Below are 57,671 nucleotides of genomic sequence, written 5' to 3' on the forward strand. Positions count from 1 at the left end.
CACCGAACAACACCGACCGCACACACCGACCAACCCCGCACCGTGCCCACCACGCCGCCCCGCCCCCGCGCCAGATCCGCACCGTGCGAGATCCGCCAACCCGTGCGACATTGCCCACCCCGTGCCACGCCACAACCCCGCACCGAACAACCCCGACCGCACACACCGACCAACCCCGCACCGTGCCGCGCGCGCCGCCCCGGTATGTCGGTCACGCACGAGATGATCGTCCCTGTCCCGCCAGACCCGCACCACCGCACCACCGCACCACGTTCCGCCCCGCACCACCTGGAGTCCCACCGCATGACGTCCCGCCGACGCCGCAGCCGCATCACCCTGACCTCCGTCCTCGTCGTCCTGGCCCTCGCCGTCGGCGGGTACGCCCTCGACGCCACCGGGGCCCTCGGCCCGGACGCCGACGCGGCCGGCACGACCGACGCGGCCGGCACGACCGCTGCGGGCGGCCCCACAGCCGTGGAGACGACCACGATCGGACCGCAGGACGCGTCGTCGGGGGCGAGCCCGACCTCCAGTCCGACCGTCAGCCGCGGAACCGACGCCGACGCGGTCCGCGCACGCACCCAGCTCGCCGACCTCCCCGTCAAGGGCAAGGCGGCGGCCACCGGCTACGACCGCACCGGCGACTTCGGCAGCGCCTGGCTCGACGTCGACCACAACGGGTGCGACACGCGGAACGACGTCCTCGCCCGCGACCTGGCCGGCATCACCCGCGAGGGTCGCTGCAAGGTCCTCACCGGCACCCTCGTCTCGCCGTACACCGGTGCGCGGGTGGACTTCGTCCGCGGCAACACGACCTCGACGCTCGTGCAGATCGACCACGTCGTCGCGCTCGAGAACGCCTGGCGCACCGGAGCCCAGCGCCTCACCGAGACCGAGCGGCAGGCACTGGCGAACGACCCGGTGAACCTGTTCGCCGTCGACGGCCGGTCCAACTCGCAGAAGGGCTCCGGCGACGCGGCGACCTGGCTCCCCGCGAACAAGGCGTTCCGCTGCACCTACATCGAGCACCAGGTCACGGTGAAGACGAAGTACCACCTGTGGGTGGCCCCGGCGGAGCGGGACGCGATGGAACGCGTGCTCGGCGCCTGCTGACGTCGGGCGGCCCGGCGCCGCTGAGTGTCAGCCTGGAGGCCCGGCGCACCTCCGCCCCGCGTGGCAGGCTGCGGACATGGCTGAGCAACTCACAGTGCCGCAGGCGTTCGCGCTCCTCCAGGTCGAGCCCGGCGGCCGCAAGTCCCTCGACGGGCAGACGCTGGACACCGGTCTCGCGGGCGCGGTCCTCGCGGACCTCGCACTCCGCGGTGTCGTCTCGCTGCAGGACGGCCTGGTCACCGTCTTCAACGGCGCCGCCACGGGAGACCCGGTGCTCGACGGCGTCGTCGGGTCGATCGCGGCATCGGGTGCGCCGCGCAAGGCGAAGTGGTGGGTGAGCCGGCTCGGCAAGCAGCGGCTGCGCGACGACGTGTTCGCCGGCCTCGTCGCCAGGGGCATCATCAGCGTCGAGCAGGGCAAGGTGCTCGGCCTCTTCCCCACCACGAAGCACCCGGAGCGCGACGGAGCCCCGGAGGCACTGCTGCGATCGGGCATCGCGGACGTGCTGGCTCGGCGGGCGGGCCCGACACCGTTCTCCGCCGCGGTCATCGGGCTGCTCGACGCGACGAACACGCTCCGCAAGCAGTTCGGCGCGGTCGACAAGGGTCTGGTCGAGGAGATCACCTCGGGCACCTGGGCGAGCCCCGCGGTGCAGGCCGTGCTCGAGCAGATCCGAGCCGCGGCGATGATCGTCATCATGGCGGCGACCACCGCGACGGCAACCACGATCATCACGAGCTGAGGTCGGCCGCGGGCACCTGCTGGGCACCCACTGACGAGGCCGTTGCGCGACAGGTGTAGTCTAATTTTATCGATGCGGATGCATTGATCGGACTCGCTGCTCCACCGCGGACCCCGAGCCCTTCACCGTCGAAGACCTCAGGAGGCCTCCCCCATGCCCGAAACCACCACCGGCACCACCCGCTTCACCGACCGTGTCGTCCTCATCACCGGCGGCGGCTCCGGCCTCGGCCGTGCGACCGCCGTCCGCCTGGCCGCCGAGGGCGCTGCGCTCTCCCTCGTCGACGTCTCCGAGCAGGGACTCGAGGCGACGAAGACCGCCGTCCTCGACGCCACCCCGGACGCGCAGGTCCTGACGACCGTCGCCGACGTCTCCGATGAAGCCCAGGTCGACGCCTACGTCAGCGCCACGACCGAGCGCTTCGGCCGCATCGACGGCTTCTTCAACAACGCCGGCATCGAGGGCAAGCAGAACCCGACCGAGTCCTTCACCGCCGCCGAGTTCGACAAGGTCGTGTCGATCAACCTGCGGGGCGTGTTCCTCGGGCTCGAGAAGGTCCTCAAGGTCATGCGCGAGCAGGGCTCCGGCATGGTCGTGAACACCGCGAGCGTCGGCGGCATCCGCGGCATCGGCAACCAGTCCGGGTACGCCGCCGCCAAGCACGGCGTCGTCGGACTCACCCGCAACTCGGCCGTCGAGTACGGTCGCTACGGCATCCGCATCAACGCCATCGCCCCCGGGGCCATCTGGACGCCCATGGTCGAGAACTCGATGAAGCAGCTCGACGCGGAGAACCCCCGCAAGGCGGCCGAGGAGTTCATCCAGGTCAACCCGACGAAGCGCTACGGCGAGGCCCCCGAGATCGCCGCAGTGGTCGCGTTCCTGCTCTCCGACGACGCGTCCTACGTCAACGCGACGGTCGTCCCGATCGACGGCGGGCAGTCGGCCGCGTACTGAGTCCGTCACCTCCGACACCCGGCGCACGTCCCCGTGCGCTGGGCGTCGACCTGGAGGCGCGGCTCGGCCCCGCCGTGTCCTGCGGGCGTGACAGCATGGTCGGCGTGAGCAACGACGAGACGAACGGATCAGCCTTCGGCCGAGGCGTCGACAAGACCCCGCCGACCGCTGCCGCCGAACTGCGACGGAGGATGGCCGCCTCTCCGGCGGGCTTCCTGCGCAGCGCGGCGTGGGTGCCCTGGAAGCCGGCGGGCAGTCCGGAAGCCGGCAGCGTCGCCCACGTCATGATCCGTGACAAGCCGTTCGTGCCGGTCTTCACCGACCCCGGCGAACTCGCCGCCGGCCTGCCCGAGGCCGAGGGTCGCCCGGTGCCGATGTCCGAACTCGTGTCGGCGCTGCCCGAGGAGTTCGGCATCGTGGTCGACCCGACGAGTGCCGAGGCGGCGAACTTCCTGCACGCCGACGTCCTCGCGCAGATGCGGGTGCAGATGCAGAGCGGTGTCCCGACGAGCGACGACTGACCCGCTCCGCGTCAGGCACGGCATGCCACCGCCGCGGACACCACTCGGTGGACGCTTGAATAGCCATACCAATCAAGCATGCCGGGCAGGTCGGCCGCCACGGCATTCGCCCTCCTCCTGATCGAGTCGGACGGACGACGGTCCACAGACGTCCAGACGCTCAACCTGGACCCCGGCGGCGCGGTCCTCGCCGACCTCGCGCTCCGCGGAACGGCCTCGTTGCGATCCGGTCTCGTCGCCGAGGCCGACTGTTCGACTACCGGCGACGCGGTCCTCGACGAGCCGTCGACACCATCGCTGCGTCGGGCACCCCGCAAGGCGAAGTGGTGGGTGCAGCGACTCGGCAAGCACCCCCTGCACGAAGCGGCGATCGCGAGCCTGGCCGATCGGGGCGTCATCATGGTCAAGCAGGGGCGGACCCTCGGCACCTTCCCGACGACGAAGTACCCGGAGCAGCACGGCCGTCCTGAGGCGGTGCTCCGCTCCGGCTTCGCCGACGTGCTCGCGGGCTGCGCTGAGCCAACACCGTTCACCGCTGCCGTCATCGCTCTGCTCGATGCCACCGGTACTCTCCGGGAGCAATTCGGCGCGGTCGGCCGCGCACTCGTCGACGAGATCACCACCGGCAATTGCGCGAGCCCCGCGGTGAAGGCGGTGCTCGAGGAGATCCAGGCAACGGCGCCGGTCGCGATCAGGGCAGCGAACCCAGAGCCAACAAGCGCGGCCGTCTCGAGCTGGTCAGCCGAGCGCAGCGCGCAGGCGACCCTCAACCAGGCACGCCGAGCAGGTCGGCGCGAGGATGCCCGCGAACACCCGCAGTGCGTCGCCGCGGTCCGGCCCGTCGCTGGCCAGCACTGCCGTCATCGTCTCGAGCTCAGGTCATCCAGCGCCCAGATGCACGCGGACACAAACTGAACCGATTGAGACAACCTGCGGCGACCCCGCGCGGAGCCCCCCCCCCCCCCGCGTGCGTCCACAGCTCCCAAACCGCGCCAGCACCTACAGCTCTCTACCCCACGAAGTGGGTGGAGCCTGCGCTCACCTCACTGTCGCCACGGAGAGATCCTCACGATAGGCTCAAGGGGAAGGGGTGACATGCAAACCAATCAAACTGACCTCGCTCGCCTGCTAGTAGGGACGAAGGTCTTCGTTGTTCCGCAGTTCCAGCGCCACTACAAGTGGAAGGCTCCCCAGTGGAAGGAACTCTGGGACGACATAGTCGAGCAATACGATTCGAACGATGTGGCATCAGGTCGCCTCACCAAAGATGAAGGCCATTTTCTAGGAAGCATCGTACTTCATCCCGCACCTGGCCCAGCTTCGACCGTTTCTCGATACTGGGTGATCGACGGCCAACAGCGCCTCACGACCCTTCTCGTATTAATTTCGGTTCTACGCGACGTACGAGCAACGAAGCAGCCGACGTGGGATCCGAACACGTATACAAATCAATATCTTGCAAACCAGTACAATGGGGATGACCCTCATCGCCTCATTCCTGGCGCGAACGATCAAAGCGACTTCGAACGCACGGTGTATGGCCAAGAGCCGGCTGGTCAGATTGGCCAGGCATACGAATGGTTCAGGCGCCAGCTCGATTTGCGAATCGACGAAGATGCGTTCGACTTTGATCGGATGGAGAAGGCTGTTTTGCTGCGCCTTCTCCTGGTCGAGATCAATACCTCAGATGACGACAACATCAATCAGATCTTCAACACCATTAATCACTCAGGTATGCGCCTCAGTGCGATCGATCTGATTCGGAATCACAGCTTCATGCAGTTTGACGCCGCCGATGCCGGCTCGGTGTACGAGCAAACCTGGAAGCCAATGGAAGACCGACTGGGCGAGAGCGCTCTCGCCCAGTACCTGTGGGCTCAGCTGGTGCGCACGAACAGTAAAGCCACACAGAGAGATCTTTACGGACCGTTCCAAGCCCACCTCGCGGCGAGTGCACGCAAGAATGAACTCGCGATGTCAGCTGCGACGAGATTGGAGCTGAATAGGCTTCTCGAGGAGGTAGACAACTTCATCGTCGCCACTTCACCGTCGGCAACCGCATCGGCGGGGTTGCAAGAGTCGCTCAAACGAGTCCTGCGAGAGCTACAAGACTGGGGCAGCCAGACCTATTTGCCCATGGCTTTAGAGGTGCTCGCTCGGGTTTCCGCCAAGCGCATTTCCGCCGAAGAGGGCGCCGAAGTGCTGCGCCTCGTTCTGGCGTATCTCGTTCGACGAGGCGTGGCGGGTATCCCAAGCAACAATCTCAACAGGATCCTGTCCTCCTTGCCCTATGCCACCTCTTCTTCCGAGGACCTCGTCGGTGCGGTCCTGAAAGAACTCGGCAGCAGCGGTAAGTACTGGCCGCGGGATGCTGAGCTGCGCGAGCGCGGTCCAGCCACTCCGATTTACCGGACGCTACAGCCACGGCAGATCGTATACATCCTTGGCGAGCTCAACGACCGAATCGCACCCAACGAGCATGTCCGCCGGGACGACCTGGAGGTGGAGCACATCCTTCCCCAAGAGCTCTCAGATAACTGGCTCGCAATGCTCGACGCAAACGGGGTCTCCGTTGAACTCGCGGAATCCCGTACACATGTCATCGGGAACCTGACCATAACCGGCAGCAACGAACATTTGGCCCGGCGCGGACCGGCGGAGAAGGCAGAAATCCTGCATGATTCAAACCTTCCGCTGAATCGACAGTTCCCCTCGCAAACTTCCTGGACGCCACAGGCGATCGATATGCGATCAGAACAGCTCGTGGCGCAGATCATCGCTCGTTGGCCGATGGGGCAGGTGACCGCTGCGATCTCCGCCTCAGATACTGATGATGCACCGTCAAAAATCGATCTCTTGCTTCTCCTTGACGCAATGCCTGCCGATGCTTGCGCAGAAATCGCCGTCTTGGCGGATGCATTGGCCACCGCGGAAACCGCGGTACTAGAGGCTGTAGCGAATACGCCCTACCCCATCTTCGACTTGCAGGGCACCAAGGTGGTTGGTGGATTCTCCGAGATGGCTGCGTCGGATGTTGAATATGCGGCGCGTCTCGGTGCCAGCCAACTCATTGACTATGCGCAGGCTCTTGGCGCCGATGAACCTGAACTAGCATGAAGCGCCTTAGCCCCACTGGGCTTCTTGATGCCGCAACAATCCTGAGCCTCCTAGCCGCAATCCTCACGGCGTTGAAGGAAACCCTTTGGGTCGGTATCGCGATCGGCGGCCTGGCAGTTGTATTTGCGTTGATCTCATGGGCAAAACGACATCGAGAGAGGGGAACGCGGAGAAACCTTTTTGACACCATGCGCGACGAATTGATGCTTGATCGGATTCTCGATGCCGCGGCGAGAAGTTTGGATCTGGGTGGCCAGAACGGGTCGTGGAGGGTCTCACTCTATGAATTAGATCTTCAGGATGCGTGCTGGTTGTTGCGAGCCAGGGCGGCGAGCAATGAGTTGTTTGCGGACCGCTCGGATTATTCGCGCATCTCTCATGAGCAGAGCGTTCTCCGATCGTGCCTAAACGGAAGTGAGCGATCTGACGGGAAGTTCGATGAAATGCCCCCTCTCGATGCTCCGACCACTGATTCTTGGGCAACCACCATGAAGGCTTGGGGCTTCACGAAAACCACAACCAACCAGTTGAGGATGAAGAGCCGATCGTTCACAGGTGCGGTGTTCAAAGTCGGCCCACAGAATGGCCATCAAGTCACGCTCGGATTGATTGCGGAGAGCGAGTCGCCCGACGGTACTAACATCCGAAGCCTACAGGGCGGTCTCACTCGGCCGTTCTTCGAAGCAGTTGCGGAGCTGTTGACGCTGCGACACAAGTTCGAGGCCGAGAGCGCTGCAACCGCTCCGGTGTGACTGGCCGAAAAGCTACGAAAGCGCCTGCTCCGCTGAGCCGCAAAGACCGCTCAGCGGAGCGGACCGCCCTCAGCCCCGCGACTCGACGAGCTCGATGAAGCGGGACAACAGGGACAAGCCCGCGATCGACGGGGGCAGGCCCGTGGTCAGCGCTGGCGAGTGCACGAGGTACGCCGCCCACTTCGCCCGCGAGATCGCCACGTTCAACCGGTTGGGCATGAGCAGGAAGTCGAGCCCGCGCGGGATGTCCGCCGCACTCGACGCCGCCAGGGACACGATCGACACGACGGCCTCGCGGCCCTGGAACAGGTCGACCGTCCCGACTTGGGTCCCGGTGAAGCCAGCGCGGTCCAGCTCCTGCCGGATCAGGGCTCCCTGCGCGTTGTACGGCGCCACCACGATGACGTCCTCGTCGGTCAGGGCACGCGTACCGGAACCGTCCGTCCAGGTGCGACCGACGACGTCATCGACGAGCGCGACGACACGGGCGGCCTCCTCGGCCGACGACGTCGTGTTGCCCGCGTGGACGACCGGCACGGGGTGCACCCCGGCGTCGATGCCGTCGAGGTGCCGACCGGACACCATCGACGCCAGCTGCCCGTCGTAGGACAGGGCCGAGACGGACTCGGTCAGCGCGGGCTCCATGCGGCGGGTGCGGGCCAGGAAGTAGCCGAACTCCGGCGGCAGGACGTGCTGGCCGTCGGCGAGCCAGCCGAGCGCGGACTCGTCGACGGGCTCGGGGTGCGAACCCTGCGACACCTGCGGGAGCTGCTGGGGGTCCCCGAGCAGCAGGAGCCGGGTCGCCGCGACCGACGAGGCGATGGTCGGCGCGAGGGAGAACTGTCCGGCCTCGTCGATCACGAGTAGGTCGAGGGAACGACGCTCGATCGTCGACTCGTTCGCGAACGTCCACGCCGTGCCACCGACGACACCGCCGGTGCCCGAGGCCTCGCACGACGACAGGAACGCGGCGACCGCGGCACCGTTCTTGACGGGCGTCCACGCGGCGGCGTCGAGGTCGTCCTCGGTCGCGCCGGACTTCGGCACCTTCACGACCCGGTCCGCGGGGACTCCGGCGTTCACCACGGACGACAGGAAGTTCTCCGACGTCGCGTGGGACTGCCCGACGACGCCGACCCGCCAGCCGTACTCGCGGACGAGCCGTGCGACGACGTTCGACCCGACGTAGGTCTTGCCCGTGCCGGGAGGGCCCTGGATCGCCAGGTACGAGCGGTCGAGGCCGAGCAGGGTCGACACCACGGCCGACACCGTGTCGTCACCCTGCACCGGGACGATCGCACCGCGCGGGGGCACCCGGCGCAGCAGGTCGAGCGCAGGGTCGGGCAGCATCGCCGGCAGCTCGTCGAGCACGGCCTGCCCCCACCACGCGATCGCCTCCGGCTGGGGCTTCGCTCGGGGCGGTGCCGACGGGGCGAGGGCCACCGGGAACTCGTGGTGCGGCTCGCCACCGACGGGCAGGCCCTCTTTCACGAGGACCTCGACGGCATCGCCGTTGTCCCACACGTCCACGATCACGGCGCGCGACGACGCGCCCTTCGACCCGGGGCCCGGTGAGGCGACCGATGGCGGAAGCGGGTCGTCGTAGACCAGGTGGGGCGTGCCTCCAGGCCGGAGCCGCGAACCGGGCGCGAGCGTCCCCGACAACCGGAGTTCCCGCGACTGCGAGCGGGCACGCGGCAGCGTGTCCCAGTCGCGCTCGACGGACGCACGCTCCACGACCAGGACGTCACGCGTGTCGGCCCAGTCGTCGACCGGGTTCCGCAGGCGGTCGAAGTGGTCCTGCCAGAAGGTCTTCGCCTCGCGGCGGTGGTAGTCGATCGCGGCTGCGGCGAGCGCCAACGCGGTCTGGTCAGGGGTGCGGTCGAGGGCGTCGACGTCCTCGAGCTGCGCGGCCAGGGCGACGTACACCGGATTGGGTTCGCGCTCGACGGGGATCGGCGGGACCTCGAGCTCGAGTGCCGGGTCGGCCGCGTCCGGGTCGTCGGTGCGCAGCGAGCGGAGCCAGTCGCGCAGGCGCAGGGTCGAGCGGCAGTCGTAGGCGTTGTAGTCGGCGACCTGGTCGAGCATCCGCTGCCCTTCGACGGCGTCGCCGTTCCGGAGTTCCTCGATCGCTTCGACGTAGGCGGTGATGCTGTCGGCGGCGTTCGTGACGTCGCTCTCGCGCAGGTCATCGCCCATGTAGAGCGGCTCGAGCTTCTTGATCGAGTAGCTGTGGCTGCCGACGACCAGGGCCTTGCGGACGATCGGGTACAGGTCGACCAGGACGCCGGCGCGCAGCAGGTCGTCGACGGCCTCTTCGCCGACCCCGTGCCGGGCCGCGAGGGACAGCAGGTGTGTCCGCTCGTACGCCGCGTAGTGGTAGATGTGCATGCCCGGGTACTGCTGCCGCCGGGCCTCGATGAACGCGAGGAACTGCTCCAGCGCGACCCGCTCGTCGCGGATGGTGTGCGCCCAGAACGCGGTGAACTCGGCGCGGTCGTCGACCAGGCCGAACAGGTAGTCGAGGCCCCAGTGCACGCCGTCCTCGGTGTGCAGGGGGTCGCCCTCGAAGTCGAAGAACACGTCGCCAGGGTCGGGTGCGGGGATCGCGTCGAGCGCGCGGGCGTCGAGGACCTCGAAGCGCGGCGTCACGGGCTGGCCCGGCCCGTCGGCACCGTTCCGTCGGGCGGTCTCCGTCTCGATCTGGAGGCTCGCCTGACGTACCAGCCGATCCTGCGTCGCGCGGGACAAGCCCGGTACTGCCCGGGTGCGGACCGCCAGGTCGTCGATCGTCCGCACCTCGTGCTTGATCAGCTTCGCCCGTTGGTCGAGGCGCATGCCCGCGACGAGGACGAGGTCGCGGTGCTCGGCGACCTGGGTAGAGCAGACGTCGCATCGGCCACAGCTCGAGTAGCGCGGGTCGCCCCACCGCAGCGGTTCGTCTGCCGCGATGCGCTCGGCGATGACCCGCTGCAGTTCGGCGCGCTGCGTGCGGTACACCGGCGCGATGTCGGCGAGGTCGTGCGTGGTCGTCGTGCGGTCGCCGAGCACCAGGTGCACCTGCGCCCCGGTGGGGATGCCGTGTGCTTGCATCTGCTCGGCGTACGCGGCGAGCTGCAGCAGGGCGCTGATCTTGGCGTGGCGGGCGAGCTTGGTGTCGTAGACCTCGTACTCGCCGCGGTCGTTGCGGATGATGAAGTCCGCGAAGCCGATGAACCCGGGGGCGTCGGCTGTCGGCGCCGCGTGGAACGTCGGCTGGTACAGCACGTCGGCACCGTCGGCGAAGGCCTGTCGTGCTTCGGCTGCAGCGCGTGCGTAGTCCGGCGGTGCGGGGCGGTCGAACTCGACGACGTTGCGGGTCTGCTTGAGGATGTCGAGGTAGTCCAGCTCGTGCTGGTCCCCCAGCCGAGCCGTGCGCTCGAGCATGTCGTCGTGCACGTCGGGCAGGGCTTCCCCGCGACCGAGCTTGGCGTCGAGGCGGCGCAGGAACGCCCACTCGCAGGCCGACCACGTCGACAGGTCGCTGGGGCTGAGGACGACGCCGCCGTCACTCGTGATCTGCATCCTGCTCCCCCGTCTCGTGTGGTGCCCTGCGAGCCTAGGGGCGGCCGCCGACACGGTCGGCTATCGACGTCACGAACGACGAGCGGGCTGCTGCTACTGTCCCGCTGACGACAGGTGGCGTCGCGACGGACCGAAGGGTTGAACGGTGGGGTTGTTCAAGACCGCAGAGGAGAAGGAGCGAGCCCGAGCGCAGGCTGTCGCGAAGAAGGCTACGGACGCGGAGCGAGCCGCACAGCGACGTCACGACGAATCCCCGATCGGACGCGCAGAACTCGCACTCGCCGCAGGGAAGGCCTTGTTCGAGCTCTCCTTGCCCGTCGAGAGTGACGACGGCCGAACGCTCAGCGATATCGAGGCGATCGGTTGGCGGCTGCAGCACACCGGGTACGTCCATGAGGTGTCGATCTCGTCGCTCAGCAACACGCAGAACCAGCTCGATCAGGTGTTCTCGAGCGGGCGAGTCGTCGGCGTGTACGTCTTCCGACGGGACGCTGTCGCACCGACGGACGCTCCTGACTCCGTAGGCTGACCGCGGTTAGCCACGACCGCGGAGGACACAGATGCCAGAACGCCCGACCCTGCTCTTCCTCCACGGTGTCGGGAAGGGAGACCCTGACGGCGCTTGGCGCGTGGCCCTCTCGGGCGCACTGGTGCGCCTCGGCTACCCAGCGATCGGAGCGGACGCCTTCGTTGCGCCGCGGTACGCGCACCTCCTGAACGGCACTGACGACGCCGATCGTGTCCCGCCGATCACGAGCAAGCCACTCCGGCGCGAGGATGCGCGGAGGAACCGGCGGGAATTCGAAGGCCGAACTGCGGCGATGGAGTTCCGCGTCGGTCAGAACGATCTCGGAACGGGCTACGACCAGGCGGAGGCGGTCATCGGTGCTGCGACCGAGCTGCCGCAGTTCAAACAGGCCAGGAACTACCTGGAGCATGATGACGTCCGCGCAAGCGTTCTCGTCCGAGTACTCAAAGCGCTCCCCGAGACAGGACGGCTGCTGATTCTCGGGCACAGCTTGGGATCAGTGGTGGCAGCAGACATCCTCAGACGGCTTCCGCCGGCGATCGAGGTCGTCGGGATGGTGACGATCGGCAGCCCCTTGGCGAGCCGACGTTTTTCGATCGACGACCTCACCAATGCGATGGACGAGCCGCCGACGAACCTGGGGTGGTGGGTGAACTTCTGGAACCGCCTGGACCCGGTGGCCTCACACCGCGGTCTGTCATCGGTGTTCCCGTGGCTCCTCGACCACCAAGTCGTTACGGCAGCGAATGTGCACGTCCACGATGCGGTCGAGTACCTGAGCGACCCCGCCGTCGCGACTGCCATCGGCTTCGGACTCTTCGGTTCCCACTCGCAGGAGCTCGTGCGGGCTGCCCGCGGAGTGGACACCCCGGTCGATGAGACTGAACTGCTCGGCCTGCTCGCATTGCGGTACGCCACGCATCTCCGGAACGGGCTCGACGGCGACGACCGCGAGCGTTTCGAAGGTGCCCTTCGTCATGTGCAATCCACGGTCGCGCAGGGCATGTTGACCCGTCGCGCAGCCGAAGGTCGCCCCGCCCCCGCACGCATCACTGAGCTCACGTTCGACCTGGCCGACGTGCACGCTGCCGTTCCGGAGCCTCCCGTCGTCACGTTGCGCGACCGGAGCGCGGCGGTCGTCCCGCTCATCGTGCTCGCTTCGGGAAACGTCCTGCGGCCGTTCGAGATTGATGTTTCGAAGAAGGTCCGCCAACAGGCGATGCGCGACCTCGCTGCTGAGTCAGGTCTGGGGAGTCCGTTCGGAGATCTCGTGCTCGAGGCCACCACAACCGCTCAGAACGTGCTCAACCCTGGCCGTGGTGCTGCCTGGTGGAAGCTCGGCGCAATCGGCGTCGGTGCGGCAGCGCTGGTGGTCGCAACTGGCGGGCTGGTACTCGCGGCTGCGCCCGGTGTCGTCGGAGCGGCCGCTGTCACGAGCGCCCTCGCCGCGTTCGGCCCCGGCGGTATGATCGGCGGCCTCGTCACCGCTGGAAGCCTCATCGCAGCTGGTGGCGGAGGCATCGCGGTCGGCAGCAGCAGCCTCGCCGCCGGACTCGCCAGCCCTGACACCTCCGCTGAGGCGCTCGAATCCATCGTCACCCGACAGCTCACCGCGGTGGTCCTCCGACAAGAAGCCGGACTCGAGCAAGATCCCGCGGTCTGGCGAGCGCTCGCAGAGACGGAGCGTCAAGTCCGTCGAGAACACGAACGTCTCGATGAGTTCTCGGACCCTTCGGCACCGTCACTCATAGAGCTGCAGCGGAAAATCTTGGCGATCGAGCGAGCGCTCGAATACATGCGAAAGCACGGCCTCGACCCAGTCAACTGAACTGCAGGAACGTCTTCGGGGCGCTCAGACCTGTACGGTCTCGACACGCACGAACCGCGGCCCGTCGTACCCGTCACGTCTCACGTGTGCCGTGAAGTCGACGAGCGTGCGAACCCAGTGCCCCTGCTCGCCGTACAGCGCCTGGTAAACGACGACCGGCTCCTCAGTCTCGACGTCACGAGCGACGAGCAGCACCTCGTAATCGTTGCCCTTGAAGTGCCGGTAGCGGCCCGCGGTCACGTCGTCAGTCACCCGACCGAGGGTACGGCCCGAGCGGTGGGACCATGACCGCGCGTTCTGCTTGACTGAGCGGCACGGGGAACGAGCACCACGGGGGAACGACATGACCACAATGAGCACGCGCGAGCGGGACCGTCGCGCACAGCGTGTCTTCTTCGTCGTCATGGCGGTCGTCATGGCGGGGGTGGACGTCTGGCTGCACTTCCACGCCGGCGTCATCCGCCCCTCGGCCTTCTGGGTCCCCACGGTCGTCGGACTCGTGTACGGCGCCGTGGTGTGGCCGCTCGGCCTGCGTCAGGAGTCGAGGTGGTGGCCGAACCTGGTCGCCGCGGGGTTCCTCGGTGGCTTCCTCGTCCTCATCGCGACGAAGACGTTCTCGCCGTACGCCTGGTTCCTCGCGGTCGTGATCGGGAGGTTGCTGTTCCAGGCTGCCCTCCCGCCGAAACGACACGCGGCGCGGGTCGTCGCCAGGCTCCCCCTGACCGAGGTGCAACCGTGGACCGGGTCGGGAGTCACGGCCACGGTGGTCGAGCATCCGTTCGGCAAGAGCCGGACGAAGCCAGCCGTCGCCCTCACCACGCAGGACGGGGCCACCGCGTTCCTGGTGATGGAGCTCGCCTCGTTCTTCGACGGTGAATCGGCGATCGCAGAATCGACGAACGGCGAACAGCTGACCTTCCTCACCAGGAAGGGCGTCGCGGCGAAGTCGTCCGTCCTCGACGACGCGACGCCGGGGATCGCCGACGGCATGCTTTTCCTGCACTCGGCGAAGGACGAGTCGCGGACTTCCGCCGTCTTCAGCGACGACGACGCCGCCGCGTTCGAGCAGTGGGTCCGCACGCTCCCCGAGGGCTGAGCACCCGCCAAGCCCGGCGAGACGCGCACACCTCGCGGTCACATCCGGTCACGTTCGACAGCAGTTCGTCAGCCGGGCGTATCGTCGCCGTGTGAACGTCGGAACCGCAGTGGCCGTGCTCGTGGGGGTCCTCGCGCTCGCGACGGTCCTCGGTCTCCTGCTCCGCCACCGGACCGGACGAGCCCGACCGGTGGGCACCGCCACGTCGTCGAGGCAGGACGCAGACGGCCTCGCGCTCGACAACGACTACGGCGCGGCCGCGACCCTCGTCCAGTTCTCGACGCCGACGTGTGCTCGTTGCCCGGCCACGCGCCGGTTGCTCGCCGCCGTCGCAGACCACCACGAGGGCGTTCGCCGCATCGAGATCGACCTCGCGGAGCGACCCGAACTCGCGAGCCGCTTCGAAGTCCTGCAGACCCCGACGGTCCTGCTGCTCGACGCCGACCGCTCGGTCCGCACCCGCTTCGGAGGCCCACCCCGCCCACCCGAGCTCGCCGCAGCCCTCGACACCGTCCTGAGCACCGCCAGCGCAGGCAGTACGGGCACCGCAGACACGACCGGCACCCAGGAGCCCCGATGACCACCACGAACGACCCCACACGCGGCATCGACCCCCGCTCCCCGCGCCTCGGCGCCGCGATCACCACGGTGCTCCTCGCCGCGACGATCGTCCTCACGCTGATCCCCGCGACGTGGGTCGCCGGCATCGTGCTGCTCGCGGTCATCGTCGTGCTGTTCGCCGTCGGAGGCATCGCCGGCATCCGCCGTCACCCCTACGGCGCACTCTTCCGACGGGTCGTCCGCCCGCGCCTGGGCCCGCCCGCCGAACTCGAGGCTCCGGAACCCCCGACCTTCGCCCAGCAGGTCGGCCTGTTCGTCACCGCGGTCGCGCTGCTCCTCGCCCTGCTCGGCGTGCCGTACGCCGCCCCGATCGGTGCCGCGGTCGCCCTGGTCGCCGCGTTCCTCAACGCCGTCTTCGACGTCTGCATCGGCTGCCTGCTCTACGTGTGGCTAGTCCGCGCGGGCATCTTCCGTCCGCGGCGCGGCGTCGCCTGACGGCCGGGAGGCGCGACTCACCCCCGCGGCCCAGGCCGCGCTGGCAGGGCGGTCCGGTTTGGAGGCGCGCCTCGCCTCCGCGACGCACGCGAAGCGGGCGGTCCTCGTGGGTTGGAGTGCATGGGGGACGACGAGGGCATCGCCCGTCGCGCTCGGCGGCGGACGACCTGGATCGCCATCGGCGGGGTCGTCGCGGAGGCGGTCGTCGGGCTGTTGCTGCCGAGCGGCGACGATGCGCTGAGCCGGTTCCTGACCGTCCTCGGGTATGCCTTGGCGCTCGGCGGGTTGAGCGGGACCGGTTCGATCCTCCCGTCGACGATCAAGCTGGCTCAGACGATGCAGTGGCCGGTCCGCGAGCTCGACCGAACGGGCCGACGGAGCGTCCGCCGCGCCGTGTTCGCCGGGAGGCCGATCGAACCGCGCGACTCCGAGATGGCGCATCGTGCTTTCGACGGGGCTCGGAGTGCGGCGCTGTCGATGCCCCTCTCGCTCGCCCAGTTCCTGCTGCTCTACGCCGGGATCGCGGGACCGCAGATCCCGAACCTCATGAGCGACGACGACTCCTTACGGGTCAAGAGGAGAACGGCGGAGGCGCCCAGTGCGCACATCACGGTCAAGCGTCTACACCGCGGGGTCAAACTGCGTCCCTGTCTGCCACATCCTCGAACAGCAGCACGCCGTCCGTCCCGCCTCCCACACTTGGCCAGCGCCGAGAGACGGAGCGCGGGCGATCACCGGACCATCCCTCGACCGCGGGAGGGGCTCAACTGCCTGACGGCTTCGACGATTCGGAAGGGCGCGGATTCAGCGGTGTCCCGAGCTTGGGTGGGTTTCCGGGCACGCAGTGCCCGTAGATGATGACTCCAACGAAGCCGGGATCGGTCTGGAACTGCAATCCGTACCCGTCGGCAGCGGTCCCGCCGTTGTAGCCGTTCGGGTAACCGATGACCGTCCGGGGAGGCGACAACGTCTCGTCGTGCTGTACGCGGATACCTTCCATGCCCAGCCTCGACTTGAGCGCGGCTGCAACACGCTTCGTCACATCATCCGGCGTACCGGAGAGAGGTTGATTCCGGATCGCGGTGAGCATGAACTGCGCCCCCGCTCCACCCTGCGAGGAGCAGCCGTTCCATTCCGACTCGGTCCCCTCGGCCCATCCATCCTCTCCGACAACCGACGTAATCGCGGCGAAGATGTCGAGCACATTCTGATGTGACTCCTGCAACGTCATGGATGAATCCTTGCTCGCTGGGGTGTGGGGTCCGGTGTCAGAGCAGCCGGTGATGAGAGTCGCAACGAGTGCGCACAACGCACCCACGACGGCCCGTCGGTCATTGAGTCGGATCACCGGTCAGTCCTGTCTGCCACTCGTACATGAACCAATTGTCCTTCGTCTGCTGCCGCATCCGATCGAAGGGAGCACCAGCTTCAGGGATCTGATCGCCAAGACCCATCGTTGCCTTCGCCGTGTTGTACTGCGCGGTCGTCGCATTGTCGAAGTACGAGTAGCGACCTTGATCATTGCCCTCGCGACCGTCGTACGGGCCGTGATGGGTGATGCCGTTCAGCGTGTCAGCACCGGACCCTTGCGTCTCGGCGCTGAAGTCATGGGCGCCCCAGGACGGGTCCGTCGGGTCCTGGCGGCCCGACAGGTTCTGCCCGGTGATCGCCCACCCGTCTTTCGCTCCTTGGCTTGCGAACACCTCACCCTTCGGCACCTGCAGTGCGTCGGCGTTCGGCGCAACGTCCGTGACCCCGGCGGACCCGAGGAGCACGACGTGGTCGGCGTGGGTCTTCGTCAGCGCGATCGTTGCCACGTTCGTGCCGTACGAGTGCGCGACGACAGACAGGCTCGAGTCTCTACCCGACGCTGCACGAACTGCGTCGAAGCCGTTCAAATCGGCGACGAGGGCGTCAGCGCCCGTGTGGGCGCGCCCGTTCGCCACGACAGATGCGAACGACAGGTCATCCGCCATCGGCCCGTGATACCCGATCCAGGAGACGACTGCCACATTGGAGGGGGCGGTCTTCCCGAGTACCGCTTGTTCCGCTCGCATACCGGCAGCAATCGTTGCGTAGTTCTGCACGGTCCCGTCCTGGTACGTCGCCGTGTTCATGCCGGGCACGATGTACGTCACGTGCACCGCAGTGTCCATGTCACCGGCGACGATCTGCGCCAACGGCGGCCTGTCATCGACGAGCGAGATGAGCGAGACAGGTTTCGTGTCCAACGTCATCTGAATGTTCTGGTATCCGTCGCGCTGCCGTTCCCAGATCTGGAGTTGCGTCCGGGCGGCCGCGGCGGCCGCGGGGCTCGAAGCGCTCTTCAACTGCTTCTCCCAGTACGACGTCTTCTGCTTGGCTTCGCTGAGCTTGTCTGCGAGCACAGTCTTGTTCGCTCGCGCCCTCGCCCAGTACGCGACGCCGTTCAGGTTCCCGAGCGCCACCGGGAGCGCCGCGACGAACGCATCCTGCTCGGCGGAGTGCGCACCGGCCGGACCGGACATCGCGTTCCACCACAGCGCCACGTCCTTCGCGTCCATGCGCGCCAAGCGTGCAGCGATCGCCGGATCGTCTTGCAACGCGGCGATCGACTCCTTGTCAAGCGTGCCGAGCCACGTGAGGAACTGCCCGTCACTCATCTTCGCCACGGCCGCGGCAGACTTGAGCGTGCCGACGACCTCCGGAGCTTCCAGAGCCGAGGCAGCACGTCGATCGGCTGCATCGCGCCGCATCACCAGCTCTTCCCACTGCACGGACAACCGCCCCTGCAGCCCGGCGAGGCTCGCCGCTCCGTTCTGCAACTGTTGGAGCTTCACTGTGTCCGACTCCACCGCGTCCACGCTCTGCGCGGTCGCGGTGGCCGCGCGGATCGCGCGGGCATTCGCCGCGACGTCATCGGCTGCGTTCTGCTGGGCAGTCTGCACTCGCTGCGCTTCGTCCTGGATCTGCTGCACCTCGCGTGCATACGTGCCCAACGCCGAAGCGGCCTCGTCGAGCCGAGCCGCGATGCGCTGCGAACTCGCGGGCACCGTCGCCGCCACCGTGACGAACCGCTCCTGCGCCTTCCCGCTCCACCCGGACTGCGCTGCCTCAGCAGCGTTCACCACCTGCCGAGCCCCGGCACGGACTGCGTCGGCGTGCTGCGTGTGCAAGCGTGCAAGCCGACGGATCCCGGCCGGATCGCCCGCTGTCGGATCGGCAGTCATCGCAGCTCCTCCGCCAGACCCGCGTCCGTCTGCTCCATCTCCGAAACAGCGTCCTGCACAAATCGGCTCAACGTCTCCGCGTCCTCACCGAGCGAACGGACCATCGCGTCCTGTGCCCGCGCAGACGTCGTGAATGCCGATGCCACGACATCAGAACCGAAACACCCACCATCCGCCTCGGAGAGCGCCCGCTCCGAACCGAACTCCGCCGCCGCATTCTTCGCCTTCGTCGCAACCGCATGCATCGCAGACGCATCGACCGTCAAATCCCCCAACGTTGCCCCCTTCGCCCGCCAACGCTCCCCAAGCATAGCCCGATATGTCACCTCTTTGCGAACGGTCGGGTCCGTCCGCTGGATGATCGCGACGGCCTCAATGCGGGTCGCTGAGGCCGCGGCTCCGACGCTCGACGGCTCCTCGCCGAGCCGGTTGCAATGTCAGTGTCGATTCGATCTTTGGAGCTTCGCGCGCGGCGGCAGACTCGTCTACGTCTACGTCTACGTCTACGTCTACGTCTACGTCTACGTCTACGTCTACGTCTACGTCGGTGCCGGCACGCCGGGCCGGCTCGGCGTCCTCGACGCCAGCGAGTGCCCGCCCACCTTCGGCACCGATCCGAGCCAGGTGGTCGGCGTGATCGCCGGTGGCGACCCCGCCCTGACCACCGCGGTGGAGGGCGCGGAGGACGACGAAGCATAGGCAGGTGAGCCGTCCGCCGCCGACGCTGGAAAGGTGCGCTGTTCACGCCGCAGGTGTCCCCACCCCGGCGGGCGGCTCGTCTGACGGCTGAACGACGCGACGGCCGCGCCGAACCGCCAGACCGCCGGACCGCCAGACCGCCCGGCACCGTCACGAACGGACACGTGCTTCCGTGCGGACAGCACCACGACGTACGGTCACACCATGACCGTCATCGTGGCCGTCGCCGTGCTGGCGGGGGTTCTCGCCCTCGCCACCGTCCTCGGGCTGCTCCTGCGTTCCAGGACAGGCCGCGCGAAGCCCAGCCCGACCGCGCCCGACGGCACCGCCAGCACCGTCGACGACCTCGCCTCCGCCGATGCGTTCGGCAGTCGTGCCACCCTCGTCCAGTTCTCCACGCCGACGTGTGCTCGTTGCCCGGCCACGCGCCGGTTGCTCGACGCCGTCGCAGACCACCACGAGGGCGTTCGACGCATCGAGATCGACCTCGCCGAGCACCCCGGACTAGCGAGCCGCTTCAACGTCCTGCAGACCCCCACGGTCCTGCTCGTCGACGGTTCCCGGATCGTTCGCACCCGCTTCGGAGGCCCACCGCACCCACCCGAGCTCGCCGCAGCCCTCGACACCGTCCTGAGCACCGCCAGCGCAGGCAGTACGGGCACCGCAGACACGACCGGCACCCAGGAGCCCCGATGACCACCACGAACGACCCCACACGCGGCATCGACCCGCGCTCCCCACGCTTCGGCGCCGCCATCACCACGGTGCTGCTCGCCGCGACGATCGTCCTCACGCTGATCCCCGCGACGTGGGTCGCCGGCATCGTGTTGCTCGCGGTCATCGTCGCGCTGTTCGCCGTCGGAGGCATCGCCGGCATCCGCCGCCACCCCTACGGCGCACTCTTCCGACGGGTCGTCCGCCCACGCCTGGCCCCGCCCGCCGAGCTCGAGGCTCCGGAGCCCCCGACCTTCGCCCAGCAGGTCGGCCTGTTCGTCACCGCGGTCGCGCTGCTCCTCGCGCTGCTCGGCGTGCCGTACGCCGCCCCGATCGGTGCGGCGGTCGCCCTGGTCGCCGCGTTCCTCAACGCCGTCTTCGACGTCTGCATCGGCTGCCTGCTCTACGTGTGGCTGGTCCGCGCGGGCATCTTCCGTCCGCGACGCGGCGTCGCCTGACGGCGTCCGGCCTGGAGGCCCGACTCACCTCCGCTCCACCGCCCGCGCTGCCGATGTGGTCGCCTCCAGAGCGGTGGGCCGGCCCCACGAGAACGACCAGCCCGACGGCGGAGGCTCCCCCCACGGCAGCCTCCGACGCCGGTCCGGTCAGACGGCGAGCGCCTGATCACTGAGCGCGACGATGTCATCCGCGCGCAGGTTCGGCCAGCCGTGCAGCAGCTCACGCCACTCGGCCGGCAGCGACGACGCTCCGTACAGCGCACCCGCGAGGCCACCGGCGATCGCGGCGACCGTGTCGGTGTCGTTGCCGGTGCGGACTGCGCGGATCAGGGCGTCCTCGAGCGAGGAGCTGTGCTTGACCGCGGCGTAGGCGGCCTGCAGGGCGGACACCACCCACCCGTTCGACTCCGTGAAGTCCACCGGCTGCGAGTGCTCGGCAGTGACGATCCGTTCCACCCACAGTCGTCTACGGTCCAGGTCGAGCAGGTCGATCCCACGCAGGAGGTCGAGCTCGCCGGTCAGGACCGCGTGCCGGATCGCCGCGCACCAGAGCACGCACGCGTCCCCCGCGTCCGACTCGTAGTGCGTCAGGTCACTGATCGCGCGAGCCGCAGCCGCGAGCCGTTCCTCTTCGCCGACGTCACCGCGCAGGAAGGCGAGCACCAGCGGTGCGGTCCGCATGAGCGACCCGTTGCCGGCAGAGCGGCCCTTGGAGTCGTGCTCCCGCCGGGCCGCAGCCCGCGCGACGGAGGCGGTCCGCGCCTCCAGACCGGTCAGGACGTTGCGCGTCTGGATGCCGACGTCGGGCGCGTCGACCGACCACGCTGCCCAGGCGGCCACCAGGCCGTCGAGGGCTGGCTCCGACGCTGGGTCGCCGCCGCGGGCGACCGTGCGGAGGATCGGCACGGCCATGCTCGTGTCGTCGGTCCACTCCCCCGGCGCCCAGCCGAAGGAGCCGCCACCGGTCATCGTGATCGGGGTCGGCTCGGGCACTGCCGGACGGAACTCGTACCCGGCGCCGAGGGCATCGCCGGCGGCGGAGCCCAGGACGGCACCGACGGCTCGGTCGTGGATCTGCGGGTTGGTCATGTGGACCTCCGGATCGGGTTTACGCGGGATTGCGTAAAAGCGATCCTGCACCACTCGCCACGTTTGCGCAAGTGTGCGTAAACTCGCGGGCATGACCGACGAGTACCGCGACGCGAGCGGCCGGCGCCTGACGGACTACCCGCGGCCCTCCGTCGCCGTGGACACCGCCGTGTTGACCGTCCCCCCGGGCGGACCGCTGTCCGTCGTGCAGGTCCGCGATGCCACCGAGGGCGACTGGCGACTGCCGGGAACGTTCGTGCACGAGGGTGAGCGGCTCGCGGATGCGGTGCTGCGGTCACTCCGCCAGAAGGCAGGGGTGAGCGGGCTCGCACCGCAGCAGCTCCACGTGTTCGACGATCCGGCGCGGGACGACCGTGGGTGGGTACTGTCGGTGGCGCACCTCGACGTCGTGCCGGCTCATGCCCTGGACCTGGACGAGCCCCGGGTACGGCTCGCGCCGGTGGTCGAGGCGCGCGGGATGGTGCACGGGCACGACGACATCCTCGGGTTCGCGGTCGCTCGGCTCCGCTCCGTCTACGGCACTACCCCGGATCCACACGTGCTGCTCGACGAGCCGTTCACGATGTCGGAGTTGCGGCAGCTGCACGAGGCGGTCCTCGGCAAGCGCCTGCTGCCGGACTCGTTCCGGCGTGCCATGCTGCCGAAGCTCATCGCGACGGACACGAAACGGGCGGACGGGCCGGGGAAGCCTGCGACGCGGTACCGGCGGGAGTGACGGTTCTGGTTCAGAATCCCCCGGGGTCGTCAACCGGAACCGTCAGCACGCCTCGAGAACACCGTCACGCGCCTCCTCGTAGGGTGAGCGGGTGGAGGAAGACGAACGGATCATCCGGCGCGCGCGGCGTCGCACTGCCCTGGTCGTGTCGATCGCCGCGGTCGCGGGTGCAGTGGCAGGTTGGGCAACCTCGCGAGGCGAGGGCGGCTGGACCGTCGCCCTGGCGATCTTCACGTGCGTCGCGATGCTGGCCGGCATGGCCGGGATGCTCTCCTTGCTCCCCACAAGCGCACACGCATCGTCGATCATCACGCAGGCGACCGAGGGCCTGACGAGAGACCGCCGCAGGGCCATCCGCTCGGGCGTTCCGCTCGCGGAGGACGCGGGCCAGGAACTGCAGCACCGTGCGCTCACCCTCGCCCGCGGGACCGCCGTGTTCAACGGGATCTTCCTGGGGCAGGGATTCCTGCTCCTCACTGCGGTCGCGGCTCCGCACTTCGCTCGTGTCGTCAGCGACGGCGGCGGTGTGGTCTTCAGCCGGGTCGTCCTCGCGCTCTTCGTCATCGAAGTCGTGTTCCTCGTGCCGCTGCTGGTCACCCGATATCGCCGAGCTCGGCGCTACGCCGAAGCTGCCACGGCCGAGAACGAGCGCCGCGCTCCTGCGCCGGCCTCCGTCGCATGACGTCCGTGACCGGAGCGCCGCTCGCCCCCGAAGCCGTTGCTCGCCGAGCCTGGCGCAGAACCGCCGTCATCGTCGCGATCGGTGTGGTCCTCGGTGCGATCGGCGGATCGCTCTTCGCCCGGCAGGACAGTGCGCTCGAGACCACCCTCGCGATCCTCGGCATCGCTGCAGGAGTGGGTGGCATTCTCGGAACCTTGTCGATGATCGCCACGACGCTCCGCCGATCTTCCGACATGCAAGCGCCGATCGATGGCCTCTCGCGCTTCGGCCGGAAGACGCTCGCTCAGGCGATCGCGAGCGGGACCCCGATCGAACCGGCCGACTCCGACCTCGCACGACGGGCATTCGACCTCGCTCGTCTCCGCGCTGCCTACCAACCGGTCGCACTCGGCCAGTTCCTGCTGCTCTCCGCGGGGATCGCGGGCCCGCAGATCCCGAACCTGTTCGACGACAACTCGTTCATGGCTGGCTTCAGTCGCATCATCTGCGTGGCCCTCCTCGTCGTGGCTGCGGCCATGTCCCCCGTCATCCTGCGTCAGACCCGGGCTGCACGACGCTACGTGCAGGCGGCCACCGAAGCAGCCGCCCGCCAGCGCTGACTCAGTAGGCCTGCCGCACCCGCGACACCGACAGCCGCAGAGCGGGCTCGTACGAGGAGCCGTTGAGCGCCGTGATCGTCCAGTGGTACCGATCAGGCCGGGTCATCACGCCCCAGTCGCTCCGGCCGCACTTGTTCACCTTCGACCCCATGCTCTTGTCCGGCAACAGGCCGCGCTCGTCGTAGAGCCGGACGGTGGCGGATCGGAATCCGCTCGCGTTCCCCGAGATCCGGCAGCTCGCGAACGTCGTGGCAGTCCGCACCTTGTCCTTGTGCGAGTCCTGCCAGCTCCTCGAGTTCTTGCCGATCGCGACACCGGTCAGCTTCGATGACCAGGAACCCTCGGCGAACGCCGGCGCTGCCGCGAACACCGTGGCGGCCACGACTCCCCCTGCGACGGCTGCCGCGAGACGACGACTGAGATTGACCATTGCACTTCCCCCTTGAGGTGACGGCCCGGGCTGTCCGAGCCGAGTGCACGCTACTGTACGGTGAAACACCAGTACAAGGTTTCAAGGGGGCGCAGTGGGCATACAGATCGACGAACTGACTTTCGGGTACCGGCGGGACCACACGGTGCTCTCCGGGTTGTCGACGGTGTTCCCGACCGGAGCGAGCGTCCTGCTCGGGCCGAACGGCGCTGGCAAGTCGACCCTGCTCGGACTCGTCGCCGACACGCTCCGTCCCCGCACCGGGACGATCAACATCGAGGGGCTGGGGGAACCGGGCGCGCGCGGAAACCGCCGACGGTACCGCCGCGGCGTCGCGTGGCTTCCACAGCGGAGCGGCGCCTTCCCGGGCCTGACCGCTCGAGAGCACGTCGCCTACTGCGGCTGGTTGAAGGGCCTGTCGCGCGCCGACGCCTGGGATCGCTCGACGGCCGCCCTGACCGCCGTCGATCTCGCCACCCGAGCCGACGCACGAGCGTCCTCGTTGTCGGGCGGCCAGGTCCGGCGGCTCGGCGTTGCCGGCGCGCTGGTGTCCGGCGCACAGTGGATCCTGCTCGACGAGCCGACGGCCGGACTCGATCCGGCACAGCGCGCGCGGTTCGCGCGGGTGATCCAGAACCTGCCGACGGAAGTGTCCGTCGTCGTCTCGACGCACCAGACCGAGGACGTCGCCGCGACCTACGACCACGTGACCGTCCTCGTCGACGGCCGGGTGCCGTTCGCTGGTTCGGTCGCGTCGTTCACCGAGCCGTTCGCAGACCTCTCGTCCGCCGAGGCGATCACCGCTTCGTACGCGCGGTTCACGAGCGAGGACGACTGATGCGCCCGATCATCCCGTGGCGCAGCCGAGCAGCACTGTGGCTCCTCATTCCTGGGCTGCTCGGCGTCGTCGCGTACAGCGTGCAGTTCGCAGATGAGACGACGATCGTCGGCTACTGGCCCGCTGCGATGGCTGGCTCCGCGATCTACCTGGTGTTGTCGTGCGGCGTCGCGGCCACGGCGGGCGCCTGGGAAGGGAAGCGCTTCCGAGCTGGGACGCCCGTCATCGAGTCCAGCAGCCGATCCAGTGCAGCGGTCGTCACCGATCACCTGTGGACACCGCTGGCCGCCGGTCTGTTGCTCCAGCTCGTCGCGGTCGCACTCATGAGTCGGGACACCTGGGGCGCTCCCGGTGGCCCGTCGCCCCTCGTCGGTCTGGCATTCGCGGGGATCCTGTTCTTCCACAGCTGCATCGGATTCGCACTGGGGCGGTGGCTCCCGCCGGTGGTGTCCATCCCGCTGAGCCTGCTCGTTTCGTACAGCTGGCTCGGCTTCACCTGGTCCGTGGACTACTTCCCACTCCGGTACCTCGCCGGTCTCGTGATGGCGGACTGCTGCTCGGTCGAGACCGCGCTCGACATCCGGGCACCGGTCATCGTGACGGCGTTCAGTCTGCTCGCCGGGTGCAGTCTGCTCGTCATCGCGGTCGCTCGACGCTCGAGTGGTGACCGTGCGCGCCGGTTCGGACTCCAGATCGGCGCCAGCTCGTTCGTCGTGATCACCCTCATCGCACTGACCGCCGGTTCCGGCCTCGGCGCGGCACCGATCGTCGACCGCCCGCAAGCGCAGGCGATCTGCAGCGGCGCGGCGCCCACGATCTGCCTCTTCCCGGAGCAACGCGCCACCGACGACTCGCAGTCGGTGATCCGGAAGGCCGCGGAGAACCTCGGCCGCTCGGGCATGAAGGTGCCGTCGACCATCCGGGCGAGCAACGCGCCGTCGACGCCCGACGTCCTGAACATGATCGTCCAGGTCCGGATGACCGACGCCGACGTGCTCCACAGCATCACCACCTCCTTGCTCGGCGACGCCGAGGTGGCGTACTGCGGCGCCGAGGAGGACGATGCCGAACGCCTCAACGATGCCGCCGTCGCCAACCGATGGCTCATCGACGTCGCCGCCGAGGGCATCGTGAACGCCGACCACGTGGAACCCGCCCTCGAGCTGGACGACTCCGACGTTCTGCGAGCCCTCCGTCGTGCTCCGGTCTCCGCTCAGGCCGCGTGGGTGACCGCGACGGTCGACCGGCTGACGGATTGCTCGGTCGGCCACATCACGGTGCCGTCCTCGTGATCTGGTGGCTGCGTGTCCACCGCACCCTGCCGTTGCTCGGACTCACGACGGCCCTGACGGTGCTCTCGATCGCGCTCGGCCCGATCGGCATGCTCTTCCCCTCGTTCGGCGGTGGCGCACCCTTCGCGATGATCCCCGTCGCTGCGGTCGCTCCGCTGGTGCTCGCGATCGCGGCGGGTGCATCAATCAGTCGCGCACCGTTCCCCGCCTCGACCCGACGGACCGACCTCCTCGAGCTGAGCACCGTCCTGGTGGTGATCGGACTGGTGTGCGCGATCAGTACCGTCAGCCTCGCCCTCGGCGCAGACCCCGCTGTCTCGCTCGCCACCATCCGCAACACGATCGCGTTCTGCGCGCTCGCAGTGGCCAGCCGCGCGGTGCTCGGTGATCGCTACCAATCCGTGCCGGGCGTCCTGTACCTGCTCGTCGCAGGGCTGTTCGGACGCGGAGTGCCGGATCGCCCTGCCGTCTGGGCCGGCGTCGTCACAACCAACACCGAGCTCACCTACTGGCTGTTCGTCGCACCGATCGTCATCGTCGCGGCCGTCGTCACGGTCGGGCGATCCGCTCGTAGGGTGGGGGCATGGGGGAACTCGAACTGAAAGCACGGCGAGCCTGGCGACGGACGACCCTGCTCGCACTGATCGGAGCCGTCGTCGGCGCCGTCATCGGCGGGCTGCTGGCCACGACCGAGTCGGGCGCTGTCGCAGTCCTCACCGTCGTCGGCTTCGGCGCGTCCGTCGGTGGCCTGGCCGGTACCTTCTCGATCCTCGCAACGACGATCGGGATGTCGACCGCGATGCAGACCACAACGGCGGGGCTCTCCCCTGCGGGCAAGCGCATGGTGACGCAAGCGATCAAGACCGGCAGCCCGATCCAGCCACCCGAGTCCGACCTCGCCCTCCGAGCACGCGAGCACGCACGACTGCTCTCCACCTACCAGCCGCTCGCCCTCGGCCAGTTCCTGCTGCTCTACGTCGGCGTCGCCGGCATCCAGTTCCCGAGGCTCGCGGACGAAGATGTCTTCGGCTCGGCGTTCCCCCGGTTCCTCTGCGCAGCGCTGCTCATCACCGCACTGATCATGACGCCGATCCTGCTGCGAGCGGTTCGTCGGTCGCGGCGGTACCTGCGGGCGGCGACCGTCGTGGCTTCCCCGGTCTCGCGGGCCTGACGAGGACGGCCGCCCGCACAACCAAAGCGCGTCTGAGCCGCACGATTCCGCGGCGCGACCTGACTCCCGTTGTGCGAACCGGAACCGGAACCACTGAACCGCAGCCACCCGCCCACTACGTAACACGCAAGCTACTTTCAGCACTGGCGCTAGTCCGCTGGCCATCGCCCTGGCGGCAGACTCGATCGCCGCAGCGTTCGCGCGTGGCGGCCGACTCGTCTCCGTCGGCGCCGGCACGCCGGGCCGGCTCGGCGTCCTCGACGCCAGCGAGTTCCCGCCCACCCTCGGTACGACGAAGCGGCCGCTGTCCGCGACCTCGACGCGCTCGGCCTGACAGCCGACGACGTGGTCGTCGGGATCAGCGCGTCCGGCAGGACGCCCTACGTCATCGCGGCCATCCTGGAGGCCCGGCGCCGCTCCGCCCTGTCGGTCTCCGTCGCGTGCAACCCCGACTCGGCCGCGGGGCGGGAGGCCGACATCGCCATCGACGTCGTCGTCGGCCCCGAGTTCCTCGCCGGGTCGACCCGCCTGAAGGCGGGCACCGCGCAGAAGCTCGTCCTCAACATGCTCACCACGCTCGCGATGGTGCGCAGCCACAAGACCTACGGCAACCGCATGGTCGACGTGCGGGCGACGAACGCGAAGCTCGTCGCCCGGGCGTTCTCGCTCGTGCAGGACGTCACCGGCGCTCCCCCCGCCGAGGTCCAGGCGGCGCTCGATGCCTCGGACGGCGAGGTGAAGACCGCCATCGCCGTGATCCTGACCGGCGCCTCCGCTGCCGATGCCCGCGAGCGCCTCGATGCTGCTGCCGGCTCGTTGCGCGCCGTGCTGTAGACCCCGTTTCCCCGTTCGTTTCCTTTCCCCCGAGGAGCACAGCAATGCCCGATGCCCAGCAACTCGCCCAGCAGATCCTCGACGCCGTCGGCGGTTCCGCGAACATCGCCGACGTCGAGAACTGCATGACCCGCCTGCGGGTCGAGGTCGTGTCCGACTCCTCCGTCGCGCTCGAAGACCTCAAGGCCACCGACGGCGTCATGGCCGCCATCGCGGCCGGCTCGAACCTGCAGATCGTGCTCGGCCCGGGTCTCGTCGACCGCGTGGCCGACGACCTGGAGGCCCTGCGCGCGGCCACCCCGCCGGCTGCGGCTGGTGGGCCTGGTGCGTCGCCTGAGGAGCTCGCTGCTCGCGGTGCGTCGATCAAGGCGAACGCGCGGTCCCGATCCGACGGCCGCACCATGCGCGCGATCCGGAAGATCTCCGCGATCTTCATCCCGCTCATCCCCGCGCTGATCGCCTGCGGGCTGATCGCCGGGATCAACGGGATCCTGACGAACCTGGGGTGGGTGCCTGCGCTGACGCCGTTCCTCTGCGTGCTCTCGTCCGGGTTCCTGTCGCTGCTCGCCGTGTTCGTCGGGATGGCAGTGCTATCGAAGAGCGTGTCGCGATGGAGTTCGGCGGCACGCCCATCCTCGGTGGCGCCGTCGGCGGCATCATCGTCGCGGCCGGCGTCGCGAACGTGACGGTGTTCGGCGAGACCCTGGCTCCCGGCCAGGGCGGTGTGCTCGGAGCGCTGGCCGGTGGCATCCTCGCCGCGTACGTCGAGCGGTTCATGCGCCGGGTCACGCCAGACGTCATCGCGCTCATCGTGGTGCCGGCCGTGACCGTGCTCGTTGCCGGTTCGATCACCCTCGGCGTGCTCATGTCCGTCGCCGGTGTCGTCTCGGTCGCGATCGGGAGCGCTGCCACCTGGCTGCTCGCGAACGGCGGGGCGTTCGCCGGCTTCCTGCTCGGAGGACTCTTCCTGCCGCTCGTCATGACCGGCATGCACCAGGGACTCATCCCGATCCACACCACCCTGATCGACCAGACCGGGTGGACCGTGTTGCTGCCCGTGCTGGCGATGGGTGGTGCCGGGCAGATCGGTGCGTGCATCGCGCTGTGGGTGCGGTTCCGTTCGAACGCCTCGCTGGTGCGAACGATTCGCGGTGCGCTGCCGGCCGGGTTCCTCGGCGTCGGAGAGCCCCTGATCTACGGCGTGACCCTGCCCCTCGGTCGGCGGTTCATCACCGCGTGCATCGGTGGAGCCTTCGGCGGCGGGGTCGTCGGGCTGTTTGACCAGCTCGGGCACTCCGTCGGGGCGATCGCCATCGGCGCCTCGGACCTGTCGCTCATCCCGCTGCTGAACGGCTCGTCCGGGTACGGCTGGGCGCTGCTCGGGTACGGGTCGGGGCTCGTGGTGGCCTATGTCGTGGGGTTCGTGGCGACGTTGTTGTTCGGGGTGTCGGCGTCGGTGCGGGTCGATCTGGAGGCGGAGTCGTCAGTGCCGTCCGGCGACCCCGTGGCTCCCGACGCCCCGCTCGACGTGAAGGTCACACCGGCTGACTCCGAGGGAGCTGCGCGCTGATACGGTCGGGCGCGAGCGCGTACCTGACGCATCGTCCGCTGGCTGGCCCGACCTTCGAGGCCGCCGCAGCCGGGGGTGCGACGCTCGCGTTCACCTCGTTGCACATCCCGGAGGACTCTGCTGCTGGAGCCCGGGCAGCTGCGACCGCGATCGTGTCGGCTGCTGCGTCCTCGGGCCAGTCGGTCGTGGCCGACGTCTCCCCCGACACCGCTCGGGTGCTCGGCGATTCGCCTTGGGAGTTCCGGCGGTCGATCGGAGTGGCTCGGGTTCGGATCGATTTCGGGTTCTCGGTCCCTGAGATCCTCTCGATCGCTGCCGTCCTGCCAATCGCCCTTAACGCGAGCACGCTGCGGTCCGCCGACCTGGCGCCGTTCGCTGACCTGGACGTCGAGCTGATCCACAACTTCTACCCGCGGGAGTGGACTGGGCTGGCGTTGTCCTCGGTCGCGGCGTCGGTGTCAGTCGCCCGCGAGTTCGGGTGGCGGGTCGGGGCGTTCATCGCCGGCGACTCCGTGCGGCGTAGGCCGCTCGGCGAGGGGCTGCCGACCGTCGAGAGGCACCGAACCATGCCGCCATTGTTCCAGGCGCTCGAACTCGTCGATGTAGGTGCGGACGATGTGTACGTCGGGGATCCGGCGCTGACCGATCACTCGTGGTCTCGGTTGGGGTCGTTCGTGCGCGATGACGTCATCGTGCTCGATGGGACTGCTGCCTCGGGTGTGCACCCTTTGGTCATCGAGGCGTTGGCGATGCCCGATCAGAACCGGCCCGATGCTGCCGAGGCGATGATCCGGCTGGAGCATTCGCGGGAGCGGTTCGCCGGGTTGCCGCTGCCCGAGGTGGGTGGGCAGTCGAGGCCGACGGGCTCCGTCACCGTTCAGCTGCCGTCAGCCGGGAGGTACTGCGGCGAGGTGGCGATCACGCTGCGCGGTTTGCCCACCGACGACCGCGTCGCGTTCCTTGGCTCAGTGCCGATGGGAGTGCGCGCGATCCATGTCAGTGGCCGGAACCTGATGTTGGCGATGGCCTGCGGCACGCAAGCCTCCGGAGGGCGCTAGCGCCAGGAGCCTGTCTGCCGGTGATCGCTCTGCGACCTGGCCGGCCTAGCCTCCGCTGCGCGATACCGCAGATTTTGTGAGATACCCCGTCTTGGGGGCGACCGTCCACTTTCGTGAGTGGACGTCAATCCGTAAGGTGAGCCCGTCTGCTCATCTGCTCGAACACGGAGTCGCCATGTCCGGGATGTACCCGCCAAACGGTCAGCCGCCCATGCCGCCGAACGGGCAGCAGCCGTATCCGACCAACGGACCTCCGCTGTACCAGCAGAGCAATCAGCCGCCGTTCTCTCCCGGGCCACCGTTCCCTCCACACGGACGACCACCATTTCCGCAGGACGGCCAACCGCCGTTCATGCAAGGCCCGCCTCCTCAGCCCCGCGGCAACGGCTTTGCAACGGCGGCCCTGGTGCTCGGCATCCTCGCGCTCCTCTTCGCCTTCGCCTCGGCGGCAGCGTTGGCGGTTCTTCTCGGGGCGCTGGCGCTGACGTTCGGCCTCATTTCGCTGCGGCGCCGAACCGGTCGAGGAATCGCGGGAACGATCATGGGTTCCGCAGGCCTCGTCATCGCGATCGCGATCGGAATGGTCAACTTCAGCAGCAGCGACGAACCCGTGGACGCCTCTGAGCAAATTGTTGCTGAGCCAGATGGCAGCTCTGGTAACGGAACTGTCCCCAGCGTTACTGGCAAGACCGTCGACGAGGCTCGCGCGGAGCTCGAGAAGTTGGGCTTCGAAGTCGCGTCACCGGGCGCGGGCAGCGACGACGAGGTCTCGAAGCAAAGTCCGACCGCGGGCACGTCGGCCGAAGCCGGGAGCACGGTCACCTTGAAGGCGACCAGCTCGGCAGGCAGCTCGGTCACGAACCCGGCGAAGGCCGGAACGAAGTTCGGGATGGATTCCTGGGGTCGACCTGGCGACGACGATCCGGAGTACCGAATCTGGTTCGACGGGTACGCCGGGAATCAGCCTTCAACTGGCTCCTGGGACGCTCCGGACACCGGCATGAAGTACGTGACGGTCGTTGTACATGTGGAGGCGCTCCAGGCAGGCGTGCACACCGGCGTCGAGACCTGGGACGTCAACCTCACGGACAAGCAGGGCAAGGTCTACGAGGAGACCTACCTGTCCGGTGTGGAGGACATCCCGAGCGTGACGCTCGGAAAGGGCCAGTCATCCAGCGGCCGCATCGCGTTCGAGGTTCCGAACGACTTCAACGGCGGGGTTCTTTCGTTCGCAGACGCGACGATCTTCGTGCGGACGAACTAGAGCGCCAGCTGCGGTGCTTTCACCGGCTGTAGGTCTTCCACAGGCCATCGCGCCGACTCGTTCGGTACCGGCCATCGGAGGATGAAGCAACGGGACGCGGACAGACTCGGTGGCGACAATGGCGGGTTTCGGCCGACCAGACACTTCGCCCAAACGCGGACTGCGACTAGAGCTTCAGGGTGTCGCCATGGCCGGAGACATCTGGCCAGCCCTTCAAGTGGACGGTGACCCTCGGCGTGGGGCAGTGTTCGAGTCCACGGCCCTTAGGGTGAGAGATGGTGCAGCCAACCAACCTGGCTACACAGGGGTGAGAGGGAACACAGCGTGTCGTTGATCGACGTCGATTCGACAACCACCGGCCGAGCATGGCCGAACATCGCCCCGGGCAGCGTGGTGCTCGTCCGGGACGCCGAGTGGCTGGTGCTCTCGACGGCACCGACAGGCTCCGGTCTCCTCGTCACCGCTCAAGGACTCTCCGAGCTCGTCCGCGACACCACGGCGACCTTCTACAGCGACCTCGACGACATCGAGCCACTCGACCCCGCTCAGGCGAAGGTCCAAGCGGACGACTCGTCGGGGTACCGCCGCGCGAAGCTCTGGCTCGAAGCCACGCTCCGGAAGACACCGGTCCCGCTCCACGAGGACGCCCTGACGGTCTCGACGCAGATGCTCGCCGATCCGCTCGACTACCAGCGTGCCGCAGTCCGCAAAGCGCTCGATCGCGACAACCTCCGGCCTCGTCTGCTGATCGCCGACGCCGTCGGGCTCGGCAAGACCATCGAGATCGGGATGATCCTCTCCGAGCTCGTGCGACGGGGCCGCGGCGAGCGCATCCTCATCGTGACGCCGAAGCACGTGCTCGAGCAGATGCAACAGGAGATGTGGACGAAGTTCGCACTCCCCTTCGTCCGCCTCGACTCCCTCGGGATCCAGCGCGTGCGCCAGAAGCTCCCGGCTACCCGCAACCCCTTCAGCATGTACAAGCGAGCCATCATCTCGGTGGACACGCTGAAGCAGAGCCAGTACCGCAGTCACCTCGAGAAGCAGCGATGGGACGCGGTCGTCATCGACGAAGCGCACAACGTCATGAACAACACGACGTTGAACGGCGAACTCGCAGGTCGTCTCGCACCGCAGACGGACGCGCTGATCCTCGCTTCCGCGACGCCGCACAATGGCAAGAAGGACTCCTTCGCACGACTCGTGCGCTTGCTCGACCCGACAGCGGTGACGCCCGAAGGTGACCTCATCGAGGACGAGGTGAAGCGCCTCATCATCCGCCGGCACCGGAACAGCCCCGCCGTCGCGATGGAGGTCGGCGCGGACTGGGCGGAACGGCAAGAGCCGAACAATGTGCTGGTCGCTCCGTCCCCAGCAGAGGCCGCCATCGCTGAAGAGCTCTCCACGGTCTGGCTCCACCCGCAGGCCGAGCGCTCCCCGTACTCCGGCGAGAACACTTCGCTCTTCCCGTGGACCCTCGCCAAGGCGTTCCTGTCGTCACCGAGCGCGCTGGACGAATCGGTGCGCGAGCGCCTCAAGCGCCTCCGAAAGGGCGATGCTGACGCAGACGTGCAGCGAGAAATCGACGCGCTGGAGCGGCTCGAGGAACTGACTGTCTCTGCGCTCAGTTCGAGCTCCGGCAAGTACGACGCCCTCCTGGGACATGCGAAGAGCATCGGTGTCGGTCCGAGGTCCGAGGAACGCCTCGTTGTGTTTTCGGAGCGCGTGGCCACCCTGCACTGGCTCCAGCAGAAGCTCGCGAAGGACCTCAAGCTCTCGGACAAGCAGGTCCGTGTGATGCACGGCGGTCTGACGGACCAGGAGCAGCAGGAACTCGTGGACAGCTTCAAGCAGTCTGCCTCCCCCATCCGCGTCCTGATCACCGGCGACGTCGCGAGTGAGGGCGTGAATCTCCACTCCCAGTGCCACGAACTCGTGCACTTCGACATCCCGTGGAGCCTCATCCGCATCGAGCAGCGCAACGGCCGCATCGACCGGTACGGCCAGAAGCACTCCCCGCGCATCACGACCCTGCTGCTCGACGTCGACGACGACGAGTTCTCGGGCGACATCCGCGTCCTCAGGAACCTGCTCGAACGGGAGACCGAGGCGCACACGGCGCTCGGTGACGTCGCGTCGCTGATGGGTGAGTACAGCGCTGCCGCCGAGGAGTCGGCGATCCGCGACGTGCTGCTCCGCAAGCGCAGCTTCGACGACGCGGTGCCGACCGTCGAAGCGACCCTCGAGGACGGTGACGAGATCACGCGGCTCATGGCGGAACTCGCGGCTGAGCAGGCGAGCGAGAGCAGCAGCGAGGGCAGAGGTGTACCCGAGAACGCGCCGGAGAGCACGGCAGCTGGCGCAGAGCAGCGCGACAAGGCTGACATCGGCACCGGTCTGTTCTCCGATCTGGTCTCCTTCCTCGACACGGCGCTGGCCGAGCGCTTCACCGTCCCGACCGCTGACGTCGCCCACGGTGGTGTCGCGTGGTCACGCACGAACGCGATCGCGCAGCTCGAACCGACCGCCGACCTTCGTCAACGACTCGAGGTCCTCCCGCAGTCGTACCTCCGAGACCGGCGGGTCACTGAGCGCCTCCTCCTGGCGACGACTCCGATCCAGGGCAAAGCCGAGGTCGACAGCGCGATCAATGACAAATCGAGCCCGTCGACCTGGCCACACGCGCACTTCCTCGGTCCGCTGCACCCCGTCCTCGACTGGGCTGCCGACAGCGCACTCTCCAGGCTCGGTCGGAACCGGGTCTATGCCGTCCGCGGCGCCGTGGACTACCCCGTCGTCCTCGTCCATGCCACCCTGACGAACCGAGCCGGCCAGGTCGTCGCAGGTTCCTTCCTCACCGTCGACTTCCCCGACGTCGAGCAGCACTCGTTCCACTTCACACAGCCGCACGCCGACGCGCGCGCGGCGCTGGCCCACGTCGGGTTCACGTCCGACGTGAAGACGAACCCGGGTGCGATCGACGCCGCACCGCTGCAGCGGTTGATCCCCACGGCAGTCGAAGCCGCCCGCAGCCAGGCGGTCCAGCAGATGGAGGCAACGGCAGACGACATCCGCCTCCGTGTGCATCAATGGGCCGCGCGGATCGACGACTGGCAGGGCTCAGCGGCTGAACAGACCCAACTGCGCGGGCTCCGAGAACACCGCGACCGTGTCGACGACGAATCAAAGCTCGTGGACCGCATGACGCCGAACCAGCACTTCGTGCGTCCCCTGCTGGTCGTCGTCCCCGCGGACAGCCCCACAGCCCCCGAAGAACACCCTGGAAGCGAGCACTGACGCGTGGGAAACCTGACCTCGGAAGCGATCGTCGTCGGCGAAGACTGGATCAGCGAGCACTACCTCACCACCGACGCGAAGTCGCAGTCCTTCCAGAGCCGGGTGCTCGAGCGTCGGGCAGCCTGGGACGCCGACGACGCAGAGGGACGCACGTCGACGCGCTCTCGCTTCACCGCGAAACGTGCCGAGCTGATGGACCTCCTCGCCACCGTGAATCCGGAGGGCGTCGATGATGCGGCTGACGGCCAGGAGGCTCTCCACGCCCTGTCGACGCACCTGCGGTCCGTCCTCGGGTACGCCCAGGGCGTCTTCCACATCGACGAAGCAGGTCCGGTCCGGCACGTGGCCATCCACGGACTCGAAGACGCAGCGCCGCTGGCCCTCATCGATGCCAAGCCAGTCGCGCAACTGGAGGACCTGCTCGGCAAGGACGACAACACGCTGCTGTCTGCATGGACGCCGGACAACGACGACCCGAAGCCGCTGACCTCGGTCGTGCGGGCGCTGTCGGTCGTCTTCGAGGGGACCGCGAAGTTCGCGCTCGTCTTCGCCGGCCGCTGGCTCCTGGTCGCCGAACGCGATCGTTGGTACGAGGGCAGGTACCTCGCCCTCGACGTGCAGCTCGCGTGCGAGCGGAACGACGCCAAGCGAGGCGGCGAGATCGATCGCGTCCTGACATGTGTGGATGCTTCGTCACTCGCGCCCGATGGTGACGGCGACGTCTGGTGGACCTCGACGCTTGAAGACGCGGTCAAGCACACCGTCGGTGTTTCCGAGGACCTGCGTGAGGGTGTCCGCGAGTCGATCGAGATCATCGCAAATGACGTCGTGCAGCGACGTCTGCAGCGCGGGCTCGAACCCCTGCCGAAGGATCAGGCACAGCCGCTGGCCAAGCAATCACTCCGGTTCCTCTACCGGATCCTGTTCCTGCTCTACGCCGAGGCATCCCCCCAGCTCGGCGTCCTGCCGGTCAACGCGCCAGAGTACGAGAACGGCTACAGCCTCGACCGGCTTCGTGAACTCGCGCTCGTCGTGATCCAGAGTCCACAGGGCGAGAGCGAGACACACCTCTACCAGTCGCTCGACGTGTTGTTCCGTCTCGTGGATCGCGGCCATGCGCCCAAGGCGACGGATGACGACGGAGCCGAGCCGGGCCTCCAGTTCGAGAGCCTGCGCGCGGACCTCTTCAAGCCGGAGGCGATCGCTCTCATCGGCGAGGTCGGTCTCAGTGATCGGAACCTGCAGCAGGTGCTGCGCCGGCTGCTCCTGAGCAAGGAGGCGAAGGGCCGGGACCGCGGCTACATCAGCTACGCCGATCTCGGGATCAACCAGCTCGGTGCCGTCTACGAAGGCCTGATGTCCTACACGGGCTTCTTCGCCGAGGAAGACCTGTTCGAGGTCGCGCCGAACGGAGATCCGTCGAAGGGCTCGTGGGTCGTCCCCGTCGGACGAGAGAGCGGCATCGAGTCGCATCACTTCGTGACACGCGAAGACCCGATGACGGGCCAGCCGAAGCGGGTGCGTCACCCAGCGGGCTCCTTCGTCTACCGGCTCGCCGGTCGTGAGCGCCAACAATCGGCGTCGTACTACACGCCCGAGGTCCTGACACAGTTCACGGTGTCGCAGGCGCTCGAGGAGCTGCTCGACCAGGACGGTCAACGGACAAGCGCGGAGGAGATCCTCTCCCTGACGGTCTGCGAGCCGGCTCTCGGCTCGGGCGCATTTGCGATCGAGGCTGTCCGCCAGCTCGCGGAGCAGTACCTGAAGCGCCGCGAGGAGGAGCTCGGCGAGCGCGTCGACCCGGACGACCGGCCGCGCCAGCTGCAGAAGATCAAGGCGGCGATTGCGCTCCACCAGGTGTACGGCGTCGACCTCAACGCGACCGCCGTCGAGTTCGCCGAGATCACGCTCTGGCTCGACACCATGTCGGAGGGCCTCGAAGCTCCGTGGTTTGGACTGCACCTCCGCCGCGGCAACTCACTGATCGGTGCCCGACGCGCCATCTTCGACCGGTCGTCGATCACGAGCAAGGCGTGGCTCAAGCAGGTGCCGCGGAACGTCCCGCTCCTGAGCGAGACGGAGCTCGGTGAAGCTGAGCTCCGTGCGTCGACCGCCGGCACCGTGCACCACTTCCTTCTGCCTGCTGAGGGCTGGGGTAGCGCAGTCGACGCGAAGGAGGCGAAGGAACTCGCACCGGAAGCGCTCACGGCGCTGAAGGCGTGGCGACGCGGCATCCTGGCGAAGCCGACGACGAAGCAGATCGACCAACTCATCGCGCTCGCGTACCGCGTCGAGACGCTGTGGGACCTCGCGCGACGTCGACTGACCATCGCCGAGCAGGAGATCCGGCGCGACATCCCGCTCTGGGGCCGCGAACGGCCGGACTCGGAGCGGAAGCCCGTCGTCTCGCGCGAGGAGATCGAGCGGACTCTAAACGCCGCGGACGGCGCGTATCAGCGACTCCGTCGAGTGATGGACGCATGGTGCGCGATGTGGTTCTGGCCACTCACCAACACGCTTACCAACGGTGCTACGCCACCGAGCTTGGACGAATGGATCACAACCCTTCGCGAGATCCTCGGGGAACAAACCGTTGCCAAGCCGAAGGCAGTAGCCCAGGGTCAGGTCACGCTCGGCTCGTCGCAGTCCGGCTGGGAAGCGCTCAACGATGAGGAACGCGACGATCTCGACTTCTCCAGCGCACGCCACGTCGATGATGTCCTTCGAGACCACCCATGGCTCGCGGTGACGCAACGCGTCACGAATCAGCAGGGCTTCTTCCACTGGGAGCTCGACTTCGCGACGGTATTCGAGCGCGGTGGCTTCGATCTGCAGGTAGGGAACCCCCCATGGGTTCGCCCCCGCTCCGACGTCAACGCGCTCCTCGCAGAGGGCGACCCCTGGTGGCAGATCGCTGTCAAACCGACTCAGTCGGTCGTCGCCTCGAGGCGTGCACAGACGCTCGAGGTCACTGGGATTCGGGACCTACTGGTAGACGGAACCGTCGAAGTCGCAGTCTTGTCCAGCTTTGTCGGTTCGCCCATCAACTTCCCGGTACTTTCGGGGCTCCAGCCGGACCTCTACCGCTGCTTCATGGCGCAGACATGGCGTAATGGCAGCGCGTCGGGAACAATCGGGCTCATCCACCCCGAGACGCACTTCACAGACGAAAAGGCCGGCCCTCTGCGGGCCGCTACGTACGCCCGACTTCGGCGCCATTGGCAGTTCGTGAATGAACTTCGCCTTTTCGACATCCACAATCTCGTCACCTACGGCACCCACGTGTACTCGAGTTTCGGCAAGGTCGACTTCACACAAGCGACGAACCTTTACCACCCTCAGACCGTGATCGGATCGCTCCGCCACAATGGCGAAGGCGAAGAACCGGGCTTGAAGGACCGTGACGGCAAGTGGGACCTCCGACCGCATCGCTCCCGTCTCGTCCGCGTAAATCTTGATGAACTCGCGACATGGCATGCAGCTTTGGAGAACGACTCCACTCCGATTATCCAGTCGCGCATGATTTACACCGTCAATCGCTCCATCGCGGCCGTTCTCGGCAAAGTCGCCCGTTCGCCGCGGACAGCAAGTGATGAACATCTCCTCTTCTCCCCGGGCCTCACCGAAACACAAGCCCGCGAAGACAAGGTCATCGCCTTCGACTGGGGCGAGGCACGCACACCGCGCGATGTTGTCCTTCAGGGACCGAATATCTTCACATTGAATCCGTTCTATAAAGCACCCAATGAATCAATGCGGAACAATAAGGATTGGGTACAGCTAGATCTGGAGCAACTCGCAAGGGACGCTCGACCAGTTACCTCATACACCCCAGAAGCCGGATTCGACGCTTACAGAAACAGTTACACGAAGTGGGGGCAAGGAAGGCCGATCGACTACCCTCGAGTGAGCTGGCGCGCCATGGCAGCAAATACGGGGGAACGCACGTTGATACCGACCGTTCTTCCTCGCGGCTACGGGCACGTGAATGTTATATTCAGCGCCGGAAGCCCCGCCGCGAAAGTAGAAGACCTGTTGCGGATTGCGGCCGGTATGAGCTCAATGATCGCCGACCTAAGCGTGCGAGCCGCACCGAAGAGCAACATTTACATGTCAGTCACGAACAGGCTCCCGGTTCCAGCGCAATCTTTTCGAGGGAACCCCGGCCTACGCTTGAGGGCAGCGCGGCTTGCTGCCCTCACCGAGGACTTCGCCGAATTCTGGGTTCCGAGCGCCTTCGCTTCCGGCACGAGGCTCGGAGAGTGGGCAGGAGGAATTCCTTACGAGGGACGCCCGCCACTCAGCATCGAATCAGCCTCCTGGGATGCCGACGTGCCGCTTCGCCGAGCGTCCGACCGGCGTCAAGCTCTCGTTGAGATCGACGCGCTTGTCGCGCTGGCGCTTGGCCTGAGTGCCGACGAACTGTGCACGGTCTATCGAACCCAGTTCCCCGTGCTGTACGGCTACGACCGCAACGTGTACTTCTACGACGCGAACGGACGGCTGGTGCCGAACGAGGTGCTCAGGGTGTGGCGTCAGAAGCAGGACGCGATCAGCGAGGAAGAACGAACCGCGACGAACGCGTCGGGAAACACGTACACGTACGAGCTGCCATTCCGGACGCTTGACCGCGAGGCCGACATGCGCCAGGCGTACGCCCACTTCGAACAGCTTTTGAAGGACGAGGCATGAGCGAGCTGCTCCCCTCCGTACAAGCCGGCGAGATCACGAAGGGACTTGTCGACTTCCTGACGACAACGTTCGCGCTCTCGGAGCCTGAAGCACAGACGACGCTGGAGCAGTTCCTCCAGGACCCGGAGGACGGGATCTTCCGTGGGCCCTACGTCCGGCTCCGGCTGCCGTTCCGCTCAGCAGATCCCGGCTGGGAAACGGCGCTCGAGTGGACTCCCGCGTTCCCGCCCTACGGGCACCAGGCAGAAGCAATCGCCCGGCTCTCCAGCTTGCGGACGCCCGAGCACGACGGCCCGCAGCCGACGCTGGTCACGACCGGGACCGGTTCGGGCAAGACCGAGGCGTTCCTTTACCCGATCCTCGATCACGTCTTGCGTGCTAAGCGACAGGGCGTCGAGGGGATCAAGGCGCTCATCCTCTACCCGATGAATGCGCTGGCGAACGACCAGGCACGGCGTATCACCGACCTGATCATGACCGACCCCGCACTCGGCGGAATCCGCGCGGCGCTCTACGTCGGTGAGGAGGGCCCGCAACGATCGACCGTGACGAAGGACGGGCTCATCAGCTCGCGCCCCGCGATGCGGGAACAAGCGCCGGACATCCTGCTCACCAACTACAAGATGCTGGACCAGCTGCTGCTGCGTCCGTCGGACGCGACTCTGTGGGACCAGAGTGCCACGAGCCTCCAGTACCTGGTCCTTGACGAGTTCCACACGTACGACGGTGCGCAGGGGACGGACGTGGCCATGCTGCTGCGACGGCTCGGCCTCGCACTCAAGGGGCGGTGGGGCGATGACGACTTCGATGAGGCGGCGCGGCAGCGGCCCCTCGGAGTAATCACGCCAGTCGCGACGTCCGCGACGCTCGGTGACGGCAGCGACCCGAGCGCGATGGTCGCGTTCGCGAACACGGTGTTCGGCGGAGGGTTCGATGCGTCGAGCGTCGTCACCGAGACGCGGCTGTCCGTTGACGAGTGGGCTCGGGAGTCCATCGAGTCAATCAAGAAGCTGCACCTGGCGCCGGTTCCGGTGATAGACGCACGCGCCGCGCACCTCCAGGAGCGACTCGGTGGGCAACGCCGCAGCCCGGAGGAGATCACGGCCGCGGTGCTCGAGTTGTTCTACGTCGCGATGGAGGCTGAGGAAGGTCAGGAACGTTACGAAGCCGCGCTTGCCTCGGCGACCGACGATGCAGACCGGCTCGAGCTCGAGTTCGCGCTCATGCTGGCTCATCCCTTCGTCCGCACGCTCGTGACCGCGGGTGAGCAGGCAACATCTCTTGCAGAACTCGCGCGGACGCTGTTTCCCGACGAGCTCGTTGCCGGCGAGCGGCCCACAGACCGTGACGACGCTCGCCGAACCACGATCGTGATGGTGCTCGCCGCGCTCAGCCACCTCCGTAAGGAGTTCGGACGCCGGTCCGTGTCGGTCGATCTCCATCTCTGGGTCCGCGCGCTCACGCGCGTTGACCGGGCGGCTCAGGCGCTGCCGGAGTTCCGCTGGGCCGACGATGGGGAGCTGCGCACCGATGTGGGGGCCGGAGACACGGCCGTCGAGGTCGCCCCCGCCTTCCCCGCGCTCTACTGCCGGCACTGCGGTCGCAGCGGCTGGGGCGTAGAGCTTGCGCCGACTGGTTGGGACCTGGCGCAGACCGACGCGAACATCCGTCGGAACCACGCCAACAAGCAGTCGAAGAGTCGGTTCCGGGCACTCATCCACGCTCCCCGCGAAGGGGAACTGGCCCTCGCTGGGGCGAGTGACGACGACGGCCTGACCACCGGCCCGTGGTGGTTCCGCGTCGCCGACCGGCAGATCACCAGCGAGCACCCGAGCGCGGACGACGAGGGCGTCGCCGTGCCGGTCCTCACCCTGACGGGCAACGACGCGGACGAAGAGGCACGCGACGACGTCTGCCCGAACTGCGGCAAGACGAACGGCATCCGATTCCTCGGTTCGGCGATCGCCACGCAGTTGTCGACCGTCGTCACGACCCTCTTCGGCGATCGGCACCTCGACGACGGTGAGAAGAAGGCGCTGGTCTTCACCGACAGCGTGCAGGACGCCGCTCACAGAGCCGGCTTCATCCAGAGTCGGGCGCGCGTCTTCAACTTGCGCAATGCCGTGCGACAGGCCGTCGCAGAGGAGACAACGCTCGACGACATCCCGGCGGCGATGATGGCATCTGCCCAGACGCCGAGCGAGCGGTACCGGCTCCTCCCGCCAGACCTCGCTGAGCGCGAGGGCTTCCGGGCGTTCTGGGACACTGACAAGCCAGCGTCGACAGTCGTCAGGAAGCGCGTCCAGCGACGGCTCGCGTTCGACCTCGCGCTCGAATTCGGCCTCGAGTCGCGGGTCGGGCGGACTCTCGAGGAGACCGGCAGCCTGGCGGCCCTCGTCGAAGCTGGGCCGGAAACCCGACTGGAGGCGGTTGGTCGCGTTGCGATCAAGGGGCTCGAGGTGGACTGGTCACTCGACGATGCCGGTGACGGCCTGATCGACGCTGCTTCCGTGGTTCGATGGGTGCGCGGCACATTGGAACGGTTGCGTGAACGTGGCGCCATCGACCATCCGTGGCTGAACAAGTACGTCGAGAACGACGGCAACCGCCATTGGGTCTGGGGCGGCCGTCCGCGCCAAGAGGGGATGCCCGCGTTCCCTCGCGGACGCGAAGCGCCCGCTTTTGCACGGGTGGGCAAGAAGACAAGCGGTATACGCGAATCAGCGCTCGACACAGTCACCTCCTCGCAGAGCTGGTATGCACGGTGGGCTGCTCGGTGCCTCGGCGTCGTCCCGTCCGCGGGTGAGAAGCTCGCTCGACGGCTCTTCGAGACGCTCGACCGCGAGGGGATCGTGACATCAAGACCGATCGCAGGCGGTGACACCCGCGCCTACGGCCTGGCGCCGAGCAGCATCATCATCGGACCGGCCTCAGGAACCGGCGTCGGCCAGACGCTCGTTTGCGACACGTGCGAGACCGAGACGCCGTCCGCTCGCATCACCGCCGACCAGCTCGCAGGTGGTCCGTGCACCACGGCGCGGTGCCCGGGAACGCTCCTGCGCAAGGACGCGAAGCCGGAGAACTTCTACCGGGACCAGTACGACAACGGCCAGATGCGCCGGGTCGTCGCTCGCGAGCACACGAGTCTGCTCGCGGACAAGCTCCGGCTCGACTACGAGACCCAGTTCAAGAACAGCGATGCGAAGCCGGACGCCCCGAACGTGCTCGTCGCGACACCGACCCTCGAGATGGGCATCGACATCGGTGACCTCTCGACCGTGTTCCTCGCTGGGCTTCCTCGCACCGTGTCGTCGTACCTCCAGCGGGTCGGTCGCGCCGGCCGGCTGACGGGAAACGCTCTCATCCTCGCGTTCGTCCTCGGACGCGGTGACCAGCTCCCGAAGATCGGGGATCCGTCGTCGGTCATCAACGGAGCCGTCCGGCCTCCGGCGACCTACCTGAACGCGGTCGAGATCCTGCAGCGTCAGTACACCGCGTTCGTCATCGACCAGCTCGCCGCGGACGGAGCGTTGCCAGAGACCCAGTACGCGCCGAAGGTCTTGAACGACTCCGACCCGGGCTCGTTCCTCGACCTGGTCATCACGAGTGCCGAGCAGCACGCGGACCAGCACCTGGCACACTTCACCGGCGCCTTCGACTCGCTGAACGAGGAAGTGGTCAGTGGGCTGTCCGACTGGGCCCGGCCCGTCGGGTCAGAGGCTCGGTCGAGCCAACTCGCTCGGACGTTGCTCGACGCGAGCCTGCACTGGAACCAGGAGCTCGAGCGGCTCCGGATCCGGACGAAGGCGATCGAGGAGTCGTTACCGGAGCTCAAGCGCATGGCGGAGCTGACGAAGGAGAGCGAGGACGTGTCGGCCCACAGCGCGGCTCGGGCCTCGCTGCGCTTGGCAAAGAAGCAGGCTGGGGAGCGACGGACGGAGTTCTGGGTCGCCGCCCTCGAACGGTACGGAGTGCTCCCGAACTACACGCTGCTCGACGACCGGGTGCAGCTCGACGTCGGACTCACCTGGGTCGACCCGGAGTCCGGTGAGTTCGCAGAAGAGCAGCGGAGCTACGAGCGAGGACGCAGCCGGGCGATCAGCGAATTCGCCCCCGGCGCACACTTCTACGCGCAGGGGCTCGACGTGACCATCGATGCCGTCGACCTCGGGACCGACGGCGAACGCGTCCGGACCATGGCCTTCTGCCCAGACTGCGGTTTCGCCCGAGACCTGGACGAAGGTGCGGTCGCGACGTGTCCGCGGTGTTCGAGCACCGCGATCGCGGACGTCGACCAGCGACTGCGCGTCGTCGAGATCGAGCACGTCTCGGCGGAGGTCCGTCGCGACGAGTCGAGCATCAGCGACTCCAGCGAGGACCGCGAGCGGGTTCGCTTCACGGTCCAGCTCGCTGCCGACCTCGACGAGGCAAGCATCTCGGCGCAGTGGTACGTGGACGAAGTCGGGTTCGGCTGCAAGTTCGCGCGTGCGATGACCTTGCGCTGGGTGAATCTTGGTCGGGCAGGCCTCGGGGCGACGCGGTTCATCGCCGGTGCAGAGCACGCTTCACCACTGTTCCGCCTGTGCAAGGGCTGCGGGAAGCTCGACCGCGAAGGCGACACGAACAACACGTGGGAACACCGCGTCTGGTGCCGCTACCGGAAGGACCGGTCCGAGCACACCGACACGATCGCGCTCACGCGGACGCTCACGACGCAGGCGATCGTGCTGCGCGTCCCCCCGTCGATGACTGTCGGTGACGCGTTGTCCATGCCGAGCCTGTCCGCCGCGATCCAGCTCGGTCTGCGCGAGGTGATCGGTGGTGCCCCCGACCACCTCCAGATCGGCACCATGGCCGAACCCGTTCCGGGCGAGGACGTCAACAACCTCGCGCTGCTGATCCACGACACCGTCCCCGGTGGGACCGGCTACCTCGCCGACCTCGCGGACCCATCGCGCATCCGCGAGGTCTTCGAGCGGGCCCTCGCCGCACTCGAGCGCTGTGACTGCGCCACTGACCCCGTCCGAGCAGCGTGCGACAAGTGCCTGCTGCCCTTCGCTCCTGGTGGTGACGTGGGCAGCGTGTCGCGTACGAGTGCGCTGCACAATCTCCAGGTGCTCCTGCAGTTCCGTGACGGCGCCGCGTCGGACTGGTCGACAACTGAGATCGATCCTGGCGTCCAAGACCCGGAGTCACACCTCGAGCAGTGGTTCAGAAAGGTCTTCAAAGAGCGCGTGACCGCCCTCGGCGCGAGCCTCAAGGAGATCCCGGGTGAGTGGGGTTCGACGATCCAAGTCACGCTTCCGGGACAGCACCGGACGTGGTCGTTGCGACCGCAGCAGCTCGTTGGAGGCACTCGACCGGACTTCGTGCTCGAGGCATCGGGAGCTCATGTTCCGCCGGTCGCGATCTACACGGACGGGTTTGCCTACCACGCATCACCGGCGAATCTTCGACTCGCGGACGACGCGATGAAGCGCCAGGGTCTGCGCGATCTCGGCTACCGCGTCGTTGCGCTGACATGGGACGACCTGCGCCGCCTGCGGGACGGCGAAGCGGAGCCCGATCTGAACGTCTTCGACCCCAGCTCCTCGTTGAAGTTCGCCGGGCCGTTCCAGCTCACCCCGGCAGACGTGAAGATGCTCGAGGAGAACCCCGTCACGATGTTGATGGGTTGGATCCAGAACCCTGAAGAAGCCGCTGCGCGAACGGAGCGTCTTGCAGATGCGCTCCCGATCCTCGCGATACCGCGCGGCCGGATGGTCACCGAATCCGGCTCGATCGTGGAGCAGGCGATCGTGCTTGCGCTCGACAGCGCCGGCTCACTCACGGCCGGTCCGACGTCATGGACGCTCCGCTCTGCGCATCTCGCGATGCTCGCGCGGCGTCCCGTCGGCGTGAAGGGCACGACGCCTCCCGAAACAGCGCTCGTGCTCGACGACGGCCCTGAAGCACTGACCGCGCCCGGCTTCCGGGAAGCTTGGCAGCGGTGGCTCCGACTGTCGAACCTGCTCGGTGCCCGCCTGGCGGAACCAGTGACCATCACGACGGCCAGCGCCGCTGCTGTCGTTCCGGTGGCCCATGCAACTCCGGCTCCTGAGGAGACGCGTGATGATCTCTCGTCGGAGTGGAAGGAGTTGATCGCGCTGGCTGAGCCAGAAGAGGCATCGATCCTCGGACGGCTCGCCGAGCTCGGCGTTGCCGTTCCCGTTCTCGGTCACGAGACGACTAGTGGGCTCCCGGTCCCAGTGGCCTGGCCGGGGGAACTCATCGCACTCGACGCAGGGTTGACCGACGCAGACCGAGACGAACTGCTCGGCGATGGTTGGTCGCTCGTGTCGACGTCGGACGCGCCCTCGCTCCTCCGACTATCCCGCAACCGGAAGGACTCCTGACATGCCCTTGCTCGTCATGGCGAACATGCAGCAGAAGCTCGAGAAGGTCGTCCAATTGAAGCTGTTCGCCTTCATGGCGAAACTGCAGACCGACGACACCCTGCCCGGGCTGCACATCGAGCCGATGGTGAATGCAGCGGACCAACGCGCTCGTACCGGTCGTGTCGATCAGGGTCTTAGGGCCGTGCTCTACAAGATCGAAGTACCGTCTGGACCGACCACATACGTGTGCGCAGGTGTCTACGAGCACGACGAAGCCATCAAGATCGCCAAGTCGCAGATCCTTCGGGTGAACCCGGTCAACGGCGTCACAGAACTGATCGCTGCGCCGGCGCCCGTGGTGCCGGCACCACAAGATGCGTGGACTGCGCAGAAGCAGCCGACGGCTTCGCCGCAGGCGTTCCTCGAACAGTTCGGGTACACGATCGACGACTTGACGAGCTCACTCGGCTTCGACGTCGAGACCGCGGAACGTCTCCTCGCGATCCAAGCCGAGGACGCACTCCTGGCGTTCGCCGAGTCGCTGCCCAACCAGTGGCAGCAGAACGCGGCACTCGGCCTCGCTGTCGGGGACTCGATCGAGGGGATCAAGACGTCACTTGGCCTCAGCGATCCGGAAGCAGACGAGGCTCGCCCGGCTACTGACGAGCATCTCGCCGGGGTAGTGTCCGGCGTCACCACGGATGAGGCCGAGGCCTCGAAGCTCTTCGTGTCGCTCACGCGCCCTGCGTCGCAGATGCAGTTCACGTTCGTTGAGGACGACGAAGAACTACGGCGGGTCATCGAAGGTGGTGATTTCGGAGCGTGGCGGGTCTTCCTGCACCCTGAACAACGCGCTTATTCGACGCGCGCGTACAAGGGGCCGTTCCGACTCACTGGCGGGGCGGGTACCGGCAAGACCGTTGTCCTCCTTCACCGGGCCCGTGAGCTCGCTCGGGACGACAAGGCACGGGTGGTGCTCACCACCTTCACCCGAACTCTGGCCGGGATGCTCGACCGTGACTTGCGACGGCTCGATCCGCAGCTCCCGCGCGCAGCGCAGCTCGGCGAGACCGGTGTCCTCACCGCGGGGATCGACCAGCTCGCGCACGCCGTCCGAGACGCTGCGGAGCCGGCCGGTTGGGAGCAGGCGTCCATCGAGGCCGTCGGTTGGGACGCCGAGCGTTCGGCTTCCCTGGTCTCGAACGCCACTGGGTGGGACGAAGCCCTGTTTGACGCCAAGCCCGACCTGCCCGGTGAGCTGCTGTCGCCCGCCTTCATGGAGAGCGAGTACCTCCAGATCATCCTGCCCAATGGAGTGACGTCACGAGCGGACTACTTCGCTGCCCGACGTCCCGGCCGTGGGGTGGCGCTCGACCGGACGAAGCGAGCGCAGGTGTGGTCCATCGTCGAGCAGTTCCGGCGCAACGCACGAGCCCATCGCCGGCTCTCGTGGGCGGAGCTCTCGTCCGTGGCGGCTGCGTACCTCAATGCGCACCCCGAGCAACGGCCTGCAGATCACGTCCTCGTCGATGAAGCCCAGGACCTGACCCCGAGCCACTGGGCGATGCTCCGCGCTCTGGTCGGGGAGCACGGCAACGACCTCTTCGTCGCAGAGGACTCGCACCAGCGGATCTACGGGCAGCGCGTCGTGTTGTCGCGTCTCGGGATCAAGATCGTGGGGAGGTCGCGGCGCCTCACCCTCAACTACCGGACGACGCAGCAGAACCTGCGGTACGCACTCGGTGTCCTCGAAGGCGGCGAGTTCACGGACAGTGAAGGCGATGTGCAGGACGAGCACGGGTACCGATCCGCGCGCCTCGGGCCCGAGGTGCAGGTCCGCGGACACCAGACGCCTGCGGCGCAGTACGACGCGCTCGCGGCACAGATCGAGGAATGGACAGCGCAGTCGGGCGACCCCGAGTCGATCGCCGTGCTCGTCCGGACGAAGACCGCGACCGAGACGGTGGTTCAGCAGCTCGCCACGCGCGATGTGCCCGCGACGGAGAAGTCCGCACGCGGCAAGGTACGCGTGATGACGATGCACAGCGCCAAGGGCCTCGAGTTTTCCCGGGTCGTGTTGTTCGACGTGTCGGAAGGCGTCGTTCCGAACAAGCTGGCTCTGCAACACGCCGCGCCCGACGAGCGGGCCGACGCCGAGCTCCGCGAGCGATCGCTGCTGTACGTCGCGGCCAGCCGCGCTCGCGACGAGCTGACCGTCAGCTGGCAAGGAGCACCTTCTTCGCTACTGGCGCGGTGACGAGTTCGCTGTGGCTCTGGACGAAGTTGCGCTGACGCGCTTGGTGATGGGGCTCGTGCCGACGATGTCGAGGAGCCTGGCCGAACAGTTCAACGTGTTCCGGGTGATGCACCACGGCACCCACGAGAAGCAGTTGTCGAACGTCTTCGCGTGGCTCCTGCGTGCGGATGCGACACATCACCTCGGAGACCTGTTCCAACGCATTCTGCTCTCCCGCATCAACACGGAGCGCTCCTCCGGTGACCAGCTACCGCTCTCCGGATTCCGCGTGCTGCAGGAGGTGGACACGACGATCGCTGCCGAGCCTGGCAAGGACATCGCCGACATCGTCCTGCTGCGTGATGACACGGCGGTCGTTATCGAGAACTTCGAAACCTCGGACGGCCACGGGCACGACTACGAGGGCTACCTCGCCTACGGCAGTGCAAACGGGCGACGGAGCGTCGTCGTGATGCTGTGCGCACGTCGGGAACACCAACGCTTGATGATGGGCTGGGAGGACGCCGCCGTCATCCCCTACTCGGAGGTTCTCGACGATCTCCGAGCCCATCTCAACGCGGATCGCCGGTGGCGGAGTGAAAACCCCCGGCAGGACGTCTTCATCAACGAGCTCGTCGATCAATTCGTGGAAGGACCGCAGGCGATGACGGTGCAGGATCAGTTGGAGTTCATCAAGACGATGTGTGAGACCGGCGAGTCCGCTCGCTACGGGCGGCGCAACCGGGAAGCAGTGGCAGCCGACTTCGCCGCGCAGGTCGCTCAGCACGCGCAGCGCCAGTTCGAGGAGAGCCGGCGAACCCTCGGCTTGGTGAAGCGAGCCCTGCGTCAGCACGCCGAACGCATAGTCCGTCATCAGGTGAATGAACTGCTCCGTGGTGATGCAATCCTGTCCGTCTCCGCGAACTACCAAGGACAATGGGAATGGTGTTCGACACTTGCCACACCGGAAGGTGAACCGACAATCTTCTTGCAGTTCGGGCCGACCGCCGCAACGCAGAACGAACGAGCTCCGGAGCCGTTAGGCGACCCCGACTACTCCAGGGTCTTCATCACGCGGGAGGCGGGGGCGGGAATCGATCGCATCGTGCAGACGGAGGTGACGCTCGAAGAGGTGCTCGCGGGGCTCGCGGATGACGACCAACGCCTTTCCCGAGCCGTCACAACGCTGATCCGGGATCGTCCGACCCAGTCCTGATCAGGAGAGTTGTACTTCTCGCCTGAAGAGCGACGACAGCTGACTGGTGATCTGGTTGACCGGCTGGTCGAGGTCGAGCGCATGCTGCCGCACCTCGGGCCCGTCGATGACGACGACCCGACGCGGTTCGGCCTCCCCCGCCGCGTAAACGAGCCACCCCTCTGCCAACCCGAACCTCCGGCAGTACGCCGCCATCTGGTACAGATCAGCATTCGGGTACTGCCCGTGCTTCTCCACCTTGTACTTCACGTCGATGCACGCCTGAACCTCCCCGTCGACGAGCCACACGAGGTCGGGCGCGATCTTCACCGTCCCCTCGACGTCGAGCGTCGACTGGTACTGCGACACGAGCACTCCCCCGTACGGTTTGAACGCCTCGCGGAGTGCAGCCGACACGAAGTCCTCGAACACCGACCACATGTCGACGAGGAAGCCCGACGCGATGACCGACCCGGCCCGTTGTTCGATCGACGACCCCGACAGCACGAGTGACGCTAGTGCCAGCGCCGATGAGTACCGCGCGTTCCGCCGGTCCATCCGAACGGACGGCGCCGGCGCCCCGACGGGGATCACCGAGACCTCGCCGAGCACCCGGACGATCCGCCGCAATGCTCCGAGCACGTCGGCAGGCACTCCGGGCAACCGCAACAACCGCGTCGCTGCGGCCAGCAGTACCTGGTTCTCGGCGATGTCCTCGACGTAGTCGTCGAACGACACCTCGACCGGCAGCGGCTGCCCACCCCGCCGCGTCAGCTGGTCCCCGATCCGCCACCGACCACGCACGAGCGGCAGCGCGTCCTCGCGCGTGACGTACCCGCGGAGCGGTCCTCCAGCCAACGCCCGCGAGGCTTGCCGCACGAACGCGTTCGCCAACGCCGGCACGAGGTCGTCGTCTTCCTCGAACCCGAAGTCGTCTTCGGTCCAGATCGCACTCCCGGCACGGGCGTACCCCAGCATCGCGAACAGCCGCCGCACCGGCGTCTTCGGATTCAGCCACACCGTGTGCCCGGCGATCCGCACGACGCCGACCTTCCGGACACCACTCACGCGGTACTCGTCAGCACCGAGCGTGGGCGCGACGGTCGCGATGTTCGCCGAGGCAAGACCGACCGCCACCGCGCGCGGCAGCCGGTGCACCACCGGCTGGTCCGCCTCCCGCAGCTCAATCGTCGACGGAAGCACCTTCGGCCCCGTCCGCCGACGCGGGCGTCGTCTGCCGACGCAACGTTGCCAGGCCGTACCGCGCCTCCAGGTCGACGCCTTCGCCGTAGTGGTGCTCCGCCAGGAGCGGCAGGATCTCGTACCGCCACACGTCCTGCAAACCCGTCACACCCAGGTCGCGCATCAGGAACGAGGGGCCGACCTTGGCGTCGTGGTCCTGGATCTGCGCGTTGAGTCGCGTCAGCAGGCCGGCGCGGTCGTCCTGGAGGCCCTTTGTCGCCGCCCAGAGCGAAAGCACGTTCTGCACGGGTTCACGTTCCGGGTGCAGCTCGACGAACGCGAATCGGCGCCGCATCGCGGCGTCCAGCATCGCGATCGAGCGGTCCGCAGTGTTCATCGTGCCGATGACGAATATGTTGCTCGGCAGGGTGAAGGGCTCGTCACTGTAGAGCAGGGAGATCTCGCTGTCGCGGTACTCGAGCAGGAAGTACAGCTCGCCGAAGACCTTCGCGATGTTGCCGCGGTTGATCTCGTCGATGACCAGGAAGTAGTTCGCCTCCGGGTTGGCAGCCGCGGCGTCGGCAAGACGGCGGAGCGGGCCCTTCCGGAGCGTGAAGGCAAGGTTGCCGCTGTCGTCGTTCGCTACCGGGCGGAAGCCCTCGAAGAAGTCCTCGTACGAGTACGTCGGATGGAACTGGACGATGGTCGTCTCGCCGTCGGTGCCATCGGTCACGTGATTGGAGAGCGCCTGGGCGAGGAACGTCTTTCCGGTGCCGGGCGGACCGTAGAGGATGACCTGCTTGCGACGTTCGACGAGGTCGAGGGTTTCCTGAAGCCAGGCCTGCGGCATGTGGAGGGCGGCTGCCAACTCACCGTTCGCCTGAGTGAAGGGGGCCCGAACGCCGTGCTCCAGATCAGGGTCGACCGGACCAGGACCTGGGTTCGGCAATGGCTCCGGTGGATTCGGCACTGTCTGGCGCCACCGGGGTGCCAACGGGTCCTTGTAGAACAGCGCTGGTCCATTCGCCTTCTGCTGCAGCGCGATGGAGATCTGCTGGAAGGCCTCGTCCGGGTCGTCCTCCATCTGCCCTTCGACCTCGCCTGCGAAGGCAGAGCGGATCGCCTCGCGGTCGTCACTCGAGACGACCTCCCCGAAGAATCCGGGATGCACGAGCAGGAGCAGCTCGTTCCGCTGGATCGGCAGGGAGGTTCCGGGCAGGGCCATCACAACATCTCGCCATGCCGTGGGGTCGTCGAGGGCTCGGTCGCGCTGCTCCTCATCAAGCCGGAGCCACGCGTCGATGCACTCGATGAGGATCGACGTCGCTGCGAACATGTGCCCGGAGATGCCCTGCCCCGGGTTGAAGGACCACGAGCGGAACGCTTGGTCGATTTCGGCCGGGATGGTGACGGGGTGCTCCATCCGGTCGAGCAGGAATGCCACGCGCTCCCGCTTCTTCCGCTCTCCGGGTTGTTCCAGCGGCAGGACCTGCCAGCACAGGAGTTCGGCCATGAGGAGCTTCGCCTCATCGCTCGCGCCGTCGAACTGGGTTGCGAGCTTCTCGAGGAAGACAGCGCCGTCAACCTCCGGCCGTCCGATGAACCGCTCGCGGAGTTCCGCGACGTTCTCCTCGCGCCAAACGCCACGGCCAGGAGCAAAGACCGAGTCGAGCTGGCGGAGGCCTCGGTCGACGAAGATCGCGCTGGTCGAGCGGATCGTCTCGGCTCGCCAGTCAGGCGGGACGATCTCCGTGGCGAGTCGGAGCTGGAGGTCCGCCTTGCGCCGCCGGTCGAAGTCACGCTGGCGCGTGTTGAGGACCGCGCCGAAGTCCTCGATCGGAACGTCGGACGCACTGTGCTGCCGACCGAGGTCGGTGACGCGCCATTCACCGCGACGTGGCTTCTCCATGAAGCCCGCGTTCACCATCGTTGACGATCCCCAGAAGAAGTCGGAGTCACCGACCGGCTTGCCCTTCGTGTTCGGCGCCAGCTCTTCGTCTTCGAGGGGGATGCGCTCCAGGACGGCGTTCCACACGTCCAGGCGTCGGGCTTCTCCGCCATTGCTGTCGAGGTAGCGGAGTGCTTCCTGAAGTCGCCGGAGTCGGTTCTCTGCTCGAGACACTGCTGTTCCCCTCATCGTCACGGCTGCGATGCCGCTCGCACGCCATTCTGCCGGTCGCACTCGACACGACGGCGTTTCGAGAGCATTCGTCACCCCTTATGATCAGCTCACCCGACCTGCGACGAACACGGAACACACATGACCGACGAGATCGACGTGGTGCGCGACGAAGACGGTGTGACGTTGTTCGGATCAGACACGGCCATCGAGCGCTTCCTCTCCGCGAACGACCTGCCCTCGCGCCAGTTCGATCTGCCCCGCCTGAGTCAGACACTCAGCGGTGCGTCCGGCGCAGCCAACGCTGCCGCACAGGTCGCGGCGGGGTCTGGCCGATGGGTCAAGCTGACGAAGGAGTCCGCGAAAGCGCTCGACAAGTTCTCCGCCATGAAGGGGTCGAGTGCAGGCGTGAGCCGCGCCATCGTCACCGAGAACGGGAAGATCAAGAACATCCTCGAGTTCACCAAGATGGGCTCGATGCTCACCAGTCCCGCGATGCTCACCGGTGTCGCCGGCATCATGGCGCAGCTGGCCATGCAGCAGGCGATGGATGAGATCACCGACTACCTCGCGAAGATCGACGCGAAGCTCGACGACGTGCTCCGGGCGCAGAAGGACGCCGCCGTCGCCGACCTCATCGGAGTCGAGCTGATCATCAACGATGCCTTGCGCGTCCGCGACCGTGTCGGTCACGTGAACGCGGTGACGTGGTCGAAGGTGAACGGGACGGAGTTCACCATCGCTCGCGCGCAGTCGTACGCGCTCCTGCAACTCGACGCCCTGGCGGAGAAGCTCGAACGCACTTCCAAGGTCGGAGAACTTGCCGACGTGACGGAGAGCGCCGAGCGAACCGTGCATGAGTGGTTGGCAGTCCTGGCGCAGTCCTTCAAGCTCCAGGAAGGCGTCGCGATCCTCGAGCTCGATCACGTGCAGCTGACCGCTCCGGAGGACCTCGATCACCACCGGGAGTCACTCCGCGACACCCGCCGGTCACGCCGCACCGCCATCACGCAGCGCACGGAGACGCTCCTGGGTCGGATCGACGCGGCAGCACGCGTAGGAGACGTCTCGGTGGTGATGCATCCTCTCGACTCCCGCACAGTCGTTCGTGCGACGAACGCTGTCGCCGGCCAGGTGATGGCGTTCCACGGCGGGATAGGCATCGAGGGTTCACGCGCAGAGCTGGAGTCGAAGCGATGGCGTGCCGCTTTCGGGGACGCGGCCGAGGATGCTCGGGACCGAATCGTAGAAGGTGGCGCCGACGGCGTCGAGGTGGCGCGCAAACTCGGAGGGAGCGCGCTGGAGCAGGCGGGCAACGCTGCAGAGGCTGTGTCCGCTCGTCTCGGGGGTTGGGCAAGCAAGCTCCGTCGTAAGCCCGATGACGGAGACACCGGCGACGCTCGCTGAAGTCGGACACAACGCCCTTGAGGCGCCGGCCGGCCATGGCCATTGCAGTGGCAGGCGCGCCCAGGCCGTCACCGATGGGGCTGGCGGTCACGGGCGATTTGCACGTCACCGCACAGCGATGTGGCTCGCGGTTCGATGGAAGAGCTGGTGGTAGTTCCGCGCTCGTGCACTCACCTGCCCGGCGGGCAGCGAGCGGCCGTCCTTCCGTCGGTACAGCTCTCGAGCATTGATGGAGTCCGCGATCTCACGGCTCGTCATCGGCGCGCCGTTCTCACGGAGTACTTCGATCATGGCTTCGTGCAGGGTCACATGGTCATCATGGCGCTTTGAACACCCATGGCCAACGAGAGACGCGGCACCACCCGGCACCGCGCCTCCCGTCCATCACAACGTCATCAACTCACCACGTCAGCACGAACCGCCCCCGCGTCCCGCCCGCTTCCAGCCGCTCATGCGCCTCCACAGCCCGCGCAGCCGGCAGGACCTCAGCGACCCGCGGCGTCAACGTCCCACTCTCCACCGCGTGCCGCAGCTGCTCGAGCTTGTCGAACGACCGGTACTCCGAGAACACCATGATCTGCACGAACTCGATCCCCCGCGCCCCGTTGCCCTGCCACCCCCGCACGTCGAAGAAGACTCCCCCGTCGCGAAGGGCATCCACGACCTCGTCGCGCTGCACGGCAGCATCGGCGAGCGCATCGACCCCGTCTGGCACGAGCTCCCGGACAGCGGAAGCGAAGGAAACACCGCGCGGCACCACGTGGTCCGGCCCGAGCGACCGGACGAGTGCTTCGTCGGCCGGAGCAGCATCCGCGATCACCGTCAGCCCGGCGGCCTTCGCCAGCTGCACCGCGTAGTTCCCGAGCAGCCCAGCGGCTCCGGTCACGGCGAGCGTCTGCCCCGGCGCGAGCGAGGCGTGCGACAGGATCTGCAACGCCGTCAGCCCGTTCATCGAGACTGTGGAGGCGAGCGGAAGAGACGTCCCGCGAGGAATCCGCGTGAACGACCCCACCGGCGCGACGAGCTCCTGCACGTAGGCGCCACCGTGGGCGCTGAGCGGCAGCGCCATCGCCATGACCTCGTCGCCGACCTGCCATCCGGTGACGTCGGGCCCGACCTCGTCGATGACGCCGGCGGCGTCCATCCCCGGCACGAACGGCGGCGAGGCCTGCGAGCTGTCCCGCTGCCCGGCGCGCACCCCCGTGTCGGTCGGGTTCACGGCGAACGCCTGCACCCGGATCCGCACGGATCCCGCACCGGCGTGCGGCTCCGGCACCTCGTGGACGGCGAGGGCCTCGGGCCCTCCGAACTGTTCGACTCCGACGACCTGCATCCTTCCGGTCTACGCGCACGTTGCTTGACACAACCTGACGCGACCACCCCACGGCCTGGAGGCCCGGCACCACCCCGCCCCGCGCCTCCCGCCCGTCAGGGGTGCGGTCCACGGCACATGGTGCGCCATGCTGGCACCGTGCGTTTCGACGAGCTCCTCACCCGGTCTGACGGTCCTGCGATCGCCGAGGAGCTCGCGGCCCTCCGTCGACCCGCCCGGTACGTCCTCGAGGGCGTCCACCAGGAGTCCCGGCAGCAGTACTGGCAGTTCCGCGTCGACATCGACGAGGCCGCGCAGACCTGGACGCTCGTGCGCCAGCGGGCCAAGCCGGTCTCCTACCGCGACGGCGTGCTGCACGAGCCCGACGACGGCCCGATCGACGTGTCGTTCGCCCGGGGCATGGTTTCGTCCCCCGTCGTCCGGATGGCCATGCCCGACCTGATGCTCCGGTGGGGCCGCGCCGCGGACGACGTCCACCCGATCCTGGTCCAGCACGTCGGCGAGCACTCGATCCTGCTGACGTTCGAGCACCACGAGGACCCGGCGTTCCGCACGACGCTGGTGATCGACGAGCGCGACGGCATCGCCCGCCGTTCGTACGAGTACGGCGAGGCCACGATCATCACGAGCGTGCGGACCGCCGAGCCGGACGAGGTCCTGCCCCGCGCCCGCTTCGTGCCACCGACGGACTGGATCCGCCCGCAGTACTGAGGTCGTGACGGCTCCGGTTCGCGATCCCCGACGATCACGAACCAGAACCGTCAGAACTCATTCGTCATCAGGGCCGTCACCGGTAGTCGTCCGGGTCCCCGAGCACGCAGCGCGAGTCCACATTGACGTGCGCGCGGATCTTCGTGGCTGCGATCGACGCACGAGGCTTGCCGTCGGCGCGCGCGACCACGGCCGACACGTCGCCCGTCGCTGCATCCATCTCGGTCTGCGTCGTTGCGAGCTCGTACCCTTGCTCTCTCCAGTGTTCACCGGCCTGTTCGATGAGCACCTGCGGGTCGTCCGGCCTGTCCACCTCGACGTAGTAGCTGAACTCCACCGCCTTCTGCCCGTCGACCTCACAGTCGTTCGCGACCGGCCTCGGGACTTCCTGTGGCCATGTGTCGGGAGCGAGTTCCAGGACCGACCGGAGTTCGGTCACGGCCTGCGAGCGCGCTTCGTCGATGGTCATGGTCTTGCCCGGCCCTGCCATCCCGCACCCCGACAGCGCGAGGATGATCGTGCTGGCCAGAGCGGCAGCGGTCATCGGCTTGTCCACTCACCTCGTCATCGGAGCCGCCCCGCCTCGACGCCGTCACTCGTCGTCATCGTGCACCGACCCCGTTGCACACGGTGACGTCACTTGCACTGCGACCGACGTCGAACTGATCTGGTACGCCGCTCCTGCCGCACCAGCCCGGTCGGCAGTCGCCGAGTAGAGCGTGCCCCTCGCACCGAAATCCGTCTCGGACGGCGATACTCGAAGGCCTTCCGACTCCCAGAACTGCCGGAGTGACTTCGCGGTTGCCTTCGCGTCGTTGTCGACCGACACCGGGAGGAAGTAGGCGAAGCGGACGCCGTCATCGCACTGCTCGGCGGTCGGTTCCGGGGTGTCGGGCCACGACACGTCCACGGCCTTCTCGGTCTTGCGGAGCAGTTGCAAGGCTTCGGCCTTCGCGTCCTCGGGGGTGTGCATCGATTGGCTCCCTCCTGCACAGGCCGTGATGCCCACGGTCAGCAGACTCGCCGTCAACACGACGAGCCCGATGCGTTGCTTCGCCATCACGGCAGGGTCACCTTCGCCACGGCTGTTGTTCATCGTCCGGAGAGCCAGCAACGCACCGGGAGTTGACGGAGACGAGTGCGTTCCCGTTCGTGATCTCGAAGGCTGCGCCCGCCTTGCCGTCAGCCTTCGCCGTGGCTGCGT

Annotated in this window: 47 protein-coding genes and 1 pseudogene (1 of these 48 running past the window's edge); 34 read left to right on the forward strand and 14 right to left on the reverse strand. The window is 67.5% G+C overall.

What is annotated here, in order from left to right; all coding sequences use genetic code 11:
* Window positions 1-303: 303 nt before the first annotated feature.
* The 7 genes from QRN30_RS17665 to QRN30_RS16110 all read left to right on the forward strand — a co-directional run bounded on the left by QRN30_RS17665 (window position 304) and on the right by QRN30_RS16110 (window position 7,202).
* Window positions 304-1,113 carry an HNH endonuclease family protein gene (locus tag QRN30_RS17665; protein WP_350225056.1) on the forward strand — a complete coding sequence of 270 codons (810 nt, stop codon included), beginning with the start codon at window positions 304-306 and terminating at the stop codon, window positions 1,111-1,113.
* A 76-nt stretch (window positions 1,114-1,189) separates the two neighbouring features.
* The gene (locus QRN30_RS16085; RefSeq protein ID WP_284761387.1) at window positions 1,190-1,855 is read left to right on the forward strand and encodes a GOLPH3/VPS74 family protein; all 666 of its coding nucleotides are present in this window, start codon (window positions 1,190-1,192) and stop codon (window positions 1,853-1,855) included.
* A gap of 153 nt (window positions 1,856-2,008) precedes the next feature.
* Entirely contained in the window at window positions 2,009-2,812 is an 804-nt protein-coding gene (locus QRN30_RS16090; RefSeq protein ID WP_284761388.1) for a glucose 1-dehydrogenase, read from the forward strand.
* Between the two features lie 104 nt (window positions 2,813-2,916).
* Window positions 2,917-3,333 carry an SseB family protein gene (locus QRN30_RS16095; RefSeq protein WP_159556558.1) on the forward strand — a complete coding sequence of 139 codons (417 nt, stop codon included), beginning with the start codon at window positions 2,917-2,919 and terminating at the stop codon, window positions 3,331-3,333.
* A gap of 78 nt (window positions 3,334-3,411) precedes the next feature.
* Window positions 3,412-4,248, forward strand: coding sequence for a GOLPH3/VPS74 family protein (locus QRN30_RS16100; RefSeq protein WP_284761391.1), 837 nt, complete (start codon window positions 3,412-3,414; stop codon window positions 4,246-4,248).
* 180 nt (window positions 4,249-4,428) lie between these two features.
* Window positions 4,429-6,450 (forward strand): DUF262 domain-containing protein, encoded by a 2,022-nt coding sequence (locus QRN30_RS16105; RefSeq protein WP_284761392.1) that lies wholly within the window; start codon window positions 4,429-4,431, stop codon window positions 6,448-6,450.
* Window positions 6,447-7,202: a hypothetical protein gene (locus QRN30_RS16110; protein WP_284761394.1), complete on the forward strand. Its 756-nt coding sequence runs from the start codon at window positions 6,447-6,449 to the stop codon at window positions 7,200-7,202. Before QRN30_RS16105 ends, QRN30_RS16110 begins: the two co-directional genes overlap by 4 nt.
* A gap of 69 nt (window positions 7,203-7,271) precedes the next feature.
* On the opposite strand, the gene QRN30_RS16115 is transcribed toward QRN30_RS16110, so the two are convergent.
* Window positions 7,272-10,766 carry a TM0106 family RecB-like putative nuclease gene (locus tag QRN30_RS16115; RefSeq protein WP_284761396.1) on the reverse strand — a complete coding sequence of 1,165 codons (3,495 nt, stop codon included), beginning with the start codon at window positions 10,764-10,766 and terminating at the stop codon, window positions 7,272-7,274.
* Between the two features lie 145 nt (window positions 10,767-10,911).
* On the opposite strand from QRN30_RS16115, the gene QRN30_RS16120 reads away from it, so the two are divergent.
* Both QRN30_RS16120 and QRN30_RS16125 read left to right on the forward strand, forming a co-directional pair.
* Entirely contained in the window at window positions 10,912-11,295 is a 384-nt protein-coding gene (locus QRN30_RS16120) for a hypothetical protein (protein WP_173033222.1), read from the forward strand.
* Between the two features lie 31 nt (window positions 11,296-11,326).
* The gene (locus tag QRN30_RS16125; protein ID WP_284761398.1) at window positions 11,327-13,123 is read left to right on the forward strand and encodes an alpha/beta hydrolase family protein; all 1,797 of its coding nucleotides are present in this window, start codon (window positions 11,327-11,329) and stop codon (window positions 13,121-13,123) included.
* Between the two features lie 24 nt (window positions 13,124-13,147).
* On the opposite strand, the gene QRN30_RS16130 is transcribed toward QRN30_RS16125, so the two are convergent.
* A complete protein-coding gene (locus QRN30_RS16130; RefSeq protein ID WP_284761399.1) occupies window positions 13,148-13,375 on the reverse strand; it encodes a DUF1653 domain-containing protein in 228 nt (75 codons plus the stop codon).
* Between the two features lie 91 nt (window positions 13,376-13,466).
* On the opposite strand from QRN30_RS16130, the gene QRN30_RS16135 reads away from it, so the two are divergent.
* The 3 genes from QRN30_RS16135 to QRN30_RS16145 all read left to right on the forward strand — a co-directional run bounded on the left by QRN30_RS16135 (window position 13,467) and on the right by QRN30_RS16145 (window position 15,275).
* Entirely contained in the window at window positions 13,467-14,219 is a 753-nt protein-coding gene (locus QRN30_RS16135; RefSeq protein WP_284761400.1) for a hypothetical protein, read from the forward strand.
* Window positions 14,220-14,310: 91 nt separating this feature from the next.
* The gene (locus QRN30_RS16140; RefSeq protein WP_284761402.1) at window positions 14,311-14,799 is read left to right on the forward strand and encodes a TlpA family protein disulfide reductase; all 489 of its coding nucleotides are present in this window, start codon (window positions 14,311-14,313) and stop codon (window positions 14,797-14,799) included.
* Window positions 14,796-15,275, forward strand: coding sequence for a DUF4395 domain-containing protein (locus tag QRN30_RS16145; RefSeq protein ID WP_284761404.1), 480 nt, complete (start codon window positions 14,796-14,798; stop codon window positions 15,273-15,275). Before QRN30_RS16140 ends, QRN30_RS16145 begins: the two co-directional genes overlap by 4 nt.
* A 763-nt stretch (window positions 15,276-16,038) precedes the next feature.
* On the opposite strand, the gene QRN30_RS16150 is transcribed toward QRN30_RS16145, so the two are convergent.
* The 3 genes from QRN30_RS16150 to QRN30_RS16160 all read right to left on the reverse strand — a co-directional run bounded on the left by QRN30_RS16150 (window position 16,039) and on the right by QRN30_RS16160 (window position 18,759).
* Window positions 16,039-16,506: a hypothetical protein gene (locus tag QRN30_RS16150; RefSeq protein ID WP_056068165.1), complete on the reverse strand. Its 468-nt coding sequence runs from the start codon at window positions 16,504-16,506 to the stop codon at window positions 16,039-16,041.
* Window positions 16,507-16,606: 100 nt separating this feature from the next.
* Window positions 16,607-18,484 carry an alpha/beta hydrolase gene (locus tag QRN30_RS16155; RefSeq protein WP_284761408.1) on the reverse strand — a complete coding sequence of 626 codons (1,878 nt, stop codon included), beginning with the start codon at window positions 18,482-18,484 and terminating at the stop codon, window positions 16,607-16,609.
* Window positions 18,481-18,759, reverse strand: a complete 279-nt coding sequence (locus QRN30_RS16160) for a hypothetical protein (protein ID WP_139179786.1) — start codon at window positions 18,757-18,759, stop codon at window positions 18,481-18,483. The genes QRN30_RS16155 and QRN30_RS16160 overlap by 4 nt, the downstream gene beginning before the upstream one ends.
* Before the next feature lie 262 nt (window positions 18,760-19,021).
* Here QRN30_RS16160 and QRN30_RS16165 point away from each other — a divergent pair.
* The 3 genes and pseudogenes from QRN30_RS16165 to QRN30_RS16175 all read left to right on the forward strand — a co-directional run.
* Window positions 19,022-19,174 (forward strand): annotated as a pseudogene (locus tag QRN30_RS16165) (N-acetylmuramic acid 6-phosphate etherase); the annotation flags it as partial.
* 213 nt (window positions 19,175-19,387) lie between these two features.
* Window positions 19,388-19,879 carry a thioredoxin family protein gene (locus QRN30_RS16170; RefSeq protein WP_284761410.1) on the forward strand — a complete coding sequence of 164 codons (492 nt, stop codon included), beginning with the start codon at window positions 19,388-19,390 and terminating at the stop codon, window positions 19,877-19,879.
* On the forward strand, window positions 19,876-20,355 hold the full coding sequence (locus QRN30_RS16175; RefSeq protein WP_284761412.1) for a DUF4395 domain-containing protein: 480 nt from the start codon (window positions 19,876-19,878) through the stop codon (window positions 20,353-20,355). The genes QRN30_RS16170 and QRN30_RS16175 overlap by 4 nt, the downstream gene beginning before the upstream one ends.
* 147 nt (window positions 20,356-20,502) lie before the next feature.
* Here the strand turns inward: QRN30_RS16175 and QRN30_RS16180 are convergent, their stop codons facing one another.
* A complete protein-coding gene (locus QRN30_RS16180; RefSeq protein WP_214585235.1) occupies window positions 20,503-21,444 on the reverse strand; it encodes an ADP-ribosylglycohydrolase family protein in 942 nt (313 codons plus the stop codon).
* A gap of 91 nt (window positions 21,445-21,535) precedes the next feature.
* On the opposite strand from QRN30_RS16180, the gene QRN30_RS16185 reads away from it, so the two are divergent.
* From QRN30_RS16185 to QRN30_RS16195, 3 genes are all read left to right on the forward strand, one after another.
* Window positions 21,536-22,180, forward strand: coding sequence for an NUDIX hydrolase (locus QRN30_RS16185; protein ID WP_284761415.1), 645 nt, complete (start codon window positions 21,536-21,538; stop codon window positions 22,178-22,180).
* A gap of 91 nt (window positions 22,181-22,271) precedes the next feature.
* The gene (locus QRN30_RS16190; RefSeq protein WP_284761416.1) at window positions 22,272-22,862 is read left to right on the forward strand and encodes a hypothetical protein; all 591 of its coding nucleotides are present in this window, start codon (window positions 22,272-22,274) and stop codon (window positions 22,860-22,862) included.
* A 5-nt stretch (window positions 22,863-22,867) separates the two neighbouring features.
* Window positions 22,868-23,461 carry a hypothetical protein gene (locus QRN30_RS16195; protein ID WP_139179780.1) on the forward strand — a complete coding sequence of 198 codons (594 nt, stop codon included), beginning with the start codon at window positions 22,868-22,870 and terminating at the stop codon, window positions 23,459-23,461.
* 1 nt (window position 23,462) lies between these two features.
* Here QRN30_RS16195 and QRN30_RS16200 read toward each other — a convergent pair whose 3' ends face one another.
* Window positions 23,463-23,891 (reverse strand): hypothetical protein, encoded by a 429-nt coding sequence (locus QRN30_RS16200; RefSeq protein WP_263137300.1) that lies wholly within the window; start codon window positions 23,889-23,891, stop codon window positions 23,463-23,465.
* A 94-nt stretch (window positions 23,892-23,985) separates the two neighbouring features.
* Between QRN30_RS16200 and QRN30_RS16205 the strand changes: the two genes are divergently transcribed.
* The 14 genes from QRN30_RS16205 to QRN30_RS16270 all read left to right on the forward strand — a co-directional run bounded on the left by QRN30_RS16205 (window position 23,986) and on the right by QRN30_RS16270 (window position 49,736).
* Window positions 23,986-24,729, forward strand: coding sequence for an ATP-binding cassette domain-containing protein (locus QRN30_RS16205; RefSeq protein WP_284761420.1), 744 nt, complete (start codon window positions 23,986-23,988; stop codon window positions 24,727-24,729).
* Window positions 24,729-26,021, forward strand: coding sequence for a DUF7224 domain-containing protein (locus QRN30_RS16210; protein WP_284761422.1), 1,293 nt, complete (start codon window positions 24,729-24,731; stop codon window positions 26,019-26,021). The genes QRN30_RS16205 and QRN30_RS16210 overlap by 1 nt, the downstream gene beginning before the upstream one ends.
* Window positions 26,018-26,623 carry a hypothetical protein gene (locus QRN30_RS16215; RefSeq protein WP_159556580.1) on the forward strand — a complete coding sequence of 202 codons (606 nt, stop codon included), beginning with the start codon at window positions 26,018-26,020 and terminating at the stop codon, window positions 26,621-26,623. The genes QRN30_RS16210 and QRN30_RS16215 overlap by 4 nt, the downstream gene beginning before the upstream one ends.
* Window positions 26,605-27,192 carry a hypothetical protein gene (locus tag QRN30_RS16220; RefSeq protein ID WP_056068134.1) on the forward strand — a complete coding sequence of 196 codons (588 nt, stop codon included), beginning with the start codon at window positions 26,605-26,607 and terminating at the stop codon, window positions 27,190-27,192. Before QRN30_RS16215 ends, QRN30_RS16220 begins: the two co-directional genes overlap by 19 nt.
* A 330-nt stretch (window positions 27,193-27,522) precedes the next feature.
* Complete coding sequence (locus QRN30_RS16225; RefSeq protein ID WP_499786264.1) at window positions 27,523-28,026, forward strand: N-acetylmuramic acid 6-phosphate etherase; 504 nt, start codon at window positions 27,523-27,525, stop codon at window positions 28,024-28,026.
* A gap of 44 nt (window positions 28,027-28,070) precedes the next feature.
* The gene (locus QRN30_RS16230; RefSeq protein ID WP_284761426.1) at window positions 28,071-28,712 is read left to right on the forward strand and encodes a PTS transporter subunit EIIB; all 642 of its coding nucleotides are present in this window, start codon (window positions 28,071-28,073) and stop codon (window positions 28,710-28,712) included.
* On the forward strand, window positions 28,637-29,596 hold the full coding sequence (locus QRN30_RS16235) for a PTS transporter subunit EIIC (protein WP_284761428.1): 960 nt from the start codon (window positions 28,637-28,639) through the stop codon (window positions 29,594-29,596). Before QRN30_RS16230 ends, QRN30_RS16235 begins: the two co-directional genes overlap by 76 nt.
* 23 nt (window positions 29,597-29,619) lie before the next feature.
* Window positions 29,620-30,654: a MupG family TIM beta-alpha barrel fold protein gene (locus tag QRN30_RS16240; protein ID WP_284761455.1), complete on the forward strand. Its 1,035-nt coding sequence runs from the start codon at window positions 29,620-29,622 to the stop codon at window positions 30,652-30,654.
* A gap of 406 nt (window positions 30,655-31,060) precedes the next feature.
* Window positions 31,061-31,918 (forward strand): PASTA domain-containing protein, encoded by an 858-nt coding sequence (locus tag QRN30_RS16245; protein WP_284761430.1) that lies wholly within the window; start codon window positions 31,061-31,063, stop codon window positions 31,916-31,918.
* 324 nt (window positions 31,919-32,242) lie between these two features.
* Window positions 32,243-35,215, forward strand: a complete 2,973-nt coding sequence (locus tag QRN30_RS16250) for an SNF2-related protein (protein ID WP_284761431.1) — start codon at window positions 32,243-32,245, stop codon at window positions 35,213-35,215.
* 3 nt (window positions 35,216-35,218) lie between these two features.
* Complete coding sequence (locus QRN30_RS16255; RefSeq protein WP_284761433.1) at window positions 35,219-39,907, forward strand: Eco57I restriction-modification methylase domain-containing protein; 4,689 nt, start codon at window positions 35,219-35,221, stop codon at window positions 39,905-39,907.
* Window positions 39,904-46,302, forward strand: a complete 6,399-nt coding sequence (locus tag QRN30_RS16260) for a DEAD/DEAH box helicase (RefSeq protein ID WP_284761435.1) — start codon at window positions 39,904-39,906, stop codon at window positions 46,300-46,302. The genes QRN30_RS16255 and QRN30_RS16260 overlap by 4 nt, the downstream gene beginning before the upstream one ends.
* A 1-nt stretch (window position 46,303) precedes the next feature.
* Entirely contained in the window at window positions 46,304-48,541 is a 2,238-nt protein-coding gene (locus QRN30_RS16265; RefSeq protein ID WP_284761436.1) for a 3'-5' exonuclease, read from the forward strand.
* 10 nt (window positions 48,542-48,551) lie between these two features.
* A complete protein-coding gene (locus QRN30_RS16270; protein WP_284761437.1) occupies window positions 48,552-49,736 on the forward strand; it encodes a PDDEXK-like family protein in 1,185 nt (394 codons plus the stop codon).
* Here QRN30_RS16270 and QRN30_RS16275 read toward each other — a convergent pair whose 3' ends face one another.
* Both QRN30_RS16275 and QRN30_RS16280 read right to left on the reverse strand, forming a co-directional pair.
* Window positions 49,737-50,873, reverse strand: a complete 1,137-nt coding sequence (locus tag QRN30_RS16275; RefSeq protein WP_284761439.1) for an McrC family protein — start codon at window positions 50,871-50,873, stop codon at window positions 49,737-49,739. It lies immediately after the preceding gene.
* Between the two features lie 25 nt (window positions 50,874-50,898).
* Window positions 50,899-53,019 carry an AAA family ATPase gene (locus QRN30_RS16280; protein ID WP_284761441.1) on the reverse strand — a complete coding sequence of 707 codons (2,121 nt, stop codon included), beginning with the start codon at window positions 53,017-53,019 and terminating at the stop codon, window positions 50,899-50,901.
* Between the two features lie 138 nt (window positions 53,020-53,157).
* Here QRN30_RS16280 and QRN30_RS16285 point away from each other — a divergent pair, with 138 nt between their 5' ends.
* Window positions 53,158-54,423, forward strand: coding sequence for a hypothetical protein (locus tag QRN30_RS16285; RefSeq protein ID WP_042541160.1), 1,266 nt, complete (start codon window positions 53,158-53,160; stop codon window positions 54,421-54,423).
* A gap of 105 nt (window positions 54,424-54,528) precedes the next feature.
* Here QRN30_RS16285 and QRN30_RS16290 read toward each other — a convergent pair whose 3' ends face one another.
* Window positions 54,529-54,792 (reverse strand): HTH domain-containing protein, encoded by a 264-nt coding sequence (locus tag QRN30_RS16290; RefSeq protein WP_350225057.1) that lies wholly within the window; start codon window positions 54,790-54,792, stop codon window positions 54,529-54,531.
* Window positions 54,793-54,823: 31 nt separating this feature from the next.
* Window positions 54,824-55,756: an NADP-dependent oxidoreductase gene (locus QRN30_RS16295; RefSeq protein ID WP_284761443.1), complete on the reverse strand. Its 933-nt coding sequence runs from the start codon at window positions 55,754-55,756 to the stop codon at window positions 54,824-54,826.
* A gap of 138 nt (window positions 55,757-55,894) precedes the next feature.
* Between QRN30_RS16295 and QRN30_RS16300 the strand changes: the two genes are divergently transcribed.
* On the forward strand, window positions 55,895-56,467 hold the full coding sequence (locus QRN30_RS16300; RefSeq protein ID WP_284761445.1) for a hypothetical protein: 573 nt from the start codon (window positions 55,895-55,897) through the stop codon (window positions 56,465-56,467).
* Between the two features lie 76 nt (window positions 56,468-56,543).
* Here the strand turns inward: QRN30_RS16300 and QRN30_RS16305 are convergent, their stop codons facing one another.
* The 3 genes in view from QRN30_RS16305 to QRN30_RS16315 are tightly spaced (at most 36 nt apart) and all read right to left on the reverse strand, a layout consistent with a single transcriptional unit that may run on beyond the window.
* Complete coding sequence (locus tag QRN30_RS16305) at window positions 56,544-57,023, reverse strand: hypothetical protein (protein WP_284761446.1); 480 nt, start codon at window positions 57,021-57,023, stop codon at window positions 56,544-56,546.
* Window positions 57,024-57,059: 36 nt separating this feature from the next.
* Complete coding sequence (locus tag QRN30_RS16310; protein ID WP_284761447.1) at window positions 57,060-57,527, reverse strand: hypothetical protein; 468 nt, start codon at window positions 57,525-57,527, stop codon at window positions 57,060-57,062.
* A gap of 10 nt (window positions 57,528-57,537) precedes the next feature.
* A protein-coding gene (locus QRN30_RS16315; RefSeq protein WP_284761448.1) for a hypothetical protein crosses the window boundary here: on the reverse strand, window positions 57,538-57,671 show its 3' portion. It continues 394 nt past the right edge of the window; only the last 134 of its 528 coding nucleotides appear in the window; the start codon falls outside the window, past its right edge — the gene reads right to left on this strand; the stop codon is at window positions 57,538-57,540.

The sequence above is a fragment of the Curtobacterium sp. MEB011 genome, assembly GCF_030209655.1.
Taxonomy (GTDB): Bacteria; Actinomycetota; Actinomycetes; order Actinomycetales; family Microbacteriaceae; genus Curtobacterium; species Curtobacterium poinsettiae.

What these genes read in the sequence shown, in the direction of transcription:
- QRN30_RS17665 (WP_350225056.1), top strand. Translation starts at nt 304, where the DNA reads ATGACGTCCCGCCGACGCCGCAGCCGCATCACCCTGACCTCCGTCCTC.
- QRN30_RS16085 (WP_284761387.1), top strand. Translation starts at nt 1,190, where the DNA reads ATGGCTGAGCAACTCACAGTGCCGCAGGCGTTCGCGCTCCTCCAGGTC.
- QRN30_RS16090 (WP_284761388.1), top strand. Translation starts at nt 2,009, where the DNA reads ATGCCCGAAACCACCACCGGCACCACCCGCTTCACCGACCGTGTCGTC.
- QRN30_RS16100 (WP_284761391.1), top strand. Translation starts at nt 3,412, where the DNA reads ATGCCGGGCAGGTCGGCCGCCACGGCATTCGCCCTCCTCCTGATCGAG.
- QRN30_RS16105 (WP_284761392.1), top strand. Translation starts at nt 4,429, where the DNA reads ATGCAAACCAATCAAACTGACCTCGCTCGCCTGCTAGTAGGGACGAAG.
- QRN30_RS16110 (WP_284761394.1), top strand. Translation starts at nt 6,447, where the DNA reads ATGAAGCGCCTTAGCCCCACTGGGCTTCTTGATGCCGCAACAATCCTG.
- QRN30_RS16115 (WP_284761396.1), bottom strand. Translation starts at nt 10,766, where the DNA reads ATGCAGATCACGAGTGACGGCGGCGTCGTCCTCAGCCCCAGCGACCTG.
- QRN30_RS16125 (WP_284761398.1), top strand. Translation starts at nt 11,327, where the DNA reads ATGCCAGAACGCCCGACCCTGCTCTTCCTCCACGGTGTCGGGAAGGGA.
- QRN30_RS16135 (WP_284761400.1), top strand. Translation starts at nt 13,467, where the DNA reads ATGACCACAATGAGCACGCGCGAGCGGGACCGTCGCGCACAGCGTGTC.
- QRN30_RS16145 (WP_284761404.1), top strand. Translation starts at nt 14,796, where the DNA reads ATGACCACCACGAACGACCCCACACGCGGCATCGACCCCCGCTCCCCG.
- QRN30_RS16150 (WP_056068165.1), bottom strand. Translation starts at nt 16,506, where the DNA reads ATGACGTTGCAGGAGTCACATCAGAATGTGCTCGACATCTTCGCCGCG.
- QRN30_RS16155 (WP_284761408.1), bottom strand. Translation starts at nt 18,484, where the DNA reads ATGACTGCCGATCCGACAGCGGGCGATCCGGCCGGGATCCGTCGGCTT.
- QRN30_RS16170 (WP_284761410.1), top strand. Translation starts at nt 19,388, where the DNA reads ATGACCGTCATCGTGGCCGTCGCCGTGCTGGCGGGGGTTCTCGCCCTC.
- QRN30_RS16175 (WP_284761412.1), top strand. Translation starts at nt 19,876, where the DNA reads ATGACCACCACGAACGACCCCACACGCGGCATCGACCCGCGCTCCCCA.
- QRN30_RS16180 (WP_214585235.1), bottom strand. Translation starts at nt 21,444, where the DNA reads ATGACCAACCCGCAGATCCACGACCGAGCCGTCGGTGCCGTCCTGGGC.
- QRN30_RS16185 (WP_284761415.1), top strand. Translation starts at nt 21,536, where the DNA reads ATGACCGACGAGTACCGCGACGCGAGCGGCCGGCGCCTGACGGACTAC.
- QRN30_RS16200 (WP_263137300.1), bottom strand. Translation starts at nt 23,891, where the DNA reads ATGGTCAATCTCAGTCGTCGTCTCGCGGCAGCCGTCGCAGGGGGAGTC.
- QRN30_RS16210 (WP_284761422.1), top strand. Translation starts at nt 24,729, where the DNA reads ATGCGCCCGATCATCCCGTGGCGCAGCCGAGCAGCACTGTGGCTCCTC.
- QRN30_RS16220 (WP_056068134.1), top strand. Translation starts at nt 26,605, where the DNA reads ATGGGGGAACTCGAACTGAAAGCACGGCGAGCCTGGCGACGGACGACC.
- QRN30_RS16230 (WP_284761426.1), top strand. Translation starts at nt 28,071, where the DNA reads ATGCCCGATGCCCAGCAACTCGCCCAGCAGATCCTCGACGCCGTCGGC.
- QRN30_RS16235 (WP_284761428.1), top strand. Translation starts at nt 28,637, where the DNA reads ATGGAGTTCGGCGGCACGCCCATCCTCGGTGGCGCCGTCGGCGGCATC.
- QRN30_RS16260 (WP_284761435.1), top strand. Translation starts at nt 39,904, where the DNA reads ATGAGCGAGCTGCTCCCCTCCGTACAAGCCGGCGAGATCACGAAGGGA.
- QRN30_RS16265 (WP_284761436.1), top strand. Translation starts at nt 46,304, where the DNA reads ATGCCCTTGCTCGTCATGGCGAACATGCAGCAGAAGCTCGAGAAGGTC.
- QRN30_RS16285 (WP_042541160.1), top strand. Translation starts at nt 53,158, where the DNA reads ATGACCGACGAGATCGACGTGGTGCGCGACGAAGACGGTGTGACGTTG.
- QRN30_RS16295 (WP_284761443.1), bottom strand. Translation starts at nt 55,756, where the DNA reads ATGCAGGTCGTCGGAGTCGAACAGTTCGGAGGGCCCGAGGCCCTCGCC.
- QRN30_RS16310 (WP_284761447.1), bottom strand. Translation starts at nt 57,527, where the DNA reads ATGGCGAAGCAACGCATCGGGCTCGTCGTGTTGACGGCGAGTCTGCTG.